Raw genomic sequence first — 56,418 nt, 5'->3', positions numbered from 1 at the left:
AACCGAACGTGAAGGCGTAGGCGGCCACGCCGGAGTCGAGGAACTCGATGCTGAAGGTATGCTGGCTGACATCGCCCGGCTGGCGCACCAACTGGTACAGGCGCTGCTCGGTGACCTCGCCGCTGCCGTCTGGCGCCACGTCGGTGCCGTGGGCGTCGCCGGGGGCTTTGCCGTCAATCATCACCTTGAACCGAATCGGCTTGCCCTGGGCGCCAGGGCCCAGCACCAAGTGCAGGTCGCGGGCCTGGAAGCGGTAAGCAATGCGGCCGTTGGGCTGGCTGAGGGTGGCCTGTTCTGCGCCGATTTTCCACTGGCCTTCCACGCCCCACTGGTTCAGTTGCGGTTGGGTGGGCAGTTGGTAGTGGGCGTCGCGGTCGGGGGTGAGCGCCGGGGTGGAGGCGAAATTTTCCGAGCGGCGATAACCCACATAGGTTTCCGGCGAGCGCATATCCTGGTTGTCAGCGGCCTGTTGCACACCCTGGGCGTCGGTTTTCACCAGGTCGCTGCTGACCTGGGCATGGCCGGCTTCGCGCAGCAGTTGCTGGATAACCCGTTCGGACTGGTCGTATTCGCCTTCGCCAAAGTGGTGGTAACGGATGTGCCCCTGGGCGTCGACAAAGTAATGCGCCGGCCAGTATTCGTTATCGAAGGCGCGCCAGATCTTGTAGTCGTTGTCGATGGCCACCGGGTACGTGATGCCCAGCTTCTTCATGGCGGCGGTGACATTGCCCACGTCACGCTCGAAGGCGAATTCCGGCGCATGCACACCGATCACCACCAGGCCCTGGTCGTGGTACTTGGCGGCCCAGGCCTTGAGGTAGGGCAGGGTGCGCAGGCAGTTGATGCACGAGTAGGTCCAGAAATCCACCAGCACCACCTTGCCCTTCAGCGATTCGGCGGTCAGCGGTGGGGAATTGATCCACTGCACGGCGCCGTCCAGGGACGGCAGGTCGCCCTCCACGGGCAGGGGCTGGTTGTCGCCTACCTTGACGGCGGCGGCCTGGGTGATACGGTTTTTCTTGCCCATCACGCTGTCCAGCAAGTGCTGCTCCACGTCATTGGTGGACGCGGTGGACAGCTGAGCCAGCACCCCGGTGTCAAGCCCCAGGGCAATGGCCGCGGCACCGGCCAGCATCAGCACGCCCAGGCCGCGGCGAATCCATTCACCCACCCCCAAGGCGCTTTTCATCGCGTTGAACACCTTGCCGCCCAGCAACAGCGCCGCTGCCAGCGAGGTGGCCGACCCGGCCGCGTAGGCCAGCAACAGCAGGGTAGTGCCGACATTGGCGCCTTGCAACGTGGCACTGGCCAGCACCCCACCCAGGATCGGACCGGCGCACGGTGCCCACAGCAGGCCAGTGGCCACGCCAATCAGGAACGAAGCACCGGGGCGCGGCTGGCTGTCATGGCCGGCGGCTTCAGACAGGCGATTGCCCGCGCTCACCAGGGGCCTGGTGATGTGGTCGGCCACCTTGGGCAACAACAGGGCCAGGCCAAACAGGGCAATGAAGGCCAGGGCTATCCAGCGACCGTATTGGTTCGCCTGCACGGCCCAGGCGCCGCCGACAGCCGCCAGGGTGGCCACCAGCGCGAAAGTGACGACCATCCCTGCCAGCAGCGGCAGGCCGCTCTTGACGAATGGCTGCCCGGTGCGCGCGAATACAAAGGGCAGCACAGGCAAGATACACGGGCTGATGATGCTGATCACACCCGCCAGGTACACAACGATAAACAGCAGCATGACGATATCCTTTTTCCGACCGGATCACGAGGCAGGGCGTTGTTTCGATGGGCAAGCCTACCCGGGCTGCACTGGCGAAGTCCTCACAGGCAGTTAAACATTTTGTGATATCTAGCGCGCAAGGTATCGCTATATAGTTAGCAATACAGCGATACCCAGACGATAACAGGAGTCCCCGTGATGAATACCTTTTCCAAAGAGGCCGTCGGCCCGTCCTATAATGTGGCGTCCATGCAACACGCCCAGGCCAAGACCTGGCAGGCCATCGAGCAGTTGTCCCAGCGCATCGTGCCCGGCATGCGCGAGTCCGAGGCCACTGCCCTGGGCAAGCAGGTGCTGGACGCGCTGGACACGCAACGCATCTGGCACCCGCTGTTGGTGCGTTTCGGCGCCAATACCCTGAAGACCTTCAAACAGCGCTCCGAGGATGACCCACGGCTGGGCGAGGACGACATCTATTTCCTCGACATGGGCGCTGTGTGGCAAGGCCATGAAGGCGACGCCGGCGCCACGTTCACCACTGGCAACGACCCGCAGAAAGTCGCCTGCGCGGCCGCGGCGAAAACCCTGTTCCACCGCGTGGAAGCCATGTGGCGCGGCGAGCAAGTCACCGGCCAGGCGCTGTATGACTACGCGCAAGCCCAGGCGCAGGACATGGGCTGGGTGCTCAACCTGGACATCAAGGGCCACCGCGTCAGCGATTTTCCCCATGCCATCTACCGCGGCGGCAACCTGGGCGATTTCGAGCAGGCGCCGGGGTCGGGGTTGTGGATTCTGGAGATCCAGATCGCGCACCCTACGCTGGCGTACGGTGCGTTTTTCGAAGACCTGCTGGTATAGCGCTATGGTTGTAAGTGCATAGCGTCAGTCCCGATGATGGCGCCCTCACTCACCAGCACAGGGAAGCATTCCATGAAAGTCAGCGCACGCAATGTATTCAAAGGCGTCGTCAGCCAGGTCAACGAAGGCGCGGTGAATGCCGAAGTGGCGTTGACCCTGGCGGGTGGCGAGTCGCTGGTGGCGGTGGTGACCCTGGCCAGCGTCAAGAGCCTGGGGCTGGTGGCGGGCAAGGACGCGGTGGCCTTGGTCAAGGCACCCTGGGTAGTGCTCATGACTGACGCCGGTGGCTATCGCCTGTCGGCGCGCAACAGCCTGCAAGGCCAAGTGGTGCGCGTGGGCGACGGCGCGGTGAACGCCGAGGTGGTACTGCGCCTGGCTGGCGGTACGGAGGTGTTCGCCATCGTCACCCGCGAGGCCGTCCAGGAACTGGGCCTGGCACCGGGCGTGACGGCCACGGCGGTGATCAAGGCGTCGCACATCATCCTAGGTGTTGCAAACTGACTACATCAATACCCCATCCACCGGCTCCTCGGGCAGGGGTGCCGGCACGTCCAGCATCTCCTGCACGGCAATCTCCAGGTTGCGGCACATGGCGTTCAGGGGCAGGTCGTTGGGTTGCAGGTCGAACGGATCGGCGATCTGGTCGCCCAGGGCGTCCAGGCCAAAAAAGGTGTAGGCCAGGATGCACACCGCCACCGGCGTGAACCAGCCAATGCTTTCGATCAGGCAGAACGGCAGCAAAAAGCAGTAGATGTGCACGGTGCGGTGCAGCAACAGAATGTAGGGGTAGGGGATGGGCGTGCCCTTGATACGCTCGCAACCCCCCAGCACATAGGACAGGCGGGTGACCTGCTGGTCAATGCTCACCTGCACTTGCTCGCCGGCGCCGGCCTGGCGCGCTGCTTCCTGGTAACGCTTGCCCAGCAGCCCCAGCAATGCGCTGGGCGGGTTCTGATGGCCCAGCACCGTGTGCCGGGCGTGTTCGTCCAGGTGTTGCAGGGTCTGCGCGTCCAGGGCTTCGTGGCGCAAGTGATGCTTGAGCACGTAGGCGAAGGCAATCAGGCCGTTGCCCAGTTGTTGATGCTGCGCGGGCGCAAGGCTGGGCAGCAGGCTCAAGGTCTGGCGCGTCAGGTTGCGGCTGACGATCAACAACTCCCCCCACAAGGTCCGTGCTTCCCAGAAGCGCTGGTAGGCCACCGTGTTGCGAAAGCCCAGGAAAATCGCCAGGGTCAGGCCCCACAGGGTGAACGGCGTGGACGTCAGCACCACTTTGAAATGAAACAGGGTGCCGTGAATGGCCACCACGGCCGAGCTGATCAGCGTCGTGAACAGCACCTTGCGCCAAATGGCCGGGATGATCGAGCCCTTGAGGGAAAACATCAACGTCAGGGCAGAAGGGTTATGGGGGCGAGTGATCATGCGGGCATCGGGCTCCTGCGGGTGGCGAGGGGGATTTGCGGTATGCAGGCCAAGCGCTATATCATTTGGTATATAGCGAGCGGCTTGCCGCTGCATCCTACCTGTTCATATTGGCCCCTGGAACGCTGCAATGCGCGAAAGAATCTATCCCTACACGGCGTGGCTGCTGACCCGCAGCTTCCAGCCCCTGGAAATTGAGCTCATCGGCCCCGGCTACGCGGCCAGCGGCTACGACCGTACCGAGTCGGGGCGCAACTACCACGTCGACGAACTGTACCCCAGCAAGGCCGCTGCCGTTGCCTGCGGCGAAGGCCGGCTGACAGAGCTTGCAGCCGATATCGCCAAGCGCCAGGCCAGCCTCGAGAAACGGCGCGACGCTTTGTACCGGCACAAGTGAAGTTGGCAGGAAACCTGCAATAACTGACTTATAAGTCAGCTTTTCAGGTGTTTCAATACGCTATATGCACTAGTATATAGCGATGGCTTGAAGCGATGCTCCAAGCCTGTGCAACAGCCTGCAAAAGCCTTTGTATGAACCGCCAAAGGTGTTTTTGCCATGTCTTTGATTGAAACCCGCGAATTGTTGTCCCCGCCGTCCAACTGCACCTTCGAGGCCACTGACTGGCAGGTGCTGGCCCAGCACTGGTACCCGGTGGCCAGGGTTCAGGACCTCACCGACAAGCCGCTGGCTGCCATGCTGCTGGACGTCCCGCTGGTGCTGTTTCGCACCTCGGCGGGTATCACCATCGCCCGGGATATCTGCCCTCATCGTGGTGTGCCGCTGAGCATGGGCTGGGTGGAGCATGACGAAATCGTCTGCCCCTACCATGGCCTGCATTATGGCGCGGACGGGCGTTGCAGCAAGATCCCCGCGCAGCCGGACCTGACGCGCATTTCCCCACGCTTCACCCTCAAGACCTTTGCGGCCGTGGAGCGTTTCGGGCTGGTGTGGACCAGCCTGCACAGCCTGGAACCGGACTTGCCGCAACTGCCTACCTGGGACGACCCCGACCACCAGGCCATCTTGCCGCCCTGGGTGGATATCGCCGGTTCCAGCGGTCGGCAACTGGAAGGCTTTATCGACGTTGCGCATTTTGCCTGGGTGCATCACGAGGCCTTCGCCGACCGTGACAACCCGGTGGTGCCGTCCTACGACACGCAACTGACCGACTATGGCCTGCGCACCGAATACTGGAGCGGCGTCAGCAATTACCCCAAGGCGTTGCAGCACCTGGAGCCCGAGGGATTTCGCTGGCTGCGGGTGTTCGACGTGTACCCGCCATTCAGCGCGGTGCTGACCGTGCACTTCCCGGACGACGGTCGCCTGTGCATCCTCAATGCGGCCTGCCCGATGTCGGCGCGCAAGACCCGCCTGTTCGTGCCGCTGACGCGCAACTTCGACAAGACCGGTTCGGTGGAGGACGTGTACACCTTCAACGCGCAGATCTTTGCCGAGGACCAGGCCATCGTCGAATCCCAGCGCCCCGAGGACTTGCCGTTGGACCCTTTGCTCGAAGCCCATTTCCAGGCCGACCGCAGCTCCACCGCCTACCGGCGAATATTGCTGAACATGGGCCTGGGCCGCCAGCAGGTGGGGTGATGCTACATGGGCGGCAGTTCCAGGGGCGGGAGCCGTTGCCGTCGCTACAACGGCTTCTGTAGCAGCGGTGCAAGACGCAGCCTTTGGCAACTGAGCGCCACGGTACTCCCAGGGCAGGCCGCCACGTATTCCAATGGCACCGCGACGTCCACGGGCATCACCACCAGCACCGTGTCGTACACGCTGATGCGGGATTGAGCCATGAGCACCCACCGGGGCAACAACCAGGGCACTGACACCGTCGCCGGTACCGGCAGTGCCCAGACCTTGACCGTGTACGGTCAGGTGCCAGTACAGGGTGTGCCGGTGCCTGATACCTACAGCGATACGGTCAAGGCTACGGTGTATTTCTAGCCAGTTGCTGTGCGGGCACCACGGGCTGCAAGCAGCCGTTGGCCATCCACGGGCAGTCGCGCTGCCAGGTGAAGCGGGCGGTGGCGTCGGCGCGGTCGTTGTAGAACACCAGGTCCAGCTGGCGGGCGCTCAGGTCCAGTTTGACGAAACCCGCCTGCGACGCGGCGAAGGCGTGAGGTTCGTTGACGCGCAGCAAGGGGTCGAGCGTCTGCCCGCCGCCGCCGGAAATCACCCAGGCCGGCTCGCCAGGGCGCAACAGCAATTGATGGCTGTGAACGTGCCCCGACAGGTACAGGTCCACGTGCTGGCGCAGTAAGGTGGGCAGCAGGGCGGCGGCGAGCTGGGAGTCCTGGTCGTGCGCGGCCACCTCGCGCACCGGGTGGTGGGCCGTGACGATACGCCAGATCGGTTGCGGCCCTGGCTGTTCGAAGGCCTGCTCCATCACCTGCACCTGATCGCCCAGGTCGGCCGCGTCCACCGAGCTGTCGAGAAATACCACGCGTAACAGCGGCCGGCCGTCCACCTGGCCAAAGTCACGGGTATAGCTGTGGTCGGGCATCTGCCAGCGCCCGGAACCCACGTGGCGGCGGCTGTATTCCAGCTCCACGTTCTGCGACGGATCGTCGTGATTGCCCAGCACCACGTAGAATGGAACATGGCTGAGCCAGGGCCCGTGGTAAACCTTCTCGAACTTGGTTTGCCAGCTGACGTCGTCCACCCCAGTCAGGTCCTTGCCGTAGAAGTTGTCGCCCAGCAGCGCCACCAGGTCCAGGCGACCATCGCGTTCGGCCACGGTTTCCATGGCGTGGGCCACGGTCCATTGTTGCAGGCTGCCGCTGCCCTGGTCACCCAGGGCAATCACCGACAGGTGCGTGGGGTCCAGGCCGGCGACCGCTGTGTAGGGTGTCATGGGGTAGTAAAACACCCAGCCTGCGCCGCCCAGTGCACAGGCGGCGCAGGCCAGCATGGCCATCAAGAGCCAGGTGCCGGGGCGGCGCCAGGGGCGTTTTCGGCGCTGCGGTGCTGAGTGTCGGGTCATTGCAAACAACCCCTTGCACGTGTGCGCCCGGGGTCAGGGCGACGCGCTTTTCTGTGGGAAGAACAGCAAGGTCATTTCGCCTCGCTGATAACGGGTGGCGTCCGCAGGCAGAATCGCCAGCTCGCGCTTTTCGGTGTCCGAGCGCACGCGCAGCAACATCGCCACCGACCCGTGCTCGCGCGCACGGGCCAGCCAGGGGTTGATACCGTCCATGTCCACGGCGCGTCCTTGGGCGTCGGGATAGTCGAGCCCGTACTGGGCTTCGCCGATGACGTTGTAAAGCACCACATGGGGCCGCCCCAGGTGCCAGGCCATGCCCGAGGCGGCGCCCAGTTCATTGCTGACCAGCGTGTCGGCCTGGCGCAGGGCGTCCAGGTGCTGGGCGACGAAGGTGTCTGGGGTTTCGCTGTCGGTGATGCTATTGGGTACTGCCGCCGGCAGGACGGCCACCAAGGTCAGCATGGCGAGTGCCGGTGCCAGGTGGTGGCGCAGCGGACGGGCCACGGCCAAGGCGTTGGCCGCCACGAAGGCGACCAGTGCCACGCTGATCAACACCAGGTGCACCGGTTCGTCGATGTACAGCGGGCGCATCACTTGCAGGCCCACCAGGGCCAGCAGCGCGGTGCTGCCCAGCACCAGGTTGAACACGGCGTTGGCCCGCAGCCAGGCGCCTGCGCCCTGTTGCACACGGTCCACCAGCGCATGGCCGATCAACAGGGCCAGGGGCAGCAGGCACGGCATGATGTAGGTGGGCAGCTTGCCGCGGCTGAGGCTGAAGAACACCAGGGGCAGGGTGAACCACAGCAGCAGGAAGACAATGGCGGGTACGCGCCGCTGCTGCCAGCCTTGGGCGAAGGCCTTGGGCATCAGCAGCGCCCACGGCAGGCTACTGACGACCAGCATGGGCAGGTAGAACCAGATGGGGCGGGCATGCTGGGCGTCGTCACCGGCGAAGCGGCGCACATGCTCATGCCAGAAGAAGAAGCGCCAGAAATCGGCTTCCTGCTGGTGGATTATCAGCGCCCAGGGCAGGGTCAGGAGGGTGGCCACGGCCACGGCAATCAGGCCATGACTGACCAGCTCGCCCAGGCGACGCTGCCAGATCATGTACGGCACCGCGATCAGCACCGGCAACAGCAGAGCCAGGAAACCCTTGGTCATCATGCCCATGGCGCAGGCCGCGCCCACCAGTGCCCACGACCACAGGCGGCCACGGCGGGTGCGGCTGTCCTGGGCGTACCACAGGGCCACCAGGCTCAGGTTCACCCACAGAGTGAACAGTGGGTCGAGGTTGGCGTAGCCGGCCTGGCCGGCGATCAGCCCGAAGCTCATGTACACCAGGGCGCAGGCCAGGCTCTTGGCGGGCGACTGCCACAAGCGCGCGGCAATCAGGTAGGCCAGCAGCGTGCTCAGGCCCAGGCCCAGCGCCGAGGCAATGCGCACGCCGAACAGGTTCTGGCCGAACACCGCCTGGCCCAGGGCTATCAGCCAGTAACCACCGGCGGGCTTCTCGAAATAGCGCAGCCCCATGAAGTGCGGCGAGGCCCAGTGGCCACTCAGCAGCATTTCCTGGCTGATCTGGGCATAGCGTGTTTCATCGGGAATCCACAGGCCATGGAACGGCAGCGGCAACACATACGCAAGCATGAAGGCTGCCAGCAATAATAAAAGCGCATGGCGCGCAGTGGCGACCCGCGAGCGCTCGGCCGGCACGCGGTGTATTGAAATATCCATCGTCAACGATCCAGGGAAGTGTCAGGGCGCGTTGAAAGTACGCGCCCTTGTTACTGTTTTATTAAGGCGCGCAACTATAGAGTAAGCAGCTTCTTGAAAGTCATCATGAAATCTCACATTACAATTTATTCTGATTGGCGATGCTTGGAAGTTGTTTCAATGCATGGCCCCAGCCGTCGACATTCAACAGGCCGATAATGTGCGCCTTGCCGTGGTCGTCCAAGGTCAGGAACAGCGCACTGCTGTATTCCGCCGGCGCCGCGTGGGCGTAGCCCAACTGCTTTTCCACGTGGGCGATGCAACCGCTGTGGGTCACCGCCACCAGGTTGCGCTGAGGGAGCTTGTGCGCCATGGCGTCTTCCAGCAGCAAGTCATCACATTCGGCCAGCCACTGCGGCGCCGGCACGCTGCGATCCACCATGAACTGGGCGGTCTGCACGGTGCGGGTAACGGGGCTCGTCAGCACGTCGGCGTGGCCCATGCCAAGTGTTTTCAGGGCCTGGCCCACGGTGGTGGCGGTTTCGCTGCCCAGCCGGGTAATGCCGTCGGCCGGGCCCAGGCAGGGGTTTTTGGAGCGGTCGCAGCGCTCGGCATGCCGCACCAGCACAATCAGGTCGCCGGCTTGCCAATGGCTGTAGAGGCCTGCGCTGGTGGCGTTGTTGCCGCTGCCCAGGTCGACCGGTGAGCGTGGCCACAGGCTGAAAGCGCCCGCCAGTGCGCCTGCTATGCCTACCACGGCGGCGGCACCCAGCGCGTTGCGTACCCAGGCAGGGCGGCGGCGTGAACCCGCTGCCGTGGAAACCTGCTCGCTGAGGGTATGGCCCATGGTGGTGCTCCTGAGTCGAAAGGAAAGTTAAATTTTTATTCAGCAAGTTACGGTAAAGCTGTGGCAACTTGCACAGCGCAGATCGTGAGGGAACGTTAAAAGCAGCGCCGTTGGAAGGCGATGAAAAAGATGTAAAAAAATCGGAATACGATAAAAAGTCGAGTCGGAATTTCCGAGTGTTGTTAAGGAACTGTTTATGTAAGTGTGAGAAAACTGTGGTAGTTGGAAAAATTTTGTATGAATAAAACCAGTTCCCAGTCAGTGTGCTTCTGAACCGGGTTATCCTTGCGCACCCACTTGACTGGCAAGGGTTTCACCATGAACTGCACGCTTACCCGTCGCCGCCTGTTGCAGGGCGCAGGCCTGGGCTCCTTGGCGCTGGCGCTGCCGGCTTGGGCGAAGGGCCCCGACCCGGCTTCCAGGCGCTGGAAAGCAACCTGGGGGGGCGGCTCGGGGTCTGGGCACTGGACACCGCTACCGGCGCCACGCTGGGCTACCGCGAAGAGGAGCGCTTTGCCTTTTGCAGCACATTCAAGGTGATGCTGGCGGGGGCCATCCTGCACCGCAATGAACAACAGCCCGGCCTGTTGCAGCAGCGTATTGCCTACCGCCAGGGGCAGCTGGTGAGTTATTCGCCGGTCACCGAACGGCACGTGGCCACCGGCATGACCGTGGCCCAACTGTGTGCCGCCGGGTTGCAGTACAGCGACAACACGGCGGCAAACCTGCTGCTGGGTGTGGTGGGGGGCACGGCGGTGCTGACGGCCTTTGCGCGCAGCCTGAACGACCCGGCGTTTCGCCTGGACCGTTATGAAACCGCGCTGAACAGTGCCTTGCCCGGTGACGTGCGCGACACCACCACGCCGCGCGCCATGGCCAGCAGCCTGCAGCATTTGGCGTTGGGCGACGGGCTGGCGGCACCGTCACGAGCGCAGCTGCAACAATGGCTGCGGGGCAACACCACGGGCGAGGCGCGCATTCGCGCCGGCGTGCCCAGTGGCTGGGCGGTGGGCGACAAGACCGGCTCCGGCGATTACGGCGTGGCCAATGACGTGGCGGTGATCTGGCCTGCAGCGCGCGCGCCCTGGGTGCTGGCGGTGTACACCCGAGCAACGGCCCGCAACGCCCAGCCCCGTAGCGAGGTAATTGCCGAGGCGACTCGCCTGGTGGTCAAAGCCTGGTCCTGACGCCCTGTGAATGAAGGCCATGCGCCTGGCCCAACGCCTGGGCCTGGGACTGGGGCATAGAACGGTGCGCTTTTAAAGGGTTATCCCTGGCGTTGGCCTGGTCATGGGCATTGCAAGACGCAGCCTTCGGCGGCTCCCACAAACACAGTTGCTGCTGCAGGCCGGCTGCTTTTATGCCGTTGCAGCAACCCCATCAATGGTTGTGGCACCAGCACTGATAGAAGGTAGTATCTGAGCTGCCATGCGCCGTCAGAGCGCAGGCGATCCAGCCCAGGAGGAACACCCATGAGCAAGCCCGCAACCTTTAGCGAGACCGAATGGCAGGCCCGCTGTGAACTCGCCGCGCTGTACCGCATGATTGCCCACTTTCGCATGACCGACCTGATCGACACGCATCTGACTCTGCGCGTGCCGGGGCCCGAGCATCACTTTCTGATCAACCGTTATGGTGTGCTGTTCGATCGCATGCGCGCCAGCGACCTGGTGCTGATCGACCAGCATGGCAAGGCAGTGGACCCGGCCTGTGCCCAGGTGCCGGTGAATGCAGCAGGCTTTGTCATCCACTCGGCCATCCACATGGCGCGCCCGGACCTGACCTGCGTCATCCATACCCACACAGCGGCCGGTATCGCGGTGTCGGCGCAGGAGCAGGGGCTGCTGCCCATCAGCCAGCATGCGCTGAAGTTCTACGGCAAGCTGGCGTACCACACCTATGAAGGCATTGCGTTGTCGCTGGACGAGCGCGAGCGGCTGATCGCCGACCTGGGGCCGCACCGGGCCATGATCCTGCGCAACCATGGGTTGTTGGCCGGGGGCGGCAGCGTGGCCGAGGCTTTTCACGAAATCCATTTCCTGGAGCGTGCGTGCCAGGCGCAGATCCAGGCGTTGGCGGGCGGCAGCAAGCTGGTCTACCCGTCGGCCGATGTGTGTGAGCACACGGCCAAGCAGTTTGAAAGCGACGGCGTGGAGCAGATCATCGACATGGCCTGGGCCGCGGCGTTGACGCTGATCGAGGATCAGCGCGCGTCCTACTGTTCCTGAGCGCCAGGCCAGGGTCTACCACAGCGCCGGCGGGGCGCTGAGGGCCTGGCCGATTACGTCGATGGCGCGATCCACGTCAGCCTGGGTGGTGTAGCGGCCCAGGCTCAGGCGCACGCTGCGCTGGGCCTGTTCGGCGCTCAAGCCCAGCGCCACGAGTACGTGGGACGGTCCGGCACTGGCCGAATTGCAGGCCGAGGTAGACGACAGGGCCAGCTCATTGGCCAGCGTCGCGCTGTTGAAGCCAGGCACGTCGATGCACACGTTCAAGGTGTGGGGAATGCGTTGCTGCGCACAACCATTCAAACGTACGCCGCTCAGTTGCAGCAGGCCGTCGCGCAGTCGTGCCGACAGCGCGCCAATGCTCTGCGTTTCCTGCTCCAGATGTGCGCTGGCCAAGGCGTAGGCCGCGCCCATGCCAACGATCTGGTGGGTCGCCAGGGTACCCGAGCGCAGGCCCTGTTCGTGGCCGCCGCCGTGGATCTGGGCGCGCAGCGCAGGGCGCGCGCGTTCACCCACGTACAGGGCGCCGATGCCCTTGGGGCCGTAGCTCTTGTGCGCCGAAATAGACAGCAGGTCCACGGGCCAGTGGTTCAGGTCGATGTTCACCTTGCCGGTACCCTGGGCGGCGTCCACGTGCATCAGGGCGCCGTGGTCGCGCACAACCTGGCCGATGGTGGCCACGTCGGTCAGGGTGCCCAGTTCGTTGTTCACCAGCATCAGCGATACCAACAGGGTGTCGCTGCACAATGCCGCGCGCACGGCCTGGGGCTGGATCAGGCCCAGGTGGTCGGGTTGCAGACGGGTGATGCGGAAGCCTTGTTGCTCCAGCTCGTTGACGGTGTCCAGGATGGCCTTGTGTTCGAGCACACTGGTGATGATGTGCCGGCGCTCGGCGCTGGCCGAGGCGGCGATGCCCTTGAGTGCCAGGTTGTTGGACTCGGTGGCGCCGGAGGTCCACACCAGGGTGTCGGCGTGGGCGCCGATCAGCTCACCCACCTGGCGGCGGGCCAGTTCCACCGATTGCCGTGCACGCTGACCGTAGGCATGGGAGCTGGACGCCGGGTTGCCGAAATTGCCGGCCTGGCCCAGGCACTCGACCATAGCCGCGATCACGCGGTCGTCGACGGGGGTGGTGGCGGCGTAATCGAAATACAGCGGGGCGTTGGACATGGGTGGGTTCCCTTTCTTCCTGCGGGTCAGTGATGGAGAAAGCTTACGCGCAGGAACGGGCAAAATTATTGATTTATCTGTGCTCTTATCGCTTAGCTCTAGAATATTTTTCGCTATTGACCGCGTGTTTGGAAATATTCATCGGGCGCAGGGGCGGCCGCGGTTTCGATGATAGGCTTTGGGGGCTGATTCCCTCTGCGAGGTACCTGCTATGCCCGTCGATGCCCCACGCCCGCCGCTGCCACCGTTCACCCGCGAAACCGCTGCACTCAAGGTGCGCCTGGCCGAAGACGGCTGGAACAGCCGCGACCCGCACAAGGTCAGCCTGGCCTACACAGTGGACACTCAATGGCGCAACCGTGCCGAGTTCGTCCACAGCCGCGAGCAAGCCGAGGCCTTCCTGGCCCGCAAATGGAACAAGGAGCTGCAATACCGGCTGATCAAGGAATTGTGGGCGTTCACCGACAACCGCATCGCCGTGCGTTATGCCTACGAGTGGCATGACGACTCCGGGAACTGGTTTCGTTCCTACGGCAACGAAAACTGGGAGTTCGACGAGAACGGCCTGATGGCCAAGCGATTCGCCTGCATCAACGACCTGCCCATCCAGGCCAGTGAGCGCGCGTTTCACTGGCCCCAGGGGCGGCGCCCCGATGATCACCCAGGCCTGAGCGACCTGGGCCTGTAAGACCTACAGCGTGACGATTTCCACCCAGTTGGCGCCGTTGCCGGTGGGGTAACGGCCATTGAGGCTGAGGCCGCCGGTGGCCGGGTCGATGTTGAACACCGACAGTTGCGTGGACTTCTCGCCAGTACACACCAAATGGCGGCTGTCGGCGCTGATGGCAAAACCGCGCGGCTGTTTCTCGGTGGCGAAGGTACCCACCAGGCTCAGGGTGCCGTGGGCCTTGTCCACCTTGAACGCCGACAGCACGCTGCTGGTGCGCTCGCTGGTGTACAGGTAGTTGCCGTCCGGGGTCACGTGAATGTCGGCGGCCCAGATGTCCTGGCTGTTGTCGGCATGGGGCTGCATGGCCGGGGTGCTGACCCGCGACGGGCCGCGCGGGGCGCCGGGCTTCAGGCCATAGTCGGCCGGCAGGCTGCTGGCCACGGCCACCTGGCTCAGTTGGCCGCTCTTGGCGTCCAGGGCGTAGCTGATGACCTTGTCGTGCAACTCATCCAGTACGTACACGAAGCGGTTATCCGGGGCGAAGGCCATGTGGCGCGGGCCCAGGCCTGGGGGCGCAGCCAGATGGCCCGGGGTGTATGGCGTGACGGCGCCGTTGCGCGCATCGAAGTGATATTGCAGCACGCGCTCACCGCCCAGGTTGGCCACCAGCAAGGTCCGGTTGTCTTTGTCGATGCGCACAGAGTGGGCATTCTGCGCGGTCTTGAAGGTGTGCAGGGGCGCGTCGGCGACCTTGTCCTTGTCGACCTGGGTCACGGTCATGATGTCGTTGTCGTAGGACACGCCAAACAGGTAGTGGCCGGTCTGGTCCAGGGAAATATAGGCGTAGCTGTCGGCGGCCGGGCTTTCGCTGACCTGGGTCAGGTGACCGTCACCGGGGGCGATGCTGAAGGTCTGCACGCGGTAGGGTTGCGAGCGTACCGCCGCGTACAGGCGGCTGCGGTCAGGGCTGACGGCCAGGGGCATCACGTTCGGCCCCGCCTTGGCCACGGCGCCCGGAGTGAGCGCCCCGTTGGCGGCGTCCAACTGGTAGGTGGACACGGTGCCATCGGCGGCGTTGGAGACGTAGACGAAGGTAGAGGCCATGGTTACCTGACAGGACAGAGTGGCGAACAGGAGAGGGATGGCCCGGCGGGCCAGGCGTGGGAACGGCGAGGGCATGGGGTGACTCCTTGTTATTGTGCTCCCGAGGTTATCAGACGTCGTATGACGATTGCCAGCCATTGCACCCTATCCTGTAGCGGCTGGGGGTGGCCATTCGACGTCAGGCTGCGCTGGCCCCTGCGTACGCTGCACATCATCAGCCAGGCACAGGGCCACGTGGCTACAGGGTGGGCCGTCAGGTGAATCCCACTACCGCGTGAGGAATGTAGGGCGCCTGCAGCTGCTGGACTTCCTCAGGCTCCAGCTTCAATTCCAGTGCGGCCACCGCATCGATCAAATGCTCGGCTTTAGAGGCGCCCACCAGCGGCGCAGTCACCCCAGGCGCCTGCATCACCCACGCCAGCGCCACTTGGGCGCGAGGTACGCCACGGGCGGCGGCGATTTGCGATACGGCCTCCACAATCTGCCGGTCACTGCCCTCGGTGTGGGGCTGGTACAGGCTCTTGCCGTAGTCGTCGGTCTCGGTGCGCGCGGTGCTCTGGTTCCAGTCGCGGGTCAGGCGGCCACGGGCCAGCGGGCTCCAGGGCAGCACGGCAATGCCGGCGTCGCGGCACAGCGGCAGCATGTCGCGCTCTTCCTCGCGGTTGATCAGGTTCAAGTGGTTCTGCATCGACACAAACTTCGTCCAGCCATGGCGCTCGGACGTCGCCAGCGCCTTGGCGAACTGCCAGGCGTGCATGGACGAGGCGCCGATGTGCAGGGCCTTGCCGGCCTTGACCACGTCATGCAGTGCTTCAAGGGTTTCCTCGATGGGCGTTTCATAATCCCAGCGGTGAATCTGGTACAGGTCGACGTAGTCCGTGCCCAGGCGTCGCAGGCTGTTGTCGATCTCATTGAAGATGGCCTTGCGCGACAGGCCGCCCACGTTGGGCGCCGCACGCATGGGGAAGTACACCTTGGTGGCAATCACGATCTCATCGCGCTGGGCGTAGTCGCGCAGGGCACGGCCGACAATTTCCTCGCTGGTGCCGTCGGAGTAGCTGTTGGCGGTATCGAAGAAATTGATGCCCAGTTCCAGCGCCTGCTTGATCAACGGGCGGCTGGTCTGTTCGTCAAGGGTCCAGGGGTGTTTGCCGCGGTTGGGCACGCCGTAGGTCATGCAGCCCAATGCCAGGGGGGATACCTTGAGGCCGGTGTTGCCCAGGTTGACGGTGTTCATGCAGCGCTCCTGTGGTCGAAATGGTCCATTCAAGTCCCCAGCCTAGACGCCGTCGCGCACGGGGTGCAAGCAAAGGGCTGATCTGCTCGCGCAGAAATGGCATGATGGGGGTCTTTATTGCTGTGGTAGAACCGGCGGCAAGGTTTTCGAGTGGGGAGTGTTGAACAAATGGCTGCGCAACAAACAATCACGGTGATCCCGCCTGGCTTTGCCTTGAACGGACAGGTTTCGCCACCCGGGTCAAAATCGATCACCAACCGTGCGCTGCTGCTGGCGGCCCTGGCCAAGGGCACCAGCCGCCTGGATGGCGCGCTGAAAAGCGACGACACCCGACACATGTCCAATGCCCTGCGGCAGATGGGCGTGGTCATCGACGAGCCGGATGACACCACCTTCGTGGTCACCGGCAGCGGCCAGTTGCAGGTACCCAGCGAGCCACTGTTCCTGGGCAACGCCGGCACCGCCGTGCGCTTTCTCACCGCCGCGGTGGCCACGGTCAGCGGCGACGTGACCCTGGACGGCGACCACTACATGCAGAAGCGCCCCATCGGCCCGCTGCTGGCCGCGCTGCGCGCCGGCGGCATCGATGTGCACAGCGCCACTGGCTGCCCGCCGGTGCAGGTCAAGGGCCGCGGTGCCCTGCAAGCGTCGCGTTTCGAGATTGATGGCGGCCTGTCCAGCCAGTACGTCTCGGCGCTGCTGATGGTCGCGGCCTGCGGCACCACGCCGATCGATGTGGCCCTCACCGGCAAGGACATCGGTGCCCGTGGCTATGTCGACCTGACCCTGGCCTGCATGCGCGCCTTCGGTGCCCAGGTGGAACAACTGGACGATGTCACCTGGCGCGTGCAGCCCACCGGCTACGTGGCCGGCGACTACTTCATCGAGCCCGACGCGTCGGCCGCCACCTACCTGTGGGCGGCCCAGGCCCTCACCGGTGGCACCCTCGACCTGGGCGTGGCCGACGACGCGTTCACCCAGCCCGATGCCGAGGCCCAGGCCTACATCGCCCAGTTCCCGAAAATGCCGGCGGTGATCAACGGCTCGCAGATGCAGGACGCCATTCCCACCCTGGCCGTGCTGGCGGCCTTCAATGAGACGCCGGTGCGCTTCGTGGAACTGGCCAACCTGCGGGTGAAGGAGTGCGACCGCGTGGCCGCGCTGGACGACGGCCTGAATGCCATTCGCCCGGGCCTGTCCACCGTGGAAGGCGATGATTTGCTGGTGCATGCCGACCCGGCGCTGGCCGGCACCACTTGTGATGCATTGATCGACACCCACTCCGACCACCGCATCGCCATGTGCTTCGCCTTGGCCGGTCTCAAAGTTGCAGGCATCCGCATCCAAGACCCGCTGTGCGTGGGCAAGACCTACCCGCGCTACTGGGATGCGTTGGCGTCGCTGGGCGTGACCTACCACCACGGCTGAGTCAAAAGGTGCCAAAGCCCCGTGCCATCAGCGTGGCCAGCAGCGGCACCACGATCAGCAAGGCCAGCTCCAGGCGGATGATCATGGTCATGTGCCGCACGCTGGCCGCGCTGACGGTCGGCGCCACGCCGGCCTTCACGGCTGGGCGCCAGCCCAGAAAACGCACAGTGGGCACGACCGACAACAGGCCGATCAGCACGAACACTGCCACTTTGGCGTGAAAAAAACCGTTGTGCAGGTAATAGTCCGGCCCCTTGGCAAACCACAGCAGCCGCGCCAACCCCGTCAGCACGACCAGCCCCGCAACAATCCCGAACAGCAGATCCACGCGCATCAAGCTGCGCGCCTGGGCCACGGTGGGCTCGGGCTTGAGCAGCACGTGCTCGATGGACAGCAGGGCGAACAGGGTGAAAATCGACAGGTAATGCAGGTAGGCGGCAATGGCCTGGCTCATGGCGGCGTCTCCGGGTGGGCCCCTTCAATCGTAGCTGTTTCCCTGACTACAGAAACCGTGTTTAGCTACGGGGCTGCCATAGGGGCCAGGTTCATATCATCGTATCAATGCTGTGCCGTAACCGCCGGCCTTCAATCCATACCCGCAACCCGCGATACCTGATCAGGTAACGCACCGCCACCCCGGCCGCCAGGAAGCCCGACGCTGCGCCAATCCCCAGCGCCCAGCGCGGCCCGCAGATGTCCGCCACCCAGCCGACGATGGGCGCGCCCAGGGGCGTGCCGCCGATGGCAATGGCCAGGAATATGGCCATCACCCGCCCGCGCATGGCCGGGTCGGTGGACAACTGCACCGTGCTGTTGGCGGTAGTGGTAAAGGTTTGCGCGGAAATGCCCACGGCAGTCAGGGTCAGGCCGAACCACCAATAGCCGGGCATGAGCGCCGCCAACCCGGTACCCACGCCGAACAGCAGCGCACCCGCCAGCAGCACGCCGATCCGCGGCGTGGCACGGCTGGCCGACAGCAGCGCGCCGAGCACCGAGCCGATGGCCATGCACGACGTCAGCACGCCGTATTGGCTGGCGCCTTGGTGGAACACCGTGACCGACATGGTGGAGATGAAAATGGGGAAGTTCAGGCCAAAGGTGCCGATCAGGAAATACATCCACAGTACGGCCAGCAGGTCTGGGCGACTGCGCACGTAGGCGAACCCTGCGCGCAGGCTGCCGCGCCCGGTCTTGCTGCGCTGCAAGGTGCGCAGTTGGTCCAGGCGCAGGCAGCGCAACGACAACAGCACCGCGCCGAACGAGGCGGCATTGAGCAGGAACACCCAGCCACTGCCGATGGCGGCAATCAGCACGCCGGCCACGGCGGGGCCGATCATGCGCGCCGCGTTGAATGAGGTGGAGTTGAGCGCCACGGCGTTGGACAGGTCCTTGTCACCCACAAGCTCTGCGACGAAGGTCTGCCGGGCAATGGAGTCAAAGGCACTGACGCAGCCAAACAGGAAGGCGAAGACGTAGACGTGCCATAGCTGTACCACGCCGGTGAGGGTCAGTATCCCCAGGATCAGCGCCAGCAACCCGGACAACGCTTGCGTGGCCATGACCAGCCGGCGCCGGTCGAAGCGGTCTGCGGCGAGGCCCGTGAAGGGCATCAACAACAGATAGGGGCCGAACTGCAGGGCCATGACGATGCCCACGGCGGTGGCGCTTTCGTGGGTCAGTTGTACCAGGACGAGCCAGTCCTGGGCCGTGCGCTGCATCCAGGTGCCGATGTTGGAGATCAGCGCGCCACCGGCCCAGACGCGATAGTTATAGTTATGCAGCGAGCGGAAGGTGCCTTTCACTAACCGGGTTCCCGAAGTCTGAGCGGAGGACAGGAAGCGTCAGGTAAACCGTTAGCTTCCTACCTTCGATCTTCGGTGCGCCGGCTTCTGGCTGTCAAGCGACGAGGTTCATTGCACCGTGGCGGGCTTGTGTTCCAGGCGGCCCACCGGGCCCAGCCACTGGCCGGCTTGCTGGTCCAGCCACTGCTGTGCGGCGGGGGCGTGCTTGATAGTTGCGTCCAGCCAGGCCGTGCTGACGGCTGCCACGCTGGCGGCCTGGCGACGGTCTACGCCCAGGTCCATGGGCTTGCCGGCGCTGCGGCCTTCTCCGCCCGGGCCACCACCGCCAGGGCCGCCACCTTCGGGGCCGCCGCCATGATGGCGTTCGCCCTTGGCCTGGCCAGGCTTGCCGCCCTCGGCGTGAGCCACGGTACCAGACAGGTCCTTGTGGCTGGCGTCCTGCAGGCGCAACTGATAGGCGCCGTGCCCGCCCAGGCCGTCAAAGAAGGCAAAGCGTTGTTGAGCGCTGGCCACCCAACTGAACGGGTCTTCGTCCAGCGGCCCGGTCACCGACAGCACGGGGGTGTCGACCTGGGCAAAACGCGCAGGGTCGGCACCGGCGGCCACGTAAGGGCTGAGGACAATCACACCCATCGGGCGCCACTCGGTCAGGCGTACTTGCCCGGGGTCGCGCTCGCCGGCCAGGGCCGCAGCGGTCTGCGCGCCCAGGTCGTACCCGGCCACCACCGTGTGCTGCACGTCTACGGCACTGAAACCGGCTTCGCCAGCCAGGCCGCGACGACGCACTTCGGCCAATACCGTGACCACTTCAGCCGCGCGGTCCTGTAGCGCTGCGTTGGCGTAGCTGTTGGCGGCGATGCCGCGGAAGGCACCGGCCTGGGCATCGGCAGACTTATAGACCGACGAGTCGTAACGCGTCGGTTGCACGGTCAGCACCGCGTAGCCGGCATTGGCCCAGCTCTGACGCCACAGTTGGCCGGCGCTGTCGTCTTCACCCAGGCCAGGCAGGTACACCACCAGCGGTACGTTCTTGTGGCCGGCCGGCACCAGCAGCGACAGGTTCACCTGATGGGTGCCCCACGCCCAGCGGGTAGCCCAGCCATCGAGCTTGTTGGACTGGCCAGGGTTGTAGGCGGTCTTCAGGTATTCCTGCAACGACACCATGCCATCATCGTCGGCAGGCGGCGCGCCGGCGCAGGCGGCAAGGGAGGCAAGGGCTACGCCCAGGGCCAGGGGGCGTACGAGGCGTGAAAGTGAAAAAGGCAGCAATGACATGACGGCTCTGCTTTGACAGGAAACGAAAGCGCCGATTATGCAGAAGCGCCGGGCTGAATGGGGAGATAGCGCGGTAAACGCTGGGTAAAGATTTGATACATAAGCATTCGCATCCGGATACATTCGTGGTGAGATCGTGTGGTGTTGCGAGTTGCGTGTGCGGCAAGGTCGCCTAAGCTTCAACGCAGCAAGATGAAAAAACTTACAAATTCAACGCCATAAGCCGGACCTTTCGCCCTGTCCCGTAGTCTTTAGGGCGTCAATTTGAAATGGAGGTGTACATGCTCATTCGGTCTCTGGCTCTCGCTGCCCTCGTTGCGGTGGCTGGCCCTGTGCTGGCAGCCGACAGTGACTCGCCGCTGGCCCAGGAGCAGGGCAAGACCCGCCCCTTGATCATCATCGCGCGCAGCTCGGTGGACCCCACCCTGGTGCACCTGAAGGATGCCCTGAAGGAGCCGGCCAACCAGCAGGCGTTCGCCCAGCGCGGCCTGGTGCTCTATACCATCGTCAACACCATTGGCCAGCGTGATGGCAAGAACCTCGACCCCCAGGCCACCATGGCGTTGATCCGCAGCCTGAGCCTGGGCGCCGGCGAGCTGCCGAAAACCATCCTGGTGGGCAAGGACGGCGGCAAGAAACTGGAGAAAAGCGGGCCTATCGAGCTTAAGGAAGTGTTCGACGCCGTAGACGCCATGCCCATGGCCGAGAAAGAAGCCGCCGCGCCAGCACCGGCAACACCGGAACCGGCCGGCAAGCCGGCCAAGGGAGCGAAAGCCGGCAAGGCCGCGCCCGCCGCGCCCCAGTCGCTGGACGACTGACCGCGTTGCGTGCCCCCCGTAGCTGCCGCCAGGTTGCGAAAAGGTCCGCAGTATCTTCAGCGGTGTGCCGTCGATCGCGGGCGCGCGGTGCGCGCCTTCGCATGACGGCAGCTGCGGCCGCCTTCACGGAATCAGGCGTTCGGCGCGCAGCTGGGCGAACACGTCGAAGAAAGCCTGGTCGCTGGCCTGGAAATCCACGAAGCCCAGGCGTCGGCTCTTGGACATGTCGGTCACCACTTCGATAGGCCGGCCCAGGTCGGCGTCGGTGTGCCACGGCGAGATCAGCCGCTGGATATCACGCTCCACCAGCCCATGTTCGGCAGCCAGTTGGCTCCACACCGCCTGGTCATCGGCCATCTGCGCAGCCAGCGGCATCGGCTGTTCGGGGAACGGCGCCGCTTGCAGGCCAAACCACTCGGCCAACCGTGGCCACATCCAGTTCCAGCGGAACACATCGCCATTGGTGACGTTGAACGCCTCGTTGGCCGCGGCCGGCGTGATGGCCGCCCACAGCAGTTGCCGGGCCAGAATGCGCGCATCAGTCATGTCGGTCAGGCTGTCCCATTGCACCCGCGAACCGGGAAACACGAACGGCCGTCCCGTGGCCTTGCACACGCTGGCGTACACCGCCAAGGTGGTGGCCATGTTCATGGCGTTGCCCACCGCCACGCCGGTAACAGTGTGCGGGCGGTGCACGCTCCAGCTGAAGTGGTCACGCTGGGCCGCGGCGAACACTTCGTCTTCCTGGGCGTAGTAGAAATTCTCCACGTCCAGGCGGCCCTGGGTTTCACGGAAGGGGGTTTGCGGCAGGCTCCCCTGGCCATAGGCCTCGAATGGCCCCAGGTAGTGCTTGAGGCCGGTCACCAGCGCCACGTGGCGCAGGCTGTGGGCACCGCGCAGGGCATCCAGCACATTGCGTACCATGGCGGCGTTGACGCGAATGTTCTCGGCCTCACTGGCCTGACGCGACCAGGTGGTGATGAACAGATGGGTAGGCGCCAGGCCGGCCAGGGCACTGGCCAGGGCGGCCGGGTCCTGAAGGTCGGCGGCCACCGGGATGATCCCCGCGGCGAGGTCCGGGCGACGAGACAACCCGGCCACCTTCCAGTTAGTGTGCTCGGCCAGCACCCGGGTAAGGGCGCTGCCAACGATACCGCTGGCACCGACTACCAATGCGATTTCAGTCATGTCTGCCTCTTTACAACAAATGTTGTAACACCTTAACGGCAGATGGCCTCTGTTCCAACCCGAAAGGCTGCACCTGTGGGCGCTGGCGCCAGGCCGCAGGCTGCGAGGGCGCGCACAGCGTGCTTGCGATCGACGCAACATCGCCGAACATCCTGCGGACATGTTCGCAGCCTGACGTCAGCTCCTGCGAGGGGTCAATTCACGATCACTGCGGCGCCGGCACGTTGCAGCAGGCGCTGGTTGCGCTCCGACAACTGCTCCAGCGCAAACCCCTTCCCGGCTTTTTCATAGCGTGATGCCAAGGCTTCAAGGGCGGCGATGGCCGAATGGTCGGCCATGTGCAGGTGACGGCAATCCACCACCACCTCGTCCGGGTCGTTGCGCGGGTCGAACAGCGCCTGGAAGTGCGTAGTGGACGCGAAGAACAGCGTGCCATGCGGCGTGTAACGCTTACGTCCGGGCTGGCTGTCGTCGGCGTCGGCACGGATTTCCCGCGCGTGCTGCCAGGCAAACGCCAGGGCGGCGATGAGGATGCCGCACAGCACGGCCGTGGCCAGGTCGGTGAACACGGTGATCACGGTCACCGCAACGATCACCACGGCGTCCTGGCGCGGCACCTTGCCCAGCACCCGCAACGAGCCCCAGGCAAACGTCTGTTGGGCCACCACAAACATCACGCCGGCCAGGGCAGCCAGCGGGATACGCTCGATCAGCGGCGACAGGAACAGGATGAACAACAGCACCATGATGCCGCTGACCACGCCCGACAGCCGCCCGCGTCCCCCGGAGCTTAGGTTGATCACGGTCTGGCCGATCATGGCGCAGCCGCCCATGCCGCCGAACAGCCCGGAGGCTACGTTGGCCACGCCCAGGGCCACGCACTCGCGGTTAGGCTGGCCACGCGTCTCGGTCAGCTCGTCGGTAAGGTTGAACGTGAGCAGGGTTTCCAGCAGCCCCACCATGGCCATCAGGATCGCGTAGGGGGCAATCACTTTCAGGGTGTCCAGGTTCAGCGGCACGCTGGGCCAATGCAGGCTCGGCAGGCCGCCGGCGATGTGGGCCATGTCACTCAGGGTTCGGGTGGGCAGGCCCAGCACATACACCAGCAGGCTCACGCCAATGATCGCCACCAGCGCCGGCGGCACTGTGCGGGTCAGGCGCGGCAGCAGGTAGACGGTGGCCATGGTCAGGGCCACCAGGCCCAGCATCACCGCCAGCGCCGAACCTTGCAGCCATTGGCTGCCGATCTTGAAATGCTCCAGCTGGGACAAGGCAATGATGATCGCCAGGCCGTTGACGAACCCCAGCATCACGGGGTGCGGCACCATGCGAATCAGCTTGCCCAGGCGCAGCAGGCCAAACAGCACCATGATCACACCGCTGAGCACCACGGTGGCCAGCAGGTACTGCACGCCGTGTTGCACCACCAGCGCCACGATCACCACGGCCATGGAACCGGCGGCACCGGAGATCATGGCCGGGCGGCCGCCGAACAGGGCGGTCAGGGTGCAGATGATGAACGCGCCGTACAGGCCCATCAACGGGTTGACCTGGGCCACCAGGGCGAAGGCGATGCACTCGGGCACCAGGGCGAAGGAGGAGGTCAGCCCGGCCAGGACGTTGCTGCGAAGTGAAGACAGTGACATGGGGTTCCTTGTGAACGACAGCGCCCCCCACGGCACGGTCGAGCACGCTCGGCCATGCCGTGTTGGCAGGGGGGGAGGAAAAAGGTGATGGCCAGTTTAAAGAAAAATGGACCGTATCGACCACTTGTTTTCACGGTTGGCAGTTGTCGTACCTCACCCGCAATCGTTTAGACTCAGCGCCGACATGCCTCGCTTCCTGAAAAAACAACAATCCCCCGCAACAGGAGTCGCACCATGGAGCACCTTTCACTGGGCCTGGTCGGTTATGGCAAAATCGCCCAGGACCAGCACCTGCCGGCGATTCTCGGCAGCCCGGCCTTCAGGCTGCAAGCGGTGGCCACCCTGGGCCAGCCGTGCCCCGACGTGGCCAATTTCAACAGCTTGACAGCGTTGCTTGGCGAAGGCCCGGCGGTCCATGCGCTGTCGTTCTGCACCCCGCCCCAGGGCCGCTATGGCCAAGTGCGGCAAGCGCTGCTGGCGGGCAAGCACGTGCTGGTGGAAAAACCGCCATGTGCCAGCCTGGGCGAGGCCATGGCCCTGGTGGACCTGGCCGCCGAACAAGGCGTGACTTGCCTTTTTGCCTGGCATTCGCGCTTTGCCCCGGCTGTGGCGCCGGCGCGCCAATGGCTGCAAGGCCGCACCCTGCGCAGCGTGGCCATTACCTGGAAGGAAGACGTGCGCAAATGGCACCCCGGCCAGGCGTGGATCTGGCAGGCAGGCGGGCAGGGCGTGTTCGACCCGGGCATCAATGCCTTGTCCATCGCCACCGCGCTGCTGCCGCAGCCGCTGTTCGTCACCGTCGCCGAGCTGGACGTGCCGGCCAACCACCAGGCACCCATTGCCGCGAGGCTGAGCATGACCGATGCCCAGGGCCTGCCGGTGACTGCTGATTTTGACTGGGACCACACGCAGCCGGACATCTGGCGCATCGTGGTGGAAACCGACAACGGCGTGCTGCGCCTGGAGCAGGGCGGCGGCGCGCTGTTTATCGACGACGTGGCGCAGCCATTGGCGGCCGAGGCTGAATACCCTTCGCTGTACCAGCATTTTGCCCAACTGATCGAGCGCCGCGTCAGCGACGCCGACCTGCAACCGCTGCGCCTGGTGGCCGACGCCTTCATGGCCGGCAGCCGCAACCGGGTCGACGAATTTCACGACTGACCCTGGCGCGCCATGGGTTGTCACAGCATTCATACCTGTTAGGGTAGAAACATTCGTTCACGAAAATGGGGAGCCACCTATGTACCCGCAAGTGCAGCTGTTTATCAACGGTCAATGGCAAGACGCCGCGGACGGGCGCAGCATCCCGGTGCTCAACCCGGCTGATGGTGAAACCATCGGCAGCGTGGCCCACGCCGCCATCGCCGACCTGGACCAGGCCCTGGCGGCCGCGCAGCAGGGCTTCGAGGCCTGGCGCAAAGTCAGTGCCTTCGACCGTTACAAGATCATGCGCAAGGCCGGCGAGCTGATGCGCGAGCGCGCCGACCACATCGCCCGGCTGATGACCCTGGAGCAGGGCAAGCCCCTGGCCGAGGCCCGTGCGGAAACCCTGGCTGCCGCCGACATCATCGACTGGCTGGCCGAAGAAGGCCGTCGCACCTATGGCCGCATCGTGCCGTCGCGGGTGCAGGGCATCGAGCAACGCGTCATCAGCGAACCCGTGGGCCCGGTGGCTGCTTTCACGCCGTGGAACTTCCCCCTCAACCAGGTGGTACGCAAGCTGTCCTCGGCGTTGGCTGCCGGTTGCTCGATCATTGTCAAGGCACCGGAAGAAACCCCGGCTTCGCCAGCCGAACTGATTCGTGCCTTCGCCGACGCCGGCGTGCCGGCGGGCGTGATTGGCCTGGTGTATGGCGTGCCGGCGGATATTTCCGCCTACCTGATCCCGCACCCGGTGATCCGCAAGGTGACCTTCACCGGCTCCACGCCAGTGGGCAAGCAACTGGCGGCCATGGCCGGCCTGCACATGAAGCCGGCAACCATGGAACTGGGCGGGCATGCCCCGGCCATCGTCTTTGCCGACGCCGACGTGGAAAAAGCGGTGCAATTGCTGGTGGCCTCCAAGTTCCGCAACGCGGGGCAGGTGTGCGTATCGCCCACGCGCTTCCTGGTGCAGCGCGAGGTGTTTGAAACCTTCCTCACCCGCTTCGTCGAGCTGGCTGGCAAGATCAAGGTCGGCAATGGCCTGGAGGAGGGCGTGAGCATGGGCCCACTGGCCAACGAGCGCCGTGCACCGGCCTTGCAGGCCCTGGTGGATGACGCGCGCAGCAAGGGCGCTACCGTGCACCTGGGCGGCGCGGCCATCGCTGGGCCTGGCTACTTCTTCGCGCCCACCGTCATCAGCGGCCTGAACACCGGCATGCGCCTGATGAACGAAGAACCGTTCGGCCCGGTGGCGCTGATCGTGCCGTTCGACACCGTCGACGATGCCATTACCGAGGCCAACCGCCTGCCGTACGGCCTGGCGGCCTATGCCTTCACCAGCACCTCGAAGACCGCCCAGGCCCTGAGCGACCGAGTAGAAGCGGGCATGCTCTCGATCAACCACTTGGGGATAGGCCTGCCGGAAATTCCGTTTGGCGGCATCAAGGACTCGGGCCATGGTTCGGAAGGCGGCACCGAGGCCATCGAGGCGTACCTGGTGACCAAGCTGGTCACCCACCTGGGCTGATCAGGTCATGCACAGAGCCTAGAACGACACGCTGGTGCTCAGCACCCACTGGCGCGGGTCGCCCACGGCGACCACGTACTGGCTGACCGCCGATGGGTAGTAATGGCGGTCGAACAGGTTGTTGACGTTCAGTTGCACACGCAGGCCATGGTCGCCCAGGTGGGTGTCGTAGCGGGCGAACGCGTCGGTCACGGTGTAGGCCGGCAGTTGGAAGCTGTTGGCCGGGTCACCGGCGCGCTCACCTACATAGCGCGGGCCTGCGCCGATGTGCAGGCGGTCACCACCCAGGACTTCACCCAGGTCGTGGCTCAGGTACAGCGAGCCACTCTGGCGTGGCGCGTTCTGCAACGGCTTGCCTTGCAGTTCCGGGTCGCGGGTGACCCAGGCGTCGGTGAAGGCATAGGCGGCCATCAATTCCCATCCGGGGGCCAGGTTGCCGCTGGCTTCCACCTCGATACCCCGTGAACGCACGGCACCGGCATTGCGGCTCACAGGCAGGTCGTCGACGGTTTCACTGACCAGCACATTGCGCTTGTGAATGTCATACAGCGCCATGCTGGCCGACAGGCCATCGGCTTGCTCATATTTCAACCCGGTTTCCCAGGCCCTGGCCTGTTCGGGCTTGATGCTGGAGTCAATGATCTGTTCGCTGGCGGCGTTCAACGGCGCGATGCTGGAGTTGGGCTTGAACGACTCGCTGTAGCTGGCGTACCACGACCAATCGGGCGCGAAACGGTAAACCAGCCCGGCACTGGGCACCCACGCGGTGCCGTTGATGTCGGTATTGGCATGGAACGGGCGGCCGCGCCCGGCGTACTGGTCGTAACTGAGCAGGCGCGCGCCCAGCACGGCAATCCACTGATCGTTCAGGTGCACGGCGTCGCGCAGGTACAGCGCGGTGGTGCGCAGGCGGTCCGATTGGTCGCTGGCGCTGGCCGAGACGCTGGTGGGTGCCACTTCCTGGCCGTACACCGGGTTGCTGTAGCTGAAAGTAGTCAGGCTGTTCTGGCGCAACAGGTCACCGCGAAAATACAGCCTGTGTTCTTCGCTCACACCCACCAGCACTTCATGCTCAAGCCCCAGCCACTGGGGCGTGCCGGCCAGTTCCAGTTCGCCCTGCTGGGCCCGGCTCACCGAGCCCAGGGTGCCATCCATGCTGCGGGTGAGGGTCCCGGCCGCAGGGTTCACGGCGGTGATGCGCACCTGATAGGCATCGTAGGTTTCTTCGTTGTAGCTGTAGGCGCCGCGGGCCTCCCAGCCGTCACCCAACGGATGCTTGTAGCTCAGGCGGGCCAATTCAGACCGACCGGTCATATCGTTGAAGGGCTCGTCCAGGCGCTGGGTGTAGGGAATGGCCAGCGGGTGGCCAGTGTCGGGGTTGATGGCGGTGCCACGATCGAAGGGGGTGACAAAGGTGCGGTGCTCGTAGGCCAGTTGCACCTCATCCTGTTCGCCATACCAGGCCAAAGACGGCGCCACCAGCGTTTCGCGGTGCACACCGTAGTTGCGCCAGTAGTCCTCGTCCTGATGGTTGATGATCATCCGGTAGGCCAGGCCGTTGGTACCCAGGGGGCCGGTGCTGTCCAGGGTCACGTCGCTGCCGTCCCGCCCGTGGGTGTAGCCTGACACCTGGCTTTGCAGTTCGTTGTGGGCGGTGAGTTGCGGGGTCTTGGTCACCACGTTGATCACCCCGCCCGGGTCCTGGATGCCATACAACAGGGCAGCGGGGCCCTTGAGCACTTCGACGCTGTCGGTGGTGGCGTTGAAGTTGCGGCCCTGCACCATGGGCATGCCGTCGCGCAGGATCGAGCCGTCACGGTTATCACCGAAGCCGCGCTTGATCAGCGTGTCCTGGGTGCTGCCCAGGGTGTTGCCCTGGGTCAGGCCGCTGACATTGCGCAGGGCATCGTCCAGGTTGCGCGGCTGCTGGTCGCGCAGCACCGCGTTATTGACCCGGCTGATGGACAGCGGTTGCTCCAGCCACGGCGATGAGCTGCGGTTGACCCGGGCCACGGCTGCGGGTTGGTAGCGTCCCGGGCGCTCGCTGTCGATGTTCAGGGGTTGCAGCAGAATCTTTGCGTCGTTGCCGGGCAACGCCGTCAGCGCCAGGGTCTTGTCATCGGTGCGGCGGAAACTCAGGGCCGAGCCGGCCAGCAAGCGGCCCAGCGCCTGCTCCACGGTGAGTTGACCGGCGAGGGCGGGGGCCTGCAGTTGATAGGGTGCATCGTCGGCGTAGACGATGTTTTGCCCGGTCAGGCGGCTGAGCGCGGCCAAGGCATCGGGCAAGGGCTGTGGCTTGAGCGCGAAGCTGTAGCGCGGCGCGGTGGCCACCGCGGGTGCCGCGTCGCTGGCCCGTGCCGTGGACGGCAGGGCCAGGGTGCCGCTCAGTGCTGCTGCCAGCAAGGAAAGTCGCAACCGGCAGCGCATTGAACATAGGCTCTTGGCTAGGGGTTAAAGATGCGAATATATCTCATTATCTTTAATTGTGCACCCGTCATCGAATGATCAGGGTGCCTCCCGGCAGGCGTTGCTGCGAGTACCCCAGCACGCCCTGGAAGGCATTGAGCATGGCGTTCGGGTCATTGCTGGCGAAGTCGCCACTGACCAGGCGGTGGCCCAGTTCAGTGTTGAGCAGCACGATCCGTCCCGGGTAATAACGCTGGACCACGGCCAAGGCATCGGCCAGTGGCTGGCGGCGGAAACTCAGTTGCCCCTGGCGCCAGCCGAAGGCCTGCTGCGGGTTGACAGCCTGCAGTGCCTCGGCCTGCCCCTTGTGGTAGTCCACGCGCTGTGAGGCGGTGAGCAGTACCGCGGTGGTGTTGGCGGCCGGTTTGACCGCCACCTTGCCTTCTTCCACCGTGACCTGGGTGCCAGTGGCCTGGCGCCGCACTTCAAAGTGGGTGCCCAGCACGCGCACTTCGCCGTTGCCGGCGTGCACCACGAAGGGCTGGCCGTTGTGGCTGACGTGAAAATACGCGGCGCCTCGGCGCAGGCGCACGTCGCGGCCCTGGTCGGTGAGCGTCACGTCGATGGCGCTGTCACCGTCCAGTTGCACCTCGCTGCCGTCGGCCAGGGTCAGGCTTCGCAGTTGCCCGGGGGCGCTGGCGTAGTCGGCTTGCAGATCGTCCAGCCAGCGCTCCGGTTGCCACATCAGCGCCAGCACGCCGGCCAGTGCCACGGTGGCGGCCACGGCCAGGCCGGTTGCGCGGGCGCGGCCCCGGCGGCGCGGAGCCTTGGCGCGGCGCAGCAGCGCTTGCAAGGTGGCGTCTTCTTCACGGGCCAGTTGCGCCGCGCCCGGGCCGGTGAGGTGCCACAGGCGGCGGGCGCTACCATAGGCTTGGCCGTTGGCCGGGTCTTGGGCCAGCCAGCGCTGCAGTTCCTGCTGGTCGATAGCGGGCAGGCGCGCCTCGTCCAGGCCCGGGTTGCCGGGCTCGGCGGCCAGCCGGGTCACCCACAGCAGGGCGATGTCCTCGCGGGTGTGGCGGGAAGGGGGGCTGACCAGGTTCATTGTCTTGGCTTCACGGTAGGGGCATCGACGCTACTCTTGCAGGCTTGCAAGGCGCGCATCATATGTTTTTCCACGGCGCTGGCGGAAATATCCAGGGCGCGGGCGATGTCGCTGTAGCTCTGGCCATGGATGCGGTTGAGCAGGAACACATGGCGGGTGCGCTCGGGCAGCGCGCGCAAGGCAGCGTCCACCTGATGCAGTTCATGCTCGGCCTGGTGGCCGTCCTCCAAAAGTGTGGGGGCGCCCACCAACTGTTCGGGCAACAGTGCGGTCTCGGTGCGCAGGCGGCTGCGTTGGCTGCGGATATGATCGATGGCCAGGTTGCGTGCGCTGCGCATCATGTACTGGCTCATGTCCTGCACCTGCACGTCCTTGCGCCGCCACAGGCGGATGAACAGTTCCTGGCACAGGTCGGCCGCCGTGGCCCGGCAGGCCACCCATCGGCTCAGTTGCTTCTCCACGCGCCCTTGCTGCTGCAGGAAGGCCTGCAACACATCCTGGGGGCCGGACGACTCATCGGGCTCGGAAAAAGGGGGCTTGGACATGGGGGAGCGCAGCGGCCATGGGGAAACGCGCATGATAAGCGCTTGCGATGGCAAGCGCCATGGCCGCTGCCGCAAGGCCACAACAGTGGCTCGGCCCGGGGCGGTGCGGCGGGCAAGTTCGAGTTGGCCGATGGCGGCACCATCTTTCTCGACGAGATCGGTGACATGGCCTTTGATGCCCAGGTCAGTCTGCTCCGCGTGTTGCAGGAAGGCGAAGTGACGCGGGTCGGCGCGCGCAGATCCCAGCGGGTGGATGTGCGCATCATCGCGGCCACTCATCGAAACCTGGCGCAGGCGGTGGCCGATGGCGGCTTTCGCGAAGACCTTTACTATCGCCTCAACGTGCTGAGCCTGAGCGTGCCGCCGTTGCGCATGCGCCGCGAAGACATCGGACCGCTGGCGCGGCACTTTGTCTTGCGCTGCGCTCGCAGCCTGCGAAAGCCGGTACGCGACCTGACCCCGGCGGCGCTGGAGCGATTGCTGGAGCACCCGTGGCCGGGCAATGTCCGCGAATTGGAAAACACCATCGAGCGGGCGGTGAACGTGGCCAGCGGCGAGTGGTTGCAGCCGCAGGATCTACCGTTGGAGTTGATCGTGGGCAGTCGCCCGGTGGCGCTGGAGGCACCCACGGATTTGCGCGGTCATGAGCGGCAGGCCATCGAGGCGGCCCTGCGGGGGACGGCAGGCAATATTCGCCTGGCGGCACAGCAGTTGAAAGTGTCGCGGGGAGGGTTGTACGTGAAGATGGGGCGGTTGGGGATCAGTGTCGATGCCTTCCGCCTCCCGCCCTGATCGACCTGGCGGGCGCCAAGGTCGATGCAGGAGCGGACACGGTCCGCTCCTGCAGGGGGTTGCTTACAGCGCCATGTCGGCCGCCGGGTTGCTGGCCGGCTTGACGGCCGGTGCAGCTTGCGGGGCGGCCGTCACGTCGATCACCGGCGGCTTGGTCAGCTGCAGGACTTCAGCGGTGTAGTCCCACTCCTGCTGGACGCGCGCTGGCGAATCGTTGAGCTTGGTACCGTAGCTCGGCACGATCTGGTGCATCTTCGCCTGCCAGGCAGGGGTGGCAACCTTGTCCTTGAAGACCTTTTCCAGCACATCGATCATGATAGGCGGAGCGGTCGAGGCACCTGGCGACGCGCCCAGCAGGCCGGCGATAGAGCGGTCCTGGGAGTACACAACCTCGGTACCCAGCTTCAGTACACCGCCTTTTTCGGCATCACGCTTGATGATCTGCACGCGCTGGCCGGCTTGCCACAGGCGCCAGTCTTCTTTCTTGGCGTGCGGGAAGTATTCTTTCAGGGCGTTGAAGCGGTCGTCATCCGACATCATCAACTGGCCTGCCAGGTACTCGATCAGCGGGTACTGCTCGACGCCTACCTTGGTCATCGGCCACACGTTGTGGGTGGTGGTGGTCGACAGCAGGTCGAGGTAGGAGCCTTGCTTGAGGAACTTGGTGGAGAAGGTTGCGAATGGCCCGAACAGGATCACGCGCTTGCCGTCCAGCACACGGGTGTCCAGGTGCGGTACGGACATGGGCGGTGCGCCAGTCGAGGCGATGCCGTAAGCCTTGGCCATGTGTTGCATGGCGATGTCCTGGTTATCGGTGACCAGGAACGAGCCACCGACCGGGAAACCGGCGTAATCGCGAGCCTCGGGAATGTCGGCTTTCTGCAGCAGCTTCAACGCACCGCCGCCAGCACCGATGAACACGAACTTCGCGTCAGTGGCGTGGGTGGTGCCGTCTTTCAGGTTTTTGTACTCGACGTGCCAGCCGCCGTCTTTGTTGCGGGTGATCTCTTCGACTTCGCTCGACAACTTCAGGTTGAAGTTAGGGCTGGTCTGCAAGGCGGCAACGTACTGGCGAGTCACTTCACCCCAGTTGGCGTCGGTGCCGAGCGGTGTCCAGGTGGCGGCGATTTTCTGGTTGGGATCACGCCCTTCCATCATCAGTGGAACCCACTGCTTGATCTGCGCCTGATCTTCGCTGTACTGCATGCCGGCGAACAACGGGCTGTGCTGCAATGCCTCGTAGCGGGCCTTGAGGAACTTGACGTTATCGTCGCCCCACATGAAGCTCATGTGCGGGGTGGAGTTGATGAACGAATGCGGGTTCTTCAGCACGCCCGAACGGACCTGCCAGGCCAGGAACTGACGGGTTACCTGGAACGCCTCGTTGATCTCGATGGCCTTGCCGATTTCGATCTTGCCGTCTTTGCCATACGGGGTGTAGTTGGACTCGGCCAGGGCCGAATGGCCGGTACCGGCGTTGTTCCAGCCGTTGGAGCTTTCTTCGGCCACAGCGTCCAGGCGCTCGACCATCTGCATCGACCAGCCCGGCTCCAGCTCGTTGAGCCACACGCCCAGGGTGGCACTCATGATGCCGCCGCCCACCAGCAGTACGTCGACGTTCTGGGGCTCTTCGCCATGGGCAGGCATGAGCGTCGTGGACAATGCCAGACCCAGCAGTGCCTTGTTCACTTTCTTAAACATCGGTTACCCCTGTATTTAAAAAACTCAATCCGCCTCCCGCTCTTGGGCGAGTCTGCGTAAAACACCGCACGCACGGTGACATGCCATGAGTTACCGAACTCGAAAGTACGGGGCAGTGAGTACTGGAAAAGATAGTCAGCTATCTATTCCGTAGTCATGTCCCTCCGGAGCCGATTTATTGTTAATTATTGGCGACAGCTACTAGGGGGCACTCTTTATGAACGACCAAGCGGCGCCTGGCGGCGCGGTTACTGCTTTCTAGATGGCTAGAAATATATTGCGGGTTGCGGCACTTGGTCGCGGACGGATAATACCTTAGTCGCATGAAAAATGTTTCATGTAATGGCAGAAATGCCCTGCTTTGTCGCCGTAGCGGGGCACCGTGCCGCTGTAGCCGCAACTGTTTTTTGTAGGAGCGGGCTTGCCAGCGAGTTTTTCGCCCCCGCAACGGCTCGCTGGCAAGCCTCCCTTTTTTGCGCCGCGTCTTGACGCGGCTTGCGCTGCTACAGGGGGAGCGGGGCGCGAGCCAGCCACACCTCGAATTCCGCAGCCGGCATTGGCCGCGCGATCAGGTAGCCCTGGCCCACGTCGCAGCCGGCCTGGCGTACGAACTCATATTGCTCCGGCGTCTCGATGCCTTCGGCAGTGACGTGAAACTTCAAGGCGTGACCCAGCTGGATAATCGCCCGGGTAATGGCCACGTGGGTGGCCGAATGGGGCAGTTCCTGAATAAAGGCACGGTCTATTTTCAAATTATCCACGGGCAGCAGGTGCAGGTAGGCCAGCGATGAATAGCCGGTGCCGAAGTCATCCACGGCGGTGGTCACACCCATGCCTTGCAGCCGGCTGAGTACGCTGCGGGCCAGTTGGCGGCTTTCCAGAAACAGGCTTTCAGTGACTTCCACCTCAAGGGTCCGTGCCGGCAACTGGTAGCGTTGCAGGGCGCGGGTAACGGTGTCGGCGAAGTCGCTGCGTTCTATTTGCGGCACCGCCACGTTGATCGCCACATGGCCCTCAAAGCAGCCACGATCACGCCATTGGCGTATTTGCGCACACACTTGATCCAGCAACCACTCGCCCATGGGCACGATCAGCCCGGTGCGCTCGGCCAGGGGAATGAAGTCGGTGGGCGGAATCAGCCCGGCCACCGGGTCGCGCCAGCGCATCAGCGCTTCGACGCCCATCACCTGGCCGTCCGCCAGGTTCACCTTGGGCTGGTACCACACCTCCAGCTCGTCGCAGTCCAACGCGCGGCGCAAGGCGTGTTCCAGGCTCACGCGCGTCTGCATGTGCAAGGTCATGTGCCGCTGGTAGAAACGATAGTCGTTGCGCCCGGCTTCCTTGGCCGCGTACATGGCGGTGTCGGCATGGCGCAGCAGCGTGTCGGCGCAGGCGCCATCGGCCGGGTACAGGGCCACGCCGATGCTGGCGGTGATCAGCGCCGTGCTGCCATCGAGTTCGAACGCCGGGCGCAAGCTGTCCAGCAAGGCTTGCAGGCGGGCGGTGATTTCTTCCAGGTGGCGGTTGATGGGCAACACGAAGGCAAATTCATCGCCGCCCAGCCGCGCCACCATGTCGCCGGGCCGCAGGGCACGCTGAAAGCGCAGCGTTGCGGCTTGCAGCAGGCGGTCGCCGGTGGGGTGGCCCAGGGTGTCATTGACGGTCTTGAAGCCATCCAGGTCCAGCACCAGCACGGCCAGCTGGCGGCCGTGGGTGCCCGCGGTATCGATGTCCTCGCCCAGGCGGCGGTGGAACAGCACGCGGTTGGCAAGCCCTGTGGTGCTGTCGAAATGCGCCAGGCGTTCCAGGGCGGCCTGGGTCTGCTTGAGCCGGGTAATGTCGTTGGAAATGCCCAGCACGCCCAGCAGTTGCCCGTCTGGGGTGCGCAGGGGGCACTTGGTGGTCAGGTAGGTACGCGGTTCGCCGCGGCGGTGGTGGATGTCTTCGAAACGGTGGGCCTGGCCGCTGATCAGTACCGAGGTGTCGTCATTGTTCTGCTGCAGGGCGTCGGCGGGAATCATGAACTCATCGCGGCGCTTGCCCAGCAAGTCCGCCTCCTGGCGATCCACCGCATTCTCATAAAGCTGATTGCACAGCACCAGGCGGCCCTGGGGGTCGAACATGTAAATCAGCGACGGGGCGTTGTCGACAATGACCTGCAGCATGGCTTTTTGGCGCAGCAGTTCGGTTTCGGCCTCGCGGCGCTGGGAAATGTCGCGCACCACGGCGAAGGTCACCGGTTCACCGTCCAGGCCCATTACGCTCAGGGTCACTTCGGCCGGGAACAGGCTGCCGTCCAGGCGCCGGTGGGTCCATTCGAACCGTTGTACGCCCTTGGCTCTGGCCGCTGACATGACCGCGTCGGCTCGCTCCACTGACGGCGTGCCATCGTCCTGAAACGGCGGCGACAGGTCCAGCGGGCTGATGTTCTTGAACGTGACCGGGTCGCTGAACCCAAAGGTGGCGAGCATCGCCGCGTTGGCCTGGCTGCTGAAACCGTGCTGGTCAAGGATCCATACAGCATCGGGCGAACCCTCGAACAGGCGGCGTAACCGGTCCTCGCTCAGGGCCAGGGACGCGCGCATCACTTTCTGTTCGGCCATCTGGCGCTTGAGCTCCAGGTTGCGCCGCGACACTAGGCGCTGGCTGATGCCCACCTGCACCGCCAGCAGGCCAAGCAACACAATGGCGCCCAGGCACAACCAGGCCAGGGGGGTTTCCCAGGGTTGGACGCCTTGGGGGCCACCGGTCGTGCCGATCAGGCCAACCAGCAACAATGCCGCCACCAACAGGTAGCGGGTGCCGGGGCAGCGGAGCAGGTCGCTCATGGTTTTCTGGGTCATCGATTGCCGGCCTACCGATTCAAGTCACGACGTCCTGTCCTACAGCGCCGTATTGGCGCAGGTTTGCATGCAAGGCATATCGGACGGCGAGGCGCAAGGTTGAGGGCAGGGCCGTTAAATCGGACGAGGTGCAACGGCCTGATCCGGCAAGCTGCACTGGTCCCCGTTGACGCTCGTGCAAAATGCACGGCAGATGCGCGGCTAACTCCTTGTTTTTAAAGAAGACCGTCCTTGGCCCGAAGGCTGCAATGCACTGGCTGAGAAACATCGGGGCATACCCCGCGGAGGTCACCGTGAGTATTATCTGTCTGATCAAAGGCTGTGAATGGATGGCTTGCCCGCTGCAACTGCCGGGCATGGCATTGATGACCTGCGAGCGCTGTGAACGCTGCGGCGCCTTGCGTTACCACAGCACTGTTGTCCAGTAGCCTGCGGGCAGATGAAACCTTGGTCAGTTTGGCCAATTTGAAATGAAATCTGCCGGGCGCAACGGTACTCTCCAGAGCCTTCCTGTCTCAAACCGGATACCTGCGCGCATGCTTGCCCCTGCTGACGGTCTGCCCAGCCAGAACCGTATTCCCGCCGTCATTGCCATCTCCCTGGCCGTGGGCATGGCCACGCTGGACACGGCCATCGTCAACACCGCCTTGCCGACCCTGGCCAGTGGCATCGGTACCGACTCCGCTTCCGTCATCTGGGTCGTCAACGCCTACCAGTTGGCCATGGTGGCGACCATTCTACCGTTTGCGTCCTTGGGTGAAGTGCTGGGCCACCGCCGGGTGTACCTGGGCGGCTTGCTGGTGTTTGTGCTGTCTTCGCTGGTGTGCGGCCTGGCCTGGTCGCTGCCCTCGCTGGCCATTGCCCGTGTGGTGCAAGGGCTGGGCGCGGCGGCGATCATGAGCGTCAACACCGCACTGATCCGTTTTATCTACCCCTCGACAATGCTCGGACGGGGCATGGGCTATAACTCGCTGGTGGTGGGGCTGGCCTTTACCCTTGGGCCCACGGCGGCGTCGGCGATTCTGTCGGTGGCCAGTTGGCACTGGCTGTTCCTGGTCAACGTGCCGCTCGGCCTGCTGGCCGTGGTGCTGGCCCAGCGCAACCTGCCTGAAATCGAGCGCGCCGGGCATGACTTTGACCGGGTGGCGGCGGTGCTGTGCGCCGGCCTGTTCGGTTTTCTAGTGCTGGGCCTGGGGACCACGGTGCACGGCGCCAGCGCACTGCTGACTGGCCTAGAACTGTTGGTGGCGCTGGTGTGCGGTACCTTGCTGATTCGCCGTCAGGCCGGGCACCCGGCCCCCATGCTGGCCCTGGACCTGTTCCGGCGTCCGCTGTTTGCGCTGTCTTCGGCCACCGCCATTTGTGCGTTCAGCACCCAGGGCCTGGCGTTCGTGGCGTTGCCGTTCCTGCTGCAGAATGTGCTGGGGCACAGCCAGGTCGCCACCGGCTTCCTGATGACGCCGTGGCCGGCCCTGGTGGCGCTGATTGCGCTGGTGGCCGGGCGTCTGGCCGACCGTTTTTCGCCGGGGCTGCTGGGCGGTATCGGCCTGTTGGCCCTGAGCATCGGCATGGCCTCGCTGGCCCTGCTGGGCAGCCAGGCATCGACGTTCGACATAGGCTGGCGCATGGCGCTGTGCGGCGCCGGTTTCGGCTTCTTCCAGTCGCCCAACCTGAAGGCGCTGATGACCAGTGCACCGGCCAACCGCAGCGGCGGTGCCAGTGGCATCGTCGCCACCTCGCGGCTGTTGGGCCAAACCCTTGGCGCGTCGCTGGTGGCCCTGTGTTTTCACGCGTCCATCAGCAGCGGGCCGCAATGGGCGTTGTGGCTGGGCTGTGCCTTTGCTCTGGCGGGCAGCATTGCCAGCGGCGCGCGGGTGTTGCAGGTAGGCGGTGGTTTTCGCTGAACCCCGCGTTTACCCGTGCGATTGAGTTGTGAGCAGGGCTGTAGCGGTGCGACAATCGATCTTTCCTCGCCGCTCAGGATCAGGCACAGCGAATGGATCAGCGGGCACGCCAGTACCAACAGGACGTATTCATCGCCGAACAGGTGCGCAACGATCAACTGCAGCAGTTGTTTCGCCAGTCGGGCTCGGCGGTGTTCGGCAGTTACCTGGCCGCGGTCATGCTCAGTTGGCTGTGTTGGGGCCGTTTCGATCACCAGGTGGTGGGGTGGTGGCTGGGATTGCTCAGCGCCTCGACCCTGCTGCGCACCAGCCTGTTCGTGCGTTACTTTCGCAGCGTGCAAAGCGAGCGCATCCCTGGCCGCTGGGAATGGCAATACTGGAGCACGCTGGCGTCATCGGCGGCCATCTGGGGCGTGGGCGCACTGGCGGTGATGCCGCCCGACGACCTGCTGGCCCAGGCGCTGGTGATGCTGTTTGCCGTGGGCATGTCGGTGAGCGCGGTGTCCTGCTACTCGGCCTATCGCCACATGACGGTCATGTCGATTCTGTTGGTGCTGCTGCCCAGCACGGTTTGGCTGCTGCTGCAGGATTCGACCATCCAGGTGGGCATGGCCCTGGCAGCCCTGGTGTTCGCCTTCTTCGTGGCGCGCGCCACGCAAAAACTGTCCGAGGCGTTGGAACGGGCCTATCGGCTGAGCCATGAGATGGAGCGGGCCCACAGCATTTCCACCTACGCGGCGCAGACAGACGAACTGACGGGGCTGAAAAATCGACGGGCCTTCTTCGAGCACGGCCACCAGTTGTTCACCTATTGCCAGCATCAGCGTGTGCCGCTATGCGCGGTGATGCTGGACATGGACCATTTCAAGCACATCAACGACACCTACGGTCACCAGGCCGGTGACGAGGTGCTGCGCCAGATCGGTCGGGTCATCAGCGGCTCGTTGCGCGCCACCGACATTCACGGCCGCCTGGGCGGCGAAGAGTTCGCCGTGCTGTTGCCCGACACCTCGCTGGCGCAGGCACAGGGCATTGCCGAGCAATTGCTGCGCACCATTGCCGACCTGCGCCCGCTACCGGTGTACCGTATTACCGCAAGCCTGGGCGTGGCTGAAGTGGAAGGCAGCGGCCAGGACCTGCACAAGCTGATCAACAACGCCGACAAGGCCCTGTACCGGGCCAAGGCCCAGGGCCGCAACCAGGTGGTGATTGCCGAGCCGGCCTGAGCCCCCATTGGCCACGACCGCTTTCCGACCGAAGGGCGCCTGGCCCGCGCAGACGCATGCGGCGAAGGCATATTGCCAGCTGTATAGTGGCGCGATGTTTGCCTTGGCACTGATCATGAGCTACCTGCGCCCGCTGTGGTTTCCGCTGTTGTTGATGTGCCTGTGCACCCAGGTTGCCGCCGACGAACGCACGCTGCGGGTATTGGCGTGGCCGGGGTATGCCGACAGCGACCTGGTGGCGGTGTTCGAGCAGCGCCAACACGTGCGGGTGGAAGTGACGCTGGTGGGCAGCGACGAAGTCTTGCGCAGCAAGATGGCCGAGCATCAGGGTGCCGATTTCGACGTGATCGCCGCCAACACTGCTGAGGTTCATCGCTATGCCGGCCTTGGCCTGTTGCAGCCGCTGCGCCCCGAACGCATTGCCAATACGTCGCGCCAGTTGCCCCGGTTTCGCGACTATGCGCGCATCCCCGACATTCGCGTGGGTGACCAGGTGTACGCCATTCCCTACGTGTGGTCGGACATGGGCCTTATCTATGACCGTCATCAGTTCGTCCAGCCGCCCGACTCCATTGCCAGCCTGTGGGACCCGAACCTGCAGGGGCGGGTGCTGGCCTTCAACACCAGCAATCACAATTTTTCCCTGGCCAGCCTGGCGCTGGGGGGCGACCCGTTTGTCATCCGCTCGCAGGATTTCGCCCACGTCAGCGAAAAGCTCATTGACCTGCGCCGCAACGTCCTGACGTTCTATTCGTTGCCGGAGGAGGCCGCCGAGCTGTTCCGCTCGCACAAGGTGGCCCTGGTATTTGCCAACTACGGTCGCCAGCAACTCAAGCAGTTGCAGGACGCCGGTGCCGACGTGGGCTACGTGGTCCCGCGTGAGGGCGCACTGGCCTGGCTCGATTGCTGGGCCGTCAGCCGCAAGGCGCAAGACCCGGCCCTGGCCTACAGCTGGATCAACTACATGCTCGAACCCCAGGTCAGCCTGGCACTGAGCCAGCGCCAGGCGCTGAACAACACCCTGCATGAGCCCGAGGGCCAAGCCAGCAGCCAGCCGCTGATCTGGCTGCGTCCGGTCGAGGATGACGGCCGTCGCGCGGCGCTGTGGCAACGCATTGTGTCGGGCGAGCGTGCGCCGTTGCAGGAGGCGCCATGAAATTCGGCATCGCCTTCAAGCTCGGCAGCCTGCTGGCGCTGTTCGGCATGCTGCCCGTGGGCCTTGCCGGCTACTCCATCTACAGCAGCAGCCGCGAGGTTCTGCTGCAGGCGGCTGAGCGCGATCTGCTGGCGTCGGTGCGGGTCATGGGGCGCAACCTCGACGGCAACCTGCACGTAATTGCCCAGGATGCCGTCATGCTCAGCAATGGCCCGCGGGTTCAAGACCTGAACAGCCTTTCGGGCCCGCAGCAGCGCCAGCACGTGGAGGACGACCTGGCGCAGTCGTTCCGGGCCATGTTGCTCACGCACCCCGACTACATGCAGATCCGCCTGATCAGCGCCAGCGACCACGGCCTGGAATGGGTGCGCCTGGACCGCGACGGCGCGGATCTTGCGCGGGTGCAGGATAACGATCTGCAGGAAAAGGCCCATTTTGCCTATACCTTCGAGACGTTGCGTCTGGCGCCTGGGCAAGTGCGCGTGTCCCCCATTGTCATCAACCATGAGCAGGGTGCCCATTCCGGCCTGGGCAAGCCCACCTTGCATGTGTCCACACCGGTGGCCGATGCCGCCGGCAAGGTGTTTGCCCTGGTGGTGATCAACGTCGACCTGGACCAGCTGTTCATGCAACTGCAAGCCGACTTGCCCAGTCAGTACCAGGTGTATTTGAGCAACCGCTGGGGCGACCTGCTGGTGCACCCCGACCCGCAGCGCACCTTCGGCTTCGATCGCGGCCGGCGCTTCTTCCTCCAGAACGAGTTCCCCGAGGTGGCACAATTGGTGGACAGCGCCGGCCCTGACAGCGTGATCAGCCGCGATGTGGAGCCGCAGGTGCAGGACCGGCCCGTGGCGGCCTTCGTCAGGTTGTCCAGCAACGCCGAGGTGGCCGAGCCGTTCGTGGTGTTAGGCCTGGGGCTGCCGCAAAGCGTGGTGCTGGCCCAAGCCTCGCGGGCGGGCTCTACCATTGGCCATATCGCGCTGTTTTTCGGCCTGCTGGCGGTGGTGGCGGCGTTCCTGGCCTCACGCGCACTGATTCGACCGCTGCGCAAGATGACCGACGCAGTGGAGCTGTTTGCCCGCGAGCGCACCATCACCACCTTGCCGGAGCGTGACGACGAACTGGGCGTGCTGGGTAACAGCTTTCGCAGCATGAAGCAGGAAATCCTCAACCAGCTCGACGACCTGACCCGCAGCCGCGCAGCGTTCGAGCACCTGGCCCGGCACGACCCGCTGACCAACCTGCCCAACCGGCGCATGTGCTTCGAGCGCCTGGAACTGGCCCTGGCCGCTGCCCGCCGCAGTGGCGAGCCATTTGCCCTGGTGTTTGTAGACCTCGACCATTTCAAGGCCATGAACGATGAATACGGCCACCGCTTTGGCGACCAGGTGCTGCGTGCGGTGGCCGCGCTGTTGAGTTCCGCCAGTGGCGTACCCGACAGCGTGTCGCGGCTGGGCGGCGACGAGTTCGTGATCTTCCTGCAGGGCACCACCGAGCCCAAGCGGGTCGTCACCCTGCTGGAGCGCCTGCACAAGAGTTTCCAGCTGCCCCTGTACATTGACGGCCGCCGTGTGCAGGTGCATGCCAGCATGGGCGTCAGCCGCTTCCCCGGTGATGGCGAAGACATCGAAACCCTGGTGCAGCAGGCCGACCACGCCATGTACCAGGCGAAAAGCAACGGCCGCAACCGCTACTCCCTTGGCGAAGCCTGACCCCACCCTTGGAGCTGCCGTAAGGCGTAGGGCTGCTCATTGGCGATGCCGGCGGTGAGGCCATCGGCACGGCCCTTGTCCAGCAGGCCGGCGGCCAGGGTGGCGGTGCTGCACAGCAGCAGCGTGGCAAGCAGGGGCAAACTGTGGGAGCAGTGGAGGCTTAAGGGAATCAGCTGCCCTGCAACGGCTTGGCATCTTCGAAGAAGTAGTCCTGCCACGACGCCGGTTTGTGCTTGATGGCGCCTACGCGGTACATGAACTCGGCCAGCGGGTAGGTGTTCTTCGGGTTGATGGTGAACTCAAAGCGCGGGTTGCTGATGATCTTCAGCAACTCTGCACGGTCGATGTTGGCGTGGGTGACGCGAATGTAGGTGTCGGCGGCGCCGGCCTTGTCTTTCTGGATGTAGTCGGCGGCCTCGGTCAACGCCTCGATGAAGGCATGGTAAGTCTTGGGGTTCTCGTTGCGGAACTTCTCGGTGGCGAACAGCACCGTCGGCGAGTTGGGCCCTAGCAGGTCGTAGGTGTCGAGCACGGTGTGCACGCCCGGCTTGGCCAATTCCTGCTCCTGGAACGGCGGGTTGGAGAAATGGCCCGTTACTTCGGTACCGCCGGACGTAATGCTGGTGGCCGCATCGGGGTGGGGCAGGTTGACCGAGTACTGATCCAGCCTGGCGTAGTCCTTGTCACCCCACAGCTTGGCCGAGGCGTATTGCAGGTAGCGCGACTGCACCGACACGCCCACCGCCGGCACGGCAATGCGGTCCTTGGCGGTGAAGTCGGCGATGGTCTTGACGTTGGGGTTGTTGCTGACCAGCAAATACGGGAAGTTGCCCAGCGAAGCCACTGCCTTGACGTTCTGGCGGCCGTAGGTACGGTCCCAGATGGTCAGCAGCGGGCCGACACCGGCACCGGCGACGTCCACCGCCCCGGCCAATAGCGCATCATTGACCGCCGAGCCACCGGACAGCTGAGTCCAGTCCACCTTGATGTCCAGGCCTTCCTGCTGACCGTATTTCTCCACCAGATGCTGGTCACGCACCACATTGAGCAGCAGGTAGACCACGCCGAACTGCTCGGCGATACGTAACTGACCCTCGGCCTGGGCGGCGCTCGGCATCACCAGGCAGCCCGCCATTAACGACAGGCCCAGTCCCAGGGCGGTGGTCAGTGTGCTCAGGCGAGGGCGCTGGGGGGTGGGTGCGGCCATGGTGGGTATACCTTGCTGTAAGCGAGTAAGAGCGCTGACGATATAGGTATATCAAGCTTCGTTTAAATCACTTTTGGTTATAACTTATAACCTTGCCGTAAGCCTTCGGCTGCCTGGCCCGATGGCCTGGTGCAGGGCAAAATCAGCAGCGGCGATTCGGTGGAGCCGTGGCGGACATACCGCTGACCGGCTAGCCGCTGGCGCAGGCTACGCTGGCCCTGAGCCTCGCTGAAGATGTCCAGCGTACTCCGGGGTCAACGCAGCCTGGCGGCTGCAGACGCCGTACAGCGATCGGGGACGATCAGTGTGGTGCGCGGGGGATGGTCTTCAGCAGGTCTTCGGGGGTGATATGCCCCACCACGTTCTTGTTGCTGCCCAGTTGCGGCAGGTCGAGGATGTGGCCCTTCATCTTGCCGATGATGTGCATTTCGCACGGCTTGCAGTCGAACTTCAACGTCAGCACTTCATCGCCTTGAATCAGTTGCATCGGCGCGACCTTGGTGCGTACACCGGTGACGCCCTTGGCCTGCTTGGGGCACAGGTTGAAGGAGAAACGCAGGCAGTGCTTGGTGATCATCACCGGCACTTCGCCCGGCTCTTCGTGGGCTTCATAGGCCGCATCGATCAGCTTCACGCCGTGGCGGTAGTAGAAGTCACGGGCCTTCTGGTTGTAGACGTTGGCCAGGAACGACAGGTGCGACTCGGGGTACACCGGCGCCGGGTTGGTCTCGGCCTTGCGGCCGCCACGGGGGTGGGCGGCGACGCGGGCGTCGGTCAGCGCTTCAATCACCTCGCGGCGCAGGGCCTTGAGCTGCGAGTTGGGGATGAAGTACGCCTGCGGCGCATCCAGCTTGATGTCGGTGGCGTGGTACTGGGTGGTGCCCAGTTGGCCCAGCAGGTCGTGCAGTTGCTCCAGGGCCTGCTCCGGCTTGTTGGCGGCACCGAACGGGCCGTCCAGGGCGACGCTGGCGCTGATGCCTTCCTCGCTGGTGGCGGTCAGTTCCAGGCGCTGCTCACGCAGTTGTGCCTTCCAGTTCAGGCCAATGCGGCGCTCGGAGGAGGTCTTCAACAGCGCCTGTTGCCAGTTGTGGTCCAGGTTGCGGTTCAACGGATGGTTGGGGCGCGCCTTGTACAGGTCGGCCGGCATCTCGTTGGGTTCCACGCGGTAGCGGTAGCGCTTTTCACCGTCTTCCTCGAACTCGCCCTTGGGCTCGGCGATGTTGGCACGGAAACCCACCACTTCACGCTTGATCTGCACGTTCAGGCCGTCACCGTTGGTCAACGGCTCATGGGTGACCACTTGCAGGTCGCGCTTGCCGACTTTCTCCACCACGCCCACGGCCAGGCCGGTGAAGGTCGGAGTGTCGAAGGCGCCGATATCGACCTTGCGGTCGGTGACGAAATAGTCGGTGCTGCCACGGTGAAAGGTTTTGTCCGGGTCGGGCACGAAGAAGTGTGCGGTACGGCCGCTGGAGGCACGAGCCAGGTCCGGGCGGCCTTCCAGGATGTCATCCAGGCGCTGACGGTAGTAGGCAGTGATGTTTTTCACATAGCCCATGTCCTTGTAGCGGCCTTCGATCTTGAACGAGCGCACGCCGGCTTCCACCAGGGCGCGCAGGTTGGCGCTCTGGTTGTTGTCCTTCATCGACAGCAGGTGCTTCTCGTAGGCCACCACACGGCCCTGGTCATCCTTGAGCGTATAGGGCAGGCGGCAGGCCTGGGAGCAATCGCCACGGTTGGCGCTGCGGCCGTTCTGGGCGTGGGAGATGTTGCACTGGCCGGAAAAGGCCACGCACAGGGCGCCGTGGATGAAGAACTCGATGGCGGCATCGGTTTCATCGGCAATGGCGCGAATTTCCTGCAGGTTCAGCTCGCGGGCCAGTACCAACTGCGAGAAACCGGCCTGGTCGAGAAACTTGGCCCGGTCCAGGGTACGGATGTCGGTCTGGGTGCTGGCGTGCAGCTCGATGGGCGGAATATCCAGCTCCATCACGCCCAGGTCCTGGACGATCAACGCGTCGACGCCGGCATCGTACAGTTGGTGGATCAGCGTACGAGCTGGCTCCAGCTCGTCGTCGTGGAGGATGGTGTTGATGGTGGTGAACACGCGGGCGTGGTAGCGCCGGGCGAATTCCACCAGGCGGGCGATATCGGCCACCTCGTTGCAGGCGTTGTGCCGCGCACCGAAGCTCGGGCCGCCGATGTACACGGCGTCGGCGCCATGCAGGATGGCCTCGCGGGCGATTTCTACGTCGCGGGCAGGGCTGAGCAATTCCAGGTGATGCTTGGGTAGGGACATGTTTTTTTAGTCAGGCTTGGCACGGTCAAGGCGTGCATTGTAGCCGTGAAATGGCTGGGGGGCACTCATTCGGCGCAACCGGGCGGCGTTATCAGCCCTTCGCCGCCATTGCCGTCACTTCTACCCGCATGCCTTGCACCGCCAACGCCGCCACACCCACGGCAGCACGCACCGGCCACGGCTTGGCGAAGAACCGCTGGTACACGGCGTTGAACGCAGCGCGGTCAGCCATGTCGGTGAGGTAGATGGTCAGGTGCATCACCCGGTCCATGCCGCTGCCGGCGCGCTCCAGCGCCAGCTTCAGGGCCTGCAGCGTGCACTCGCTCTGGGCCGTGATGTCGCCCAGTTCCAGGCTGCCGTCGGCACGGGTGGGGATCTGGGTGGATACCAGGATGCCATTGAAGCCGGCAACGTCGGAAGAAATGGAATCGGCGTCCGGGTCGGGCAGGAAGATCACGGCCGGGTCAGTCATGGAAAGCTCTCTGTGGCGAAGGTAAAGGAGGTTTAGCCCGGCACCTTAACGCCAACGGAGCGCTCAGCCAACCTTCTCGGCCATCGAGCCGCCCAGCACATACAGCGTGCCGCCCACCACCAGGAACGCCGCCAGCACATAGAACATCGCCGCCGGAGCCAGGTACATCAAGGCCAGGCCACACACCACCGGGCCCAGGGCGCCGCCCAGGTTGGACAGGTTCTGCGCCGCGTAATACATGCCGCGCAGGTGCATCGGCGCAATGCGGTCGATGAACATGTACTCGGCGGGAAACACGATGATCTCGCCCAGGGTAAACACCAGCATGGCCAGCGCCCAGGCCGTCAGGCTTTGCGCCAGGGAGAAACCCACCAGGCCCGCCAGGAACAGTGCAAGGCCGGCGATCAGCCAGCGGGTCAGGCGTCGTGAATCGATATGCTTGCCCACCCCGTACTGCAGGCAGATCACCACCGCGGCATTGACCGCCAGCACGGTACTGATCACCGAATACACCCGCTGGGCATCCGTGGTCAGCACCAGGTACTGGGACAAATAGGCGGTGAACTGGCCGAACACCACGGCGCTGAGGATGCCGCCGAAGGTGAAGCACACCAGGCGGCGGTCCTTGAGCAACACCTTGCCGACGCTGACGAAGGAAAACGCCGGGGTGCCCGGGCTGACGCTGCGCACATGGCGGTCACCATACAGGCCGTACACCCCGAGAAACGCCACACCGAGCAAGGCCGACACCACGAACGGCAGGTGCAGGCTGAGGTTCGACAGGCCGGCGCCGATGAAAGGCCCCACGGCGTAGGCGATGTTGATCAAGGTGTAGCGCAGAGAAAACACCCGGCCTTGCTCGCCGTCGGGCAGCAAGCGGCCGAAACTGGCCTTGGCCACCACGTCGATCACGGAGTAGGCAAAGTTGAATAGCACCAGGAACAGGAAAAACACCGGCAGGCTCGACGTCAGCCACATGCCGATGAACCCGGCGATGAAGCAGCCGGTAAACCCCAGTATCAGGCCATAGGGGCTCAGACGATCAGTGAGGTAGCCGCCATACAGGCTCAGCACCGAGCCTGCGATCAGCGCGCCGCCGATCAGCGCACCCACGCTGGACACGTCCAGCCCGTAGCCGGAGGTCAGGAACAAGACCAGGTAGGGCAGGGTGATTGCCCGGCCCAGTGTCAGCAGCAACGCGCTGGCCAGCAGCAGGTTGACCGAAAGGGGGTAGTGCCTGAGGGTGGCTAGCATGCGTCGTCCTGACAGCGTCCAATAAATCCATGCTATCACGTGTAGCCGCGGCGCAACCCCGGAGCTGCCGCGATCGGCCCGACACCGCCGAAGGTCCTGCGAACCGCTACCCGTGCACCAGCGCCACGGAGAAGAACAGCACCAGGATCGCGGCCAGGGTTAGGTGAACATTCATGTCAGTGCATCCATCGCAAAAAGAAGATGAACGCAGCTTATTAACCTTCAGGCATGAACAATAAATTGATCATGCCAATTCGTACTATTGCCGCGATTGATGGGCATAAGCCGGCGCCAATGTGCGCACGCCGATGGCGAAGCATGCCAGGGCCAGGGCTGCGCACCCCAGCATGACCATGGCCATGGCCCGCGGCGAATGGCCGTCGTAGAAATGCCCTACCAGGAAGCCAGCCGCTGCGCCGCCGGCCATCTGGATGGCGCGCAGCAGGGCGGCGCCGGAACCGGCGGTGTGCTGCAGGTCTTCCAGCGAGGCATGGGTGGCGTTGGGCATCACCAGGCCGGTGCACAGGTTGCTCAGCACCACCAGGCTCGCCAGGCCCAGCAGCGGGGGGCTGGCCTGGGTGGAGAACAGCACCAGGCCTACGCTGCAAGCCAGGCTGGCCACAAGGCTCAGGCCGATGACCCGCGCCTCGCCCCAGCCATGGCGCACCAGCAGGCCGTTCAGCCACGAGCCGGCCAGGGTGCCCAGCGCGGTCACTGCGAACAGCAAGGCGAAGGCCTGGCTGCTCATGCCCAGGCCTTCCATGAACACCAGGGGCGAGGCGGTGATGTAGGCGAACATGCCGGCAAAGTTCAGCGCCAGGATCAGCGCGCACACCACAAAACGACGGCTGCGCAGCACTTGGGCATAAGTGGCGATCAGTGCCTGACGGCGGCGTGCCACAGGCGGATGGGACTCCTTCAACGCCAGCTTGGCGCTGACCAGCATCAATACCCCGGCCAGGGCCAGCACGGCATAAATGGCGCGCCAGTCGCCGATGGCCAGGATGCCTGCGCCCAGCAGCGGGGCCAGCAGCGGCGCGACGTTGTTGATGGCCACCAGGGTGCTTTGCAGCGAGCGCCCTTCGACGCCTGTGAATGCATCGCGCACGATGGCCACCGGCATGGCCGCGGCAGCACCGGCGGCCGCGCCTTGCAGCAGGCGGCTGACCAACAGCACGGTCATGTCGGGTGTCAGCGCACAGGCCACGCCGGCCAGGGTGAACAACGCCAGGCCGGCAAACAGGATGGGCAGGCGGCCGATACGGTCGGACAGCGGCCCGAACAGCAACGGACCCAGGACAAAACCGAGGATGAATAAGGTAATGGTTTGCGCCGACGTGGCGGAATCGCTGTGCAGCGCGGTGCCGATCTGGTTGATGGCGGGCAGCGCCATGTCGGTGGACAACGGCGGCAAGGCGGTACAGGCGCCCAGCAGCAGGGTGTGACGCCAAGGGGCGTGAGGTGTTTTCATCCGAAGGCTCTGGTCTGGGGCGGGCACGCCGACAGGGGATCGTAACCAAGCGCGTCTGGCCATGCCAATGAAATGTAGCCGCTGCCGCAACGCTGCGCTGGCCCTGTGCTTCGCTGCAGGTCTTCAGGGTTCACACAGGCCAGCGCAACCTGGCGACAGCGGCTACAGGCGCGCAGCCATTGGCTATATACTGGCCGGCCCCGCGCTCTACGCACCTGCCGAGACCCCCATGCCGGACACCCGCGCCCGATTCATTGAAGGCTCCCTGGCCCGTCACGTCCTGGCCATGGTCAGCGCCAATGCCTTGAGCCTGCTGGCGGTGTTCCTGGTCGATATCCTCACACTCGTGTACGTATCGCGCTTGCAGGACCAGCGCTTGCTGGCCGCGGTCGGCCTGGCCAAGACGCTGCTGTTCGTCAACGGCGCCTTTGCGTCCGGGGTAGTCATCGCCGCGGGCGCAGTGCTGTCCGAACGCATTGGCAAACACGTCAGCCAGCGCCTGGCACGCCTGGTGCTGCACCTATTGCTGATGGCCGTGCTGGTGGCGGCGCTGATCGCCGGGGTGGAGTGGTTGTGCATGGCGCCCCTGGCCCGGTGGCTGGGCGCCGACCCGGAGGCCTACCTGATGGCCCGCGGTTTTATCTGGATGACCCTGGCGGCCAGTGTGCCGGCCGCGGCCGTGCAGATGTGCGCGCAAATCCTCCGCGCCCAGGGCCACGGTCGCCTGGCGCTGGGTGTGCTGGTGAGTGGGGCGGCCACCTTGGCGCTGGCCGACCCGCTGCTGATTTTCGCCCTGGGCCTGGGCGTCGAAGGCGCCGGCCTGGCCTACGCCGTGTCGACGATGGTGGCGACGGGGGTGGGCCTGGTGCTGGTGAAGCGCCATTTTGGCCTGTCGCTGCGTTTCAGCGGGCGGCTGTTTCGCCTGCACACAGGCCGCGTGGCGCGCATTGCCGTGCCGGCGATGCTGGGCAACCTGGCCATGCCGGTGGGCATCACCTACCTGATGGTCACCGTGGCCGCCCTGGGCGCCTCGGCCCTGGCCGGTATGGCGGTGGTGGACCGGGTGTTGCAACTGGGCTATTGCGTGTACTTTGCCTTGCCCGCGGCCGTGGTGCCGGTGATTGCCCAGAACCTGGGGGCCGGCTGTCCTGCCCGTGCACGCCAGGCCATCGCCTTTACAGGCAAGCTGGTGGTCCTCTATGGTGTGTCGCTGTGGCTGGTACTGATGCTGGTTGGGTCGGCCATTGCCGATTACTTTCAACTGGTGGGTGAGGGCAGGGCGATGTTCCTGGCGTTCAGCCATTTCGGTGCAGGCCTGTGGGTCGTGTTTGGCCTGGACTTCGTCGCCCAGTCGGTGTTCCTGACCCTGGGCCGCGCCTGGTGGGTGCCTACCTTTGGTTGGTTGCGGGGCACCCTGGGCTCCATTCCTTTCATCTATACCGGCGTGCACTGGCTGGGCGGCAGCGGGGCCCTGATGGGCATATGGACAGGCAATGCCGTGGTGGCGCTGCTGGCAATTTTCACGGCCATGGGCGCGGCGCGGCGCTATTTCCGCCCGCCCGCACGGTCGTCGGTCAATGGATTTCTACAGTGATGGACAGTCGTAACGAAGTGGATGAGGCGCCTGCGCCAAAGCGTCGCCGCGCCCCCAAGGGTGAAATGCGTCGCATGGCCTTGCTCGACGCCGCCACGCAAGTGTTCGCCAGGGATGGCTACCAGAATGCGTCGATGCGTGATGTGGCCGATATCGCCGGCATCACCACGGTGGGCCTGCTGCACCATTTTCCCAACAAGGTGGCACTGCTCAAGGCGTTGCTCGACCGTCGCGATCAGCGAATCGTGGAACGCTTTGGGGAGCTGGACACGGCGCCGACTTTGGAAGGCTTCCTGCGTTTTCTGCGCATGAGCATGGGCTTCAGCGTGGAGGATGCCAGTGAATGCCAGGCAGCCTTGATGATCAACGTCGAGAGCCTGTCAGACAAACACCCGGCGTTCCCCTGGTTTCAGGAAAAGTTTGAAGTGGTGCACGGCCATGCCCGGTCTCACCTGGCGTCGCTGGTGGCCAGCGGTGCCATTCGCGCCGACGTGGACATCAAGTCCCTGGCGCTGGAGCTGTTCTCGGTGATGGATGGCTTGCAGATCCAGTGGCTCAGGGGCCGGGAAAGCGTCGACGTGATGCAGGTGTTCGAGCTGTACCTGAGGCGCCTGGCCAAGGACTTGAGAGCGGATGATCAGGCTCTTCCCTGAGCCTGATCGCACCGCTTAGTAGGTTTGCGAGGTCGAGACCTGGACGGCTTTCTGAACCGGCTTGGGCAGCGGGTTGCTGTCGCTGGTGGTCAGTTGCTCGGCGTACAGCGTGGTCAGGGTCTGGCTCAGCGATAGATCAGCGGAGCTGGTGCCCACGCGGATCTTGTACTTGCCGGCATCCACGTTCCAGCTGTCGCTGCTCTGCACGTAGTAGGCCAGTGAACGCGAATCCACCGGGATGCTCACGGTCTTGCTTTGGCCAGCCTTGAGGTACACCTTGGTGAAGCCCTTGAGTTCCTTGATGGGGCGATCTACCGCCGGGTTCACCGGTTGCACGTACAGCTGGGCCACTTCATAGCCCGCCTTGCTACCGGTGTTGGTCACGGTGAACTTGACGTTCACGGTGGCACCCGGGGTCAGCACATTGCTCGACAGTTTCAGGTCGCTGTAGCCGAAGGTGGTGTACGACAGACCGAAACCGAACGGGTAGAGCGGCTTGGTGTTGTTCTTGTCATATGCACGGTAGCCCAGGTACAGGCCTTCGCTGTAGGTCATCTCGGTCAGCGCGTTGTCGCCACGGTACTGCGCCGGGTCCGGGTAGGAGGCGTAGCTGGCGTTGTCCTCGATCTGCTTGTCGATGGTGATCGGCAGCTTGCCCGACGGGTTGACCTTGCCGTATAGAATCTCGGCCAGGGCCTGGCCGCCTTGTTGGCCCGGCAACCAGGCTTCCACGGTAGCGCCGACTTTCTTCGCCCATGGCTGCATGTTGGCGATGCCGCCACCGTGCATCACCACGATGGTGTTGGGGTTGGCCTTGGCCATGTTGGTGATCAGGTCGGCCTGCTGGTCAGGCAAGTCCCAACCGTGGTCCGAACCTTCGCCTTCGTTTTCGTAGTTGGTGCCCACGGCAACCACCACGGCGTCGTAGTTGGCCAGGTCAGCCGGTGCGCGCATCGCCGCCCAGCTCATCTGCACGCCTGCCAGGCCGCCCAGTGCCGGGGTGAAGTTGCCTGCGGTGCGCTGGTACTCAAGCTTGACGGTGTAGGATTTGCCTGCGGTGAGCGCAGCGGTCTGGCCAGAGGTGACCAGGGCGTTGACTACATCGCTGGAGTACGCCACGCCATCGCTCTGCAGCACCAACTGATCGTTGACCCACAGTTTGTACGGGCCGTCGGCGCGCACCTTGAACACTTGCGGGCCGGTGACGGTGGGTTTGATCACGCTGGTGAAGCGCGCCGAGAACGCACCGGCCGTCGGCGTGAAGCCCGACACCGCCGTGGTGCCGGCGTCGGTGACGTTGGTGCTGGTGGTCCAGTTCAGGTTCACGCCCGGTTCCACGCGGGTCAGCGCCGGGTCACCGGAGAAAGTGGTGTTGCTGTAGTACTCGGCTTTCACGCCGCTGTTGCTGATGTCGCTTTTGCCAGTTGATGGCTGGTACCACACCGAGGCCTTGGGGTTCAGGCTCAGGGCCGGCAGGTAGGTGACGTTGCTGGCGCTGGAGGCCAGTTGCTGCAGGCCGCTGAGTTCTGTGACGTAGCTGTTGGGCGGCGAGTTGGCGGTGCCGAACGGCGAGCCTGGCGCTTCCAGGGCCCAGTCGCCGATTACGGCGATCTTGGCGGTCTTGGCCAGTGGCAGCAGCGGGGCGCCGGCGCTGGTGTTTTCGTTGCGCAGCAGCACCATGGCTTCGCGCGCCGCGTCCAGGGCCGCAGTGGCGCCGTATTCGGTGTGCACCAGGGTCTGGGCGGTGTTCATGTTTTCCTGGCGGTCGTAGCTGACCACGGCGCGCAGGTTGCGCTTGGCCTTGTCGTCGATGACGTTCTGGGTCAGTTGGCCGCTCCACAGGTACGGCATCAGATTGGCTTCGGTGAACTGCAGGCCAGACGGCATGTCCAGGTCGGTGCCGGCCCAGGCGCCCTTGAAAGCGTCGTGGATGGCGTTGAAGTCGCTGATCACGCTGCCCTGGTAGCCCCATTCACCCTTGAGGATCTCAGTGATCAGGTGGTGGTTTTCGCAGGCGAAGTCGTCATTGATCTTATTGAAGCCGCACATGATGGTGGCCACGTTGGCGTTCTTGACCAGTGACTCGAAGCCCGGCAGGTACAGTTCGCGCAGGGTGCGCTCGTCCACCTTGACGTTCAGCAGCTGGCGGTTGGCTTCCTGCTCGTTGGCCAGGAAGTGCTTGCCGCTGGCCTGGATGCCCTGGGCCTGGATGGCGTTGACCACGGCCGGCGCCAGCACGGCGCCCAGGAACGGGTCTTCACCGCTCATGTACTCGGCGGCGCGGCCACCGTATGGGGTGCGGTACAGGTTGACGCCTGGCGACAGCATCTGCTGGGCACCGGCGATGCGCGTTTCATAGGCGATAGCCAGGCCGAATTCCTTGGCGCGGTTGATGCTCCAGGTGGCGGCCAGTGCCGACTGCGACGGGTACTGGGCGCCGAAGGTGGCGTTGTTAACGTGCACGCCCATGGACGAGTCGTACGCCAGGGTGCCCTGGATGCCCCAGTTGGGCAGCGCCGGGATCATGTGCCCGTCGTCAACGCGGGTGAAGTTGATTTTCTGCGAGGTGCTCATGTTGTCCAGGATCGAGCTGACCCGCGCTTCCACCGCGTTGCCGGTGGCCGGGGTGACCTCGGCCAGGGCCAGGTTGGCCTGGGCCACGCCGAAGGCCGCCAGGCTCAGGCCCAGGGCGTGCTTGAATACGGTGCTCATTGTTGCTGCTCCTGGCTGGGGGCGTCGTCGGTGACGATCGGGGCGTCTTGCACCGAGGCGGGTGCGGCCTGGGTGCTTTTGCTCAAGCTGGCGGCGCCGGACAAGTGGTCACGCTTGGCTTCGATCTGCTCGCGAAGTTGTTCATGAGTAGGAGGAGTGGCCGACGTGGAAGTTGAATCCGCCGCCAGTGCGCAGAAACTCTGGGCGCACAGAAGCAGAGTGCCCATGGCGGGCAACATGAGTCGATTCATCGATTCATTCTCGAATAAAGGTTAAATGATGGCGCTTTGATTGCGATGCAAAGTTGCGCCGAAGTGTAAGTCCAGATGATGCCTTTAAAAGTTCAAGGTTCGCAAAGTTATTTTTACGATCGGATAAAAAGTGCTTGGACACCGACGTGCGACCTTTGGTTGTCGGGTGTGCATCAGGTGCTTTCAGCGTGTTCTTGGTGATTTTATTGCATTAAATTGCGTATTTTTTGCATTTATACGACATTTATATCCGATATATTCGTAATTATCGCTATAAATAACCATAATGATAAACCTAATTGCAGTTAGGTTTTAGGATCTGCTAAGCTGTGCCAGCGTTGAAAAACACGTCCTTTTAGTTGCGCCTTAAACTTCAAAATCACCCCTGCTAACGTTTCGCTCCCTGCAGTGGAGTTCGAAGGTTGAATGCGTGCCGCCTATAAAACAGATTACACAGGAGTGTCGCTTCTACAGCGGCAGTCATCGAGTACCGTAGTGTCCGAAGTATCAGCGTGGAACAACCTTGCGCAATTACCGACGCAAGTCGATATGTGCCAGTGGTTGGCGGAAAACACTGAAGTAAAAGTGGCCGATATCCATCGGGCGAGAAAGCTGTGCCTGGCCGAAAACGAAAGCGACGACGACATGCTGCGCACGCTGATCCGCCTGGGGGCTGTACGCGACGAAGAAGTGGCCCAAGCGTGCGCCGCCTTGCTCAACGTGCCCCGACTGGACCTCGCCACACTGGCGCCGCACACCCCGCCAATGCTGGGCAGCGAGCGCTTCCTGCGCCACCACGCCCTGGTGGTGCTGCAGGTTCACGACTCGCACATCGAGGTGGCCGCCAGTGCGCCGCTGTCGCGCTATGCCCTGCACGCCATGGCTTACTGCGCCCGCCGCCCGCTGACGCTGGTGATCGCCACTGCCGAGGAGGTCGACACCCTGATCGAGCGCTTCCACGGCCAGGGCCGCAGCGCCATGGACGCGCTGATTGAGTCGCTGGACGTGGACGGCGATGCCCAGGACGACATCGAACACTTGAAGGACCTGGCCAGCGAGGCGCCGGTGATCCGCCTGGTCAACATGATTTTGCAGAAGGCCGTGGAGCAGCGCGCCTCCGACGTGCACGTGGAGCCGTTCGAGGACCAGTTGCAGGTGCGCTACCGTATCGACGGCCTGCTGGTCACCGGCGAGGCGCCACCTTCCAGCCACGCCGCCGCAGTGATTTCGCGCCTGAAGATCATGGCCCGCCTGGACATCGCCGAACGCCGCCTGCCCCAGGACGGCCGCATCATGTTGCGCATCCAGGGCAAGGAACTGGATTTGCGCGTGTCCACGGTGCCCACCAGTTTTGGCGAGTCGGTGGTGATGCGCCTGCTGGACCGGCAAACCGTCAGCTTCGATTTCCCCACCCTGGGCATCGACGGTCCGCGCCTGAATACCTTGCTCGACCTGCTGCAAAGGCCCCACGGCATTCTGCTCGTGACCGGGCCCACCGGCTCGGGCAAGACCACCACCCTGTACACCGCGCTCTCCAGGCTCAACACCGCCGTGCGCAAGATCATCACCGTGGAAGACCCGGTGGAATACCAACTGCCGGGCATCAACCAGATCCAGGTCAAGCCAGCCATTGGCCTGGACTTCCCCGCGGCGCTGCGTTCCATCGTGCGTCAGGACCCGGACGTGATCATGATCGGCGAGATGCGCGACCTGGAAACCTGCCGCATCGCCATCCAGTCATCGCTCACCGGCCACCTGGTGCTGTCCACCCTGCACACCAACAGCGCCGCGGCCAGTATCACGCGGCTACTGGACATGGGCGTTGAGCACTACCTGATTGCTTCGACCCTGCAGGGCATCCTCGCTCAGCGCCTGGTGCGCCGCCTGGACCCGGCCACGCGCGTGGCCTTTGAGGCGCCGGCCGACCTGATAAGTCGCTACCGCCTGGATCAGTACACCGAGCAGCGCCCCATCCTGCTGTATCGCCCGGCCGAGGACAGCCCCGGCGGCGGTTATTTCGGCCGCAGCGCCATCACTGAATTGCTGGTGATGAACGAAGAGTTGCGCAGCTTGCTCATGGGCCAGGCCGATGCGGCCACGCTTGAGGCTGCGGCGCGACGCAATGGCTTGGTCACCTTGTTTGAAGATGGCCTGCGCCAGGCGCTTACCGGGATGACCTCGTTGGAAGAAGTGCTGCGGGTGGCGCGTGATGGCTGAGTGGCAGGGGTTTGGGTACCGCGCGTTGACCGCGGCTGGCGAGAGCGAGCAGGGCAGTGTGCAGGCCAGTGATCAGGCGGGCGCTGTTGCGCTGCTGCAAAAGCGCGGCTT

Annotated in this window: 46 protein-coding genes and 1 pseudogene (1 of these 47 only partly in view); 21 read left to right on the top strand and 26 right to left on the bottom strand. The window is 64.4% G+C overall.

Annotated features, from left to right (window positions below; all coding sequences use genetic code 11):
- Window positions 1–1,741, bottom strand: the 5' portion of a protein-coding gene (locus tag PMM47T1_RS07735; protein WP_008367384.1) for a cytochrome c biogenesis protein DipZ. It extends 2 nt beyond the left edge of the window; the window shows 1,741 of its 1,743 coding nt (coding positions 1–1,741); its start codon is at window positions 1,739–1,741; only part of the stop codon is in view: it crosses the left edge, with 1 base visible at window position 1.
- A gap of 180 nt (window positions 1,742–1,921) precedes the next feature.
- Here PMM47T1_RS07735 and PMM47T1_RS07730 point away from each other — a divergent pair, with 180 nt between their 5' ends.
- Window positions 1,922–2,581, top strand: a complete 660-nt coding sequence (locus tag PMM47T1_RS07730) for a M24 family metallopeptidase (protein ID WP_008367383.1) — start codon at window positions 1,922–1,924, stop codon at window positions 2,579–2,581.
- Between the two features lie 72 nt (window positions 2,582–2,653).
- On the top strand, window positions 2,654–3,082 hold the full coding sequence (locus PMM47T1_RS07725; RefSeq protein ID WP_008367382.1) for a TOBE domain-containing protein: 429 nt from the start codon (window positions 2,654–2,656) through the stop codon (window positions 3,080–3,082).
- Here PMM47T1_RS07725 and PMM47T1_RS07720 read toward each other — a convergent pair whose 3' ends face one another.
- Window positions 3,083–4,000 (bottom strand): bestrophin family protein, encoded by a 918-nt coding sequence (locus tag PMM47T1_RS07720; RefSeq protein ID WP_008367380.1) that lies wholly within the window; start codon window positions 3,998–4,000, stop codon window positions 3,083–3,085.
- 130 nt (window positions 4,001–4,130) lie between these two features.
- Between PMM47T1_RS07720 and PMM47T1_RS07715 the strand changes: the two genes are divergently transcribed.
- Entirely contained in the window at window positions 4,131–4,397 is a 267-nt protein-coding gene (locus PMM47T1_RS07715; protein WP_008367378.1) for a hypothetical protein, read from the top strand.
- Between the two features lie 159 nt (window positions 4,398–4,556).
- Complete coding sequence (locus PMM47T1_RS07710; RefSeq protein WP_008367377.1) at window positions 4,557–5,600, top strand: aromatic ring-hydroxylating oxygenase subunit alpha; 1,044 nt, start codon at window positions 4,557–4,559, stop codon at window positions 5,598–5,600.
- Between the two features lie 44 nt (window positions 5,601–5,644).
- Here PMM47T1_RS07710 and PMM47T1_RS30205 read toward each other — a convergent pair whose 3' ends face one another.
- Entirely contained in the window at window positions 5,645–5,803 is a 159-nt protein-coding gene (locus PMM47T1_RS30205; protein WP_202947815.1) for a hypothetical protein, read from the bottom strand.
- On the opposite strand from PMM47T1_RS30205, the gene PMM47T1_RS30200 reads away from it, so the two are divergent.
- Window positions 5,802–5,954, top strand: a complete 153-nt coding sequence (locus tag PMM47T1_RS30200) for a spore coat protein U domain-containing protein (RefSeq protein WP_008367376.1) — start codon at window positions 5,802–5,804, stop codon at window positions 5,952–5,954. The two genes, PMM47T1_RS30205 and PMM47T1_RS30200, sit on opposite strands and share 2 nt — an antisense overlap.
- On the opposite strand, the gene PMM47T1_RS07700 is transcribed toward PMM47T1_RS30200, so the two are convergent.
- The 3 genes from PMM47T1_RS07700 to PMM47T1_RS07690 form a co-directional block, all read right to left on the bottom strand.
- Entirely contained in the window at window positions 5,938–6,993 is a 1,056-nt protein-coding gene (locus PMM47T1_RS07700) for a metallophosphoesterase (RefSeq protein WP_008367375.1), read from the bottom strand. The two genes, PMM47T1_RS30200 and PMM47T1_RS07700, sit on opposite strands and share 17 nt — an antisense overlap.
- A 33-nt stretch (window positions 6,994–7,026) precedes the next feature.
- Window positions 7,027–8,727 carry a lipid IV(A) 4-amino-4-deoxy-L-arabinosyltransferase gene (arnT, locus tag PMM47T1_RS07695; RefSeq protein ID WP_008367374.1) on the bottom strand — a complete coding sequence of 567 codons (1,701 nt, stop codon included), beginning with the start codon at window positions 8,725–8,727 and terminating at the stop codon, window positions 7,027–7,029.
- Between the two features lie 118 nt (window positions 8,728–8,845).
- Window positions 8,846–9,553, bottom strand: coding sequence for a histidine phosphatase family protein (locus PMM47T1_RS07690; RefSeq protein ID WP_008367373.1), 708 nt, complete (start codon window positions 9,551–9,553; stop codon window positions 8,846–8,848).
- Window positions 9,554–9,876: 323 nt separating this feature from the next.
- On the opposite strand from PMM47T1_RS07690, the gene bla reads away from it, so the two are divergent.
- Both bla and PMM47T1_RS07680 read left to right on the top strand, forming a co-directional pair.
- Window positions 9,877–10,740, top strand: coding sequence for a class A beta-lactamase (gene bla / locus PMM47T1_RS07685; protein WP_081492631.1), 864 nt, complete (start codon window positions 9,877–9,879; stop codon window positions 10,738–10,740).
- Between the two features lie 285 nt (window positions 10,741–11,025).
- A complete protein-coding gene (locus tag PMM47T1_RS07680; RefSeq protein WP_008367371.1) occupies window positions 11,026–11,781 on the top strand; it encodes a class II aldolase/adducin family protein in 756 nt (251 codons plus the stop codon).
- A 15-nt stretch (window positions 11,782–11,796) separates the two neighbouring features.
- Here PMM47T1_RS07680 and PMM47T1_RS07675 read toward each other — a convergent pair whose 3' ends face one another.
- Window positions 11,797–12,951, bottom strand: a complete 1,155-nt coding sequence (locus PMM47T1_RS07675) for a cysteine desulfurase family protein (protein WP_008367368.1) — start codon at window positions 12,949–12,951, stop codon at window positions 11,797–11,799.
- A gap of 211 nt (window positions 12,952–13,162) precedes the next feature.
- Between PMM47T1_RS07675 and PMM47T1_RS07670 the strand changes: the two genes are divergently transcribed.
- On the top strand, window positions 13,163–13,639 hold the full coding sequence (locus PMM47T1_RS07670; RefSeq protein ID WP_008367366.1) for a nuclear transport factor 2 family protein: 477 nt from the start codon (window positions 13,163–13,165) through the stop codon (window positions 13,637–13,639).
- A gap of 3 nt (window positions 13,640–13,642) precedes the next feature.
- On the opposite strand, the gene PMM47T1_RS07665 is transcribed toward PMM47T1_RS07670, so the two are convergent.
- The gene (locus PMM47T1_RS07665; protein ID WP_008367364.1) at window positions 13,643–14,800 is read right to left on the bottom strand and encodes a lactonase family protein; all 1,158 of its coding nucleotides are present in this window, start codon (window positions 14,798–14,800) and stop codon (window positions 13,643–13,645) included.
- Between the two features lie 178 nt (window positions 14,801–14,978).
- Window positions 14,979–15,962 carry an aldo/keto reductase gene (locus tag PMM47T1_RS07660; RefSeq protein WP_008367363.1) on the bottom strand — a complete coding sequence of 328 codons (984 nt, stop codon included), beginning with the start codon at window positions 15,960–15,962 and terminating at the stop codon, window positions 14,979–14,981.
- A gap of 168 nt (window positions 15,963–16,130) precedes the next feature.
- Between PMM47T1_RS07660 and aroA the strand changes: the two genes are divergently transcribed.
- Window positions 16,131–17,390 carry a 3-phosphoshikimate 1-carboxyvinyltransferase gene (gene aroA, locus PMM47T1_RS07655; protein ID WP_008367361.1) on the top strand — a complete coding sequence of 420 codons (1,260 nt, stop codon included), beginning with the start codon at window positions 16,131–16,133 and terminating at the stop codon, window positions 17,388–17,390.
- A gap of 1 nt (window position 17,391) precedes the next feature.
- Here aroA and PMM47T1_RS07650 read toward each other — a convergent pair whose 3' ends face one another.
- The 3 genes from PMM47T1_RS07650 to PMM47T1_RS07640 form a co-directional block, all read right to left on the bottom strand.
- The gene (locus PMM47T1_RS07650) at window positions 17,392–17,844 is read right to left on the bottom strand and encodes a DUF2214 family protein (protein ID WP_008367359.1); all 453 of its coding nucleotides are present in this window, start codon (window positions 17,842–17,844) and stop codon (window positions 17,392–17,394) included.
- A gap of 91 nt (window positions 17,845–17,935) precedes the next feature.
- Complete coding sequence (locus PMM47T1_RS07645) at window positions 17,936–19,192, bottom strand: MFS transporter (protein WP_008367357.1); 1,257 nt, start codon at window positions 19,190–19,192, stop codon at window positions 17,936–17,938.
- 108 nt (window positions 19,193–19,300) lie between these two features.
- Window positions 19,301–20,467: an alpha/beta hydrolase gene (locus tag PMM47T1_RS07640; protein WP_008367355.1), complete on the bottom strand. Its 1,167-nt coding sequence runs from the start codon at window positions 20,465–20,467 to the stop codon at window positions 19,301–19,303.
- A gap of 281 nt (window positions 20,468–20,748) precedes the next feature.
- Here PMM47T1_RS07640 and PMM47T1_RS07635 point away from each other — a divergent pair, with 281 nt between their 5' ends.
- On the top strand, window positions 20,749–21,285 hold the full coding sequence (locus tag PMM47T1_RS07635) for a DUF4174 domain-containing protein (protein WP_008367354.1): 537 nt from the start codon (window positions 20,749–20,751) through the stop codon (window positions 21,283–21,285).
- Window positions 21,286–21,408: 123 nt separating this feature from the next.
- Here PMM47T1_RS07635 and PMM47T1_RS07630 read toward each other — a convergent pair whose 3' ends face one another.
- Together PMM47T1_RS07630 and PMM47T1_RS07625 are read right to left on the bottom strand one after the other, a co-directional pair.
- On the bottom strand, window positions 21,409–22,473 hold the full coding sequence (locus PMM47T1_RS07630; protein ID WP_008367352.1) for an SDR family oxidoreductase: 1,065 nt from the start codon (window positions 22,471–22,473) through the stop codon (window positions 21,409–21,411).
- 194 nt (window positions 22,474–22,667) lie between these two features.
- On the bottom strand, window positions 22,668–24,119 hold the full coding sequence (locus PMM47T1_RS07625; protein WP_008367350.1) for a SulP family inorganic anion transporter: 1,452 nt from the start codon (window positions 24,117–24,119) through the stop codon (window positions 22,668–22,670).
- A gap of 234 nt (window positions 24,120–24,353) precedes the next feature.
- Here PMM47T1_RS07625 and PMM47T1_RS07620 point away from each other — a divergent pair, with 234 nt between their 5' ends.
- Together PMM47T1_RS07620 and PMM47T1_RS07615 are read left to right on the top strand one after the other, a co-directional pair.
- Window positions 24,354–25,280 carry a Gfo/Idh/MocA family protein gene (locus PMM47T1_RS07620; protein ID WP_008367349.1) on the top strand — a complete coding sequence of 309 codons (927 nt, stop codon included), beginning with the start codon at window positions 24,354–24,356 and terminating at the stop codon, window positions 25,278–25,280.
- Window positions 25,281–25,359: 79 nt separating this feature from the next.
- The gene (locus PMM47T1_RS07615; RefSeq protein WP_008367347.1) at window positions 25,360–26,790 is read left to right on the top strand and encodes an NAD-dependent succinate-semialdehyde dehydrogenase; all 1,431 of its coding nucleotides are present in this window, start codon (window positions 25,360–25,362) and stop codon (window positions 26,788–26,790) included.
- Between the two features lie 18 nt (window positions 26,791–26,808).
- Here PMM47T1_RS07615 and PMM47T1_RS07610 read toward each other — a convergent pair whose 3' ends face one another.
- The 3 genes from PMM47T1_RS07610 to PMM47T1_RS07600 all read right to left on the bottom strand — a co-directional run bounded on the left by PMM47T1_RS07610 (window position 26,809) and on the right by PMM47T1_RS07600 (window position 30,843).
- Complete coding sequence (locus tag PMM47T1_RS07610; RefSeq protein ID WP_008367346.1) at window positions 26,809–29,217, bottom strand: TonB-dependent siderophore receptor; 2,409 nt, start codon at window positions 29,215–29,217, stop codon at window positions 26,809–26,811.
- Between the two features lie 67 nt (window positions 29,218–29,284).
- On the bottom strand, window positions 29,285–30,298 hold the full coding sequence (locus PMM47T1_RS07605) for a FecR family protein (RefSeq protein WP_008367344.1): 1,014 nt from the start codon (window positions 30,296–30,298) through the stop codon (window positions 29,285–29,287).
- Window positions 30,295–30,843: an RNA polymerase sigma factor gene (locus tag PMM47T1_RS07600; protein WP_008367343.1), complete on the bottom strand. Its 549-nt coding sequence runs from the start codon at window positions 30,841–30,843 to the stop codon at window positions 30,295–30,297. Before PMM47T1_RS07600 ends, PMM47T1_RS07605 begins: the two co-directional genes overlap by 4 nt.
- A 72-nt stretch (window positions 30,844–30,915) precedes the next feature.
- Between PMM47T1_RS07600 and PMM47T1_RS07595 the strand changes: the two are divergent.
- A pseudogene (locus tag PMM47T1_RS07595) lies at window positions 30,916–31,635 on the top strand (sigma 54-interacting transcriptional regulator); the annotation flags it as partial.
- A gap of 63 nt (window positions 31,636–31,698) precedes the next feature.
- On the opposite strand, the gene mqo reads toward PMM47T1_RS07595, so the two are convergent.
- A complete protein-coding gene (gene mqo / locus PMM47T1_RS07590; RefSeq protein WP_008367339.1) occupies window positions 31,699–33,336 on the bottom strand; it encodes a malate dehydrogenase (quinone) in 1,638 nt (545 codons plus the stop codon).
- Between the two features lie 503 nt (window positions 33,337–33,839).
- Window positions 33,840–36,164, bottom strand: coding sequence for a putative bifunctional diguanylate cyclase/phosphodiesterase (locus PMM47T1_RS28605; protein ID WP_177323372.1), 2,325 nt, complete (start codon window positions 36,162–36,164; stop codon window positions 33,840–33,842).
- Between the two features lie 308 nt (window positions 36,165–36,472).
- Here PMM47T1_RS28605 and PMM47T1_RS30560 point away from each other — a divergent pair, with 308 nt between their 5' ends.
- The 5 genes from PMM47T1_RS30560 to PMM47T1_RS07565 all read left to right on the top strand — a co-directional run bounded on the left by PMM47T1_RS30560 (window position 36,473) and on the right by PMM47T1_RS07565 (window position 42,177).
- Window positions 36,473–36,607: a PSPA7_2676 family Cys-rich small protein gene (locus tag PMM47T1_RS30560; RefSeq protein ID WP_157212965.1), complete on the top strand. Its 135-nt coding sequence runs from the start codon at window positions 36,473–36,475 to the stop codon at window positions 36,605–36,607.
- A gap of 108 nt (window positions 36,608–36,715) precedes the next feature.
- Window positions 36,716–38,083: an MFS transporter gene (locus tag PMM47T1_RS07580; protein WP_008367335.1), complete on the top strand. Its 1,368-nt coding sequence runs from the start codon at window positions 36,716–36,718 to the stop codon at window positions 38,081–38,083.
- 92 nt (window positions 38,084–38,175) lie between these two features.
- Window positions 38,176–39,309, top strand: coding sequence for a GGDEF domain-containing protein (locus tag PMM47T1_RS07575; protein ID WP_008367334.1), 1,134 nt, complete (start codon window positions 38,176–38,178; stop codon window positions 39,307–39,309).
- A 94-nt stretch (window positions 39,310–39,403) separates the two neighbouring features.
- The gene (locus tag PMM47T1_RS07570; RefSeq protein ID WP_008367333.1) at window positions 39,404–40,465 is read left to right on the top strand and encodes an extracellular solute-binding protein; all 1,062 of its coding nucleotides are present in this window, start codon (window positions 39,404–39,406) and stop codon (window positions 40,463–40,465) included.
- Window positions 40,462–42,177 (top strand): diguanylate cyclase domain-containing protein, encoded by a 1,716-nt coding sequence (locus tag PMM47T1_RS07565; protein ID WP_008367332.1) that lies wholly within the window; start codon window positions 40,462–40,464, stop codon window positions 42,175–42,177. Before PMM47T1_RS07570 ends, PMM47T1_RS07565 begins: the two co-directional genes overlap by 4 nt.
- Before the next feature lie 169 nt (window positions 42,178–42,346).
- Here the strand turns inward: PMM47T1_RS07565 and PMM47T1_RS07560 are convergent, their stop codons facing one another.
- The 5 genes from PMM47T1_RS07560 to PMM47T1_RS07540 all read right to left on the bottom strand — a co-directional run bounded on the left by PMM47T1_RS07560 (window position 42,347) and on the right by PMM47T1_RS07540 (window position 48,880).
- Window positions 42,347–43,384 (bottom strand): ABC transporter substrate-binding protein, encoded by a 1,038-nt coding sequence (locus PMM47T1_RS07560; RefSeq protein WP_008367331.1) that lies wholly within the window; start codon window positions 43,382–43,384, stop codon window positions 42,347–42,349.
- Between the two features lie 301 nt (window positions 43,385–43,685).
- Window positions 43,686–45,683, bottom strand: coding sequence for a peptidase U32 family protein (locus tag PMM47T1_RS07555; protein ID WP_008367330.1), 1,998 nt, complete (start codon window positions 45,681–45,683; stop codon window positions 43,686–43,688).
- A gap of 91 nt (window positions 45,684–45,774) precedes the next feature.
- Complete coding sequence (locus PMM47T1_RS07550; RefSeq protein WP_008367329.1) at window positions 45,775–46,155, bottom strand: RidA family protein; 381 nt, start codon at window positions 46,153–46,155, stop codon at window positions 45,775–45,777.
- Window positions 46,156–46,218: 63 nt separating this feature from the next.
- Window positions 46,219–47,409: an MFS transporter gene (locus PMM47T1_RS07545; protein ID WP_008367327.1), complete on the bottom strand. Its 1,191-nt coding sequence runs from the start codon at window positions 47,407–47,409 to the stop codon at window positions 46,219–46,221.
- 259 nt (window positions 47,410–47,668) lie between these two features.
- Window positions 47,669–48,880, bottom strand: a complete 1,212-nt coding sequence (locus tag PMM47T1_RS07540; protein WP_008367325.1) for a multidrug effflux MFS transporter — start codon at window positions 48,878–48,880, stop codon at window positions 47,669–47,671.
- Between the two features lie 229 nt (window positions 48,881–49,109).
- Here PMM47T1_RS07540 and PMM47T1_RS07535 point away from each other — a divergent pair, with 229 nt between their 5' ends.
- Window positions 49,110–50,474: an MATE family efflux transporter gene (locus tag PMM47T1_RS07535; protein ID WP_008367322.1), complete on the top strand. Its 1,365-nt coding sequence runs from the start codon at window positions 49,110–49,112 to the stop codon at window positions 50,472–50,474.
- Complete coding sequence (locus PMM47T1_RS07530; RefSeq protein WP_008367320.1) at window positions 50,474–51,127, top strand: TetR/AcrR family transcriptional regulator; 654 nt, start codon at window positions 50,474–50,476, stop codon at window positions 51,125–51,127. The genes PMM47T1_RS07535 and PMM47T1_RS07530 overlap by 1 nt, the downstream gene beginning before the upstream one ends.
- A gap of 15 nt (window positions 51,128–51,142) precedes the next feature.
- Here the strand turns inward: PMM47T1_RS07530 and PMM47T1_RS07525 are convergent, their stop codons facing one another.
- Together PMM47T1_RS07525 and PMM47T1_RS07520 are read right to left on the bottom strand one after the other, a co-directional pair.
- Window positions 51,143–53,839 carry a beta-glucosidase gene (locus PMM47T1_RS07525; RefSeq protein ID WP_008367319.1) on the bottom strand — a complete coding sequence of 899 codons (2,697 nt, stop codon included), beginning with the start codon at window positions 53,837–53,839 and terminating at the stop codon, window positions 51,143–51,145.
- Window positions 53,836–54,090 carry a hypothetical protein gene (locus PMM47T1_RS07520; RefSeq protein ID WP_238536604.1) on the bottom strand — a complete coding sequence of 85 codons (255 nt, stop codon included), beginning with the start codon at window positions 54,088–54,090 and terminating at the stop codon, window positions 53,836–53,838. The genes PMM47T1_RS07525 and PMM47T1_RS07520 overlap by 4 nt, the downstream gene beginning before the upstream one ends.
- 549 nt (window positions 54,091–54,639) lie before the next feature.
- Between PMM47T1_RS07520 and PMM47T1_RS07515 the strand changes: the two genes are divergently transcribed.
- On the top strand, window positions 54,640–56,307 hold the full coding sequence (locus PMM47T1_RS07515; protein ID WP_008367316.1) for a GspE/PulE family protein: 1,668 nt from the start codon (window positions 54,640–54,642) through the stop codon (window positions 56,305–56,307).
- Window positions 56,308–56,418 lie beyond the last annotated feature (111 nt).

This window comes from Pseudomonas sp. M47T1 (genome assembly GCF_000263855.1).
Taxonomy (GTDB): Bacteria; Pseudomonadota; Gammaproteobacteria; order Pseudomonadales; family Pseudomonadaceae; genus Aquipseudomonas.
Note: the sequence above shows the minus strand (reverse complement) of the source record. Positions and strands in the feature narration are given on the sequence as shown.

Bases quoted from the DNA above. Each gene is read 5' to 3' on its own strand.
- PMM47T1_RS07730 (WP_008367383.1), top strand. From the start codon at position 1,922: ATGAATACCTTTTCCAAAGAGGCCGTCGGCCCGTCCTATAATGTGGCG.
- PMM47T1_RS07725 (WP_008367382.1), top strand. From the start codon at position 2,654: ATGAAAGTCAGCGCACGCAATGTATTCAAAGGCGTCGTCAGCCAGGTC.
- PMM47T1_RS07720 (WP_008367380.1), bottom strand. From the start codon at position 4,000: ATGATCACTCGCCCCCATAACCCTTCTGCCCTGACGTTGATGTTTTCC.
- PMM47T1_RS07715 (WP_008367378.1), top strand. From the start codon at position 4,131: ATGCGCGAAAGAATCTATCCCTACACGGCGTGGCTGCTGACCCGCAGC.
- PMM47T1_RS07710 (WP_008367377.1), top strand. From the start codon at position 4,557: ATGTCTTTGATTGAAACCCGCGAATTGTTGTCCCCGCCGTCCAACTGC.
- PMM47T1_RS30200 (WP_008367376.1), top strand. From the start codon at position 5,802: ATGAGCACCCACCGGGGCAACAACCAGGGCACTGACACCGTCGCCGGT.
- PMM47T1_RS30205 (WP_202947815.1), bottom strand. From the start codon at position 5,803: ATGGCTCAATCCCGCATCAGCGTGTACGACACGGTGCTGGTGGTGATG.
- PMM47T1_RS07700 (WP_008367375.1), bottom strand. From the start codon at position 6,993: ATGACCCGACACTCAGCACCGCAGCGCCGAAAACGCCCCTGGCGCCGC.
- arnT (WP_008367374.1), bottom strand. From the start codon at position 8,727: ATGGATATTTCAATACACCGCGTGCCGGCCGAGCGCTCGCGGGTCGCC.
- PMM47T1_RS07690 (WP_008367373.1), bottom strand. From the start codon at position 9,553: ATGGGCCATACCCTCAGCGAGCAGGTTTCCACGGCAGCGGGTTCACGC.
- PMM47T1_RS07680 (WP_008367371.1), top strand. From the start codon at position 11,026: ATGAGCAAGCCCGCAACCTTTAGCGAGACCGAATGGCAGGCCCGCTGT.
- PMM47T1_RS07675 (WP_008367368.1), bottom strand. From the start codon at position 12,951: ATGTCCAACGCCCCGCTGTATTTCGATTACGCCGCCACCACCCCCGTC.
- PMM47T1_RS07670 (WP_008367366.1), top strand. From the start codon at position 13,163: ATGCCCGTCGATGCCCCACGCCCGCCGCTGCCACCGTTCACCCGCGAA.
- PMM47T1_RS07665 (WP_008367364.1), bottom strand. From the start codon at position 14,800: ATGCCCTCGCCGTTCCCACGCCTGGCCCGCCGGGCCATCCCTCTCCTG.
- PMM47T1_RS07660 (WP_008367363.1), bottom strand. From the start codon at position 15,962: ATGAACACCGTCAACCTGGGCAACACCGGCCTCAAGGTATCCCCCCTG.
- aroA (WP_008367361.1), top strand. From the start codon at position 16,131: ATGGCTGCGCAACAAACAATCACGGTGATCCCGCCTGGCTTTGCCTTG.
- PMM47T1_RS07650 (WP_008367359.1), bottom strand. From the start codon at position 17,844: ATGAGCCAGGCCATTGCCGCCTACCTGCATTACCTGTCGATTTTCACC.
- PMM47T1_RS07640 (WP_008367355.1), bottom strand. From the start codon at position 20,467: ATGTCATTGCTGCCTTTTTCACTTTCACGCCTCGTACGCCCCCTGGCC.
- PMM47T1_RS07635 (WP_008367354.1), top strand. From the start codon at position 20,749: ATGCTCATTCGGTCTCTGGCTCTCGCTGCCCTCGTTGCGGTGGCTGGC.
- PMM47T1_RS07630 (WP_008367352.1), bottom strand. From the start codon at position 22,473: ATGACTGAAATCGCATTGGTAGTCGGTGCCAGCGGTATCGTTGGCAGC.
- PMM47T1_RS07625 (WP_008367350.1), bottom strand. From the start codon at position 24,119: ATGTCACTGTCTTCACTTCGCAGCAACGTCCTGGCCGGGCTGACCTCC.
- PMM47T1_RS07620 (WP_008367349.1), top strand. From the start codon at position 24,354: ATGGAGCACCTTTCACTGGGCCTGGTCGGTTATGGCAAAATCGCCCAG.
- PMM47T1_RS07615 (WP_008367347.1), top strand. From the start codon at position 25,360: ATGTACCCGCAAGTGCAGCTGTTTATCAACGGTCAATGGCAAGACGCC.
- PMM47T1_RS07610 (WP_008367346.1), bottom strand. From the start codon at position 29,217: ATGCGCTGCCGGTTGCGACTTTCCTTGCTGGCAGCAGCACTGAGCGGC.
- PMM47T1_RS07605 (WP_008367344.1), bottom strand. From the start codon at position 30,298: ATGAACCTGGTCAGCCCCCCTTCCCGCCACACCCGCGAGGACATCGCC.
- PMM47T1_RS07600 (WP_008367343.1), bottom strand. From the start codon at position 30,843: ATGTCCAAGCCCCCTTTTTCCGAGCCCGATGAGTCGTCCGGCCCCCAG.
- mqo (WP_008367339.1), bottom strand. From the start codon at position 33,336: ATGTTTAAGAAAGTGAACAAGGCACTGCTGGGTCTGGCATTGTCCACG.
- PMM47T1_RS28605 (WP_177323372.1), bottom strand. From the start codon at position 36,164: ATGAGCGACCTGCTCCGCTGCCCCGGCACCCGCTACCTGTTGGTGGCG.
- PMM47T1_RS07580 (WP_008367335.1), top strand. From the start codon at position 36,716: ATGCTTGCCCCTGCTGACGGTCTGCCCAGCCAGAACCGTATTCCCGCC.
- PMM47T1_RS07575 (WP_008367334.1), top strand. From the start codon at position 38,176: ATGGATCAGCGGGCACGCCAGTACCAACAGGACGTATTCATCGCCGAA.
- PMM47T1_RS07570 (WP_008367333.1), top strand. From the start codon at position 39,404: ATGTTTGCCTTGGCACTGATCATGAGCTACCTGCGCCCGCTGTGGTTT.
- PMM47T1_RS07565 (WP_008367332.1), top strand. From the start codon at position 40,462: ATGAAATTCGGCATCGCCTTCAAGCTCGGCAGCCTGCTGGCGCTGTTC.
- PMM47T1_RS07560 (WP_008367331.1), bottom strand. From the start codon at position 43,384: ATGGCCGCACCCACCCCCCAGCGCCCTCGCCTGAGCACACTGACCACC.
- PMM47T1_RS07555 (WP_008367330.1), bottom strand. From the start codon at position 45,683: ATGTCCCTACCCAAGCATCACCTGGAATTGCTCAGCCCTGCCCGCGAC.
- PMM47T1_RS07550 (WP_008367329.1), bottom strand. From the start codon at position 46,155: ATGACTGACCCGGCCGTGATCTTCCTGCCCGACCCGGACGCCGATTCC.
- PMM47T1_RS07545 (WP_008367327.1), bottom strand. From the start codon at position 47,409: ATGCTAGCCACCCTCAGGCACTACCCCCTTTCGGTCAACCTGCTGCTG.
- PMM47T1_RS07540 (WP_008367325.1), bottom strand. From the start codon at position 48,880: ATGAAAACACCTCACGCCCCTTGGCGTCACACCCTGCTGCTGGGCGCC.
- PMM47T1_RS07535 (WP_008367322.1), top strand. From the start codon at position 49,110: ATGCCGGACACCCGCGCCCGATTCATTGAAGGCTCCCTGGCCCGTCAC.
- PMM47T1_RS07530 (WP_008367320.1), top strand. From the start codon at position 50,474: ATGGACAGTCGTAACGAAGTGGATGAGGCGCCTGCGCCAAAGCGTCGC.
- PMM47T1_RS07525 (WP_008367319.1), bottom strand. From the start codon at position 53,839: ATGAGCACCGTATTCAAGCACGCCCTGGGCCTGAGCCTGGCGGCCTTC.
- PMM47T1_RS07520 (WP_238536604.1), bottom strand. From the start codon at position 54,090: ATGAATCGACTCATGTTGCCCGCCATGGGCACTCTGCTTCTGTGCGCC.
- PMM47T1_RS07515 (WP_008367316.1), top strand. From the start codon at position 54,640: ATGTGCCAGTGGTTGGCGGAAAACACTGAAGTAAAAGTGGCCGATATC.